The organism is Bacteroidota bacterium, assembly GCA_016720935.1.
Classification (GTDB): domain Bacteria; phylum Bacteroidota; class Bacteroidia; order AKYH767-A; family 2013-40CM-41-45; genus JADKJP01.
In genome coordinates, this window is the sequence record JADKJP010000006.1 from 1,384,116 (window position 1) to 1,441,786 (window position 57,671).

Annotated in this window: 43 protein-coding genes (1 of these 43 only partly in view); 24 read left to right on the forward strand and 19 right to left on the reverse strand. The window is 42.0% G+C overall.

Annotated elements, in window-relative coordinates; genetic code table 11:
• Positions 1-36: 36 nt before the first annotated feature.
• From IPP86_13890 to IPP86_13910, 5 genes are all read left to right on the forward strand, one after another.
• Entirely contained in the window at positions 37-1,149 is a 1,113-nt protein-coding gene (locus IPP86_13890; GenBank protein MBL0139601.1) for an endonuclease/exonuclease/phosphatase family protein, read from the forward strand.
• Between the two features lie 340 nt (positions 1,150-1,489).
• Complete coding sequence (mtaB, locus tag IPP86_13895; protein ID MBL0139602.1) at positions 1,490-2,818, forward strand: tRNA (N(6)-L-threonylcarbamoyladenosine(37)-C(2))-methylthiotransferase MtaB; 1,329 nt, start codon at positions 1,490-1,492, stop codon at positions 2,816-2,818.
• Between the two features lie 216 nt (positions 2,819-3,034).
• Positions 3,035-8,140 carry an IPT/TIG domain-containing protein gene (locus tag IPP86_13900; GenBank protein MBL0139603.1) on the forward strand — a complete coding sequence of 1,702 codons (5,106 nt, stop codon included), beginning with the start codon at positions 3,035-3,037 and terminating at the stop codon, positions 8,138-8,140.
• 140 nt (positions 8,141-8,280) lie between these two features.
• Positions 8,281-9,444: a prolipoprotein diacylglyceryl transferase gene (locus IPP86_13905; protein MBL0139604.1), complete on the forward strand. Its 1,164-nt coding sequence runs from the start codon at positions 8,281-8,283 to the stop codon at positions 9,442-9,444.
• Positions 9,445-9,492: 48 nt separating this feature from the next.
• Complete coding sequence (locus IPP86_13910) at positions 9,493-10,290, forward strand: inositol monophosphatase (GenBank protein ID MBL0139605.1); 798 nt, start codon at positions 9,493-9,495, stop codon at positions 10,288-10,290.
• A 506-nt stretch (positions 10,291-10,796) separates the two neighbouring features.
• Here the strand turns inward: IPP86_13910 and IPP86_13915 are convergent.
• Complete coding sequence (locus tag IPP86_13915) at positions 10,797-11,774, reverse strand: LysM peptidoglycan-binding domain-containing protein (protein MBL0139606.1); 978 nt, start codon at positions 11,772-11,774, stop codon at positions 10,797-10,799.
• Between the two features lie 84 nt (positions 11,775-11,858).
• Entirely contained in the window at positions 11,859-13,319 is a 1,461-nt protein-coding gene (locus IPP86_13920; GenBank protein ID MBL0139607.1) for a sodium:solute symporter, read from the reverse strand.
• A gap of 87 nt (positions 13,320-13,406) precedes the next feature.
• Here IPP86_13920 and recR point away from each other — a divergent pair, with 87 nt between their 5' ends.
• From recR to IPP86_13950, 6 genes are all read left to right on the forward strand, one after another.
• On the forward strand, positions 13,407-14,036 hold the full coding sequence (gene recR, locus IPP86_13925) for a recombination protein RecR (protein MBL0139608.1): 630 nt from the start codon (positions 13,407-13,409) through the stop codon (positions 14,034-14,036).
• 75 nt (positions 14,037-14,111) lie between these two features.
• Entirely contained in the window at positions 14,112-16,118 is a 2,007-nt protein-coding gene (locus IPP86_13930; protein MBL0139609.1) for a glycosyltransferase, read from the forward strand.
• Between the two features lie 71 nt (positions 16,119-16,189).
• A complete protein-coding gene (locus IPP86_13935; protein ID MBL0139610.1) occupies positions 16,190-17,527 on the forward strand; it encodes a 2-oxo acid dehydrogenase subunit E2 in 1,338 nt (445 codons plus the stop codon).
• A 51-nt stretch (positions 17,528-17,578) separates the two neighbouring features.
• Positions 17,579-19,189, forward strand: a complete 1,611-nt coding sequence (locus IPP86_13940) for a PD40 domain-containing protein (GenBank protein MBL0139611.1) — start codon at positions 17,579-17,581, stop codon at positions 19,187-19,189.
• A 6-nt stretch (positions 19,190-19,195) separates the two neighbouring features.
• Positions 19,196-19,963: a 3'-5' exonuclease gene (locus tag IPP86_13945; protein MBL0139612.1), complete on the forward strand. Its 768-nt coding sequence runs from the start codon at positions 19,196-19,198 to the stop codon at positions 19,961-19,963.
• Between the two features lie 18 nt (positions 19,964-19,981).
• Complete coding sequence (locus tag IPP86_13950; GenBank protein MBL0139613.1) at positions 19,982-20,593, forward strand: fumarylacetoacetate hydrolase family protein; 612 nt, start codon at positions 19,982-19,984, stop codon at positions 20,591-20,593.
• A 120-nt stretch (positions 20,594-20,713) separates the two neighbouring features.
• On the opposite strand, the gene IPP86_13955 is transcribed toward IPP86_13950, so the two are convergent.
• The 4 genes from IPP86_13955 to rocF all read right to left on the reverse strand — a co-directional run bounded on the left by IPP86_13955 (position 20,714) and on the right by rocF (position 24,832).
• Entirely contained in the window at positions 20,714-21,172 is a 459-nt protein-coding gene (locus IPP86_13955; GenBank protein MBL0139614.1) for a DUF4878 domain-containing protein, read from the reverse strand.
• Between the two features lie 12 nt (positions 21,173-21,184).
• Positions 21,185-21,853 carry a hypothetical protein gene (locus IPP86_13960; GenBank protein MBL0139615.1) on the reverse strand — a complete coding sequence of 223 codons (669 nt, stop codon included), beginning with the start codon at positions 21,851-21,853 and terminating at the stop codon, positions 21,185-21,187.
• A 2-nt stretch (positions 21,854-21,855) separates the two neighbouring features.
• Positions 21,856-23,667: an arginine--tRNA ligase gene (locus IPP86_13965; GenBank protein MBL0139616.1), complete on the reverse strand. Its 1,812-nt coding sequence runs from the start codon at positions 23,665-23,667 to the stop codon at positions 21,856-21,858.
• A gap of 220 nt (positions 23,668-23,887) precedes the next feature.
• Positions 23,888-24,832, reverse strand: a complete 945-nt coding sequence (gene rocF / locus IPP86_13970; GenBank protein MBL0139617.1) for an arginase — start codon at positions 24,830-24,832, stop codon at positions 23,888-23,890.
• A 149-nt stretch (positions 24,833-24,981) separates the two neighbouring features.
• Here rocF and IPP86_13975 point away from each other — a divergent pair, with 149 nt between their 5' ends.
• Together IPP86_13975 and IPP86_13980 are read left to right on the forward strand one after the other, a co-directional pair.
• The gene (locus tag IPP86_13975) at positions 24,982-26,385 is read left to right on the forward strand and encodes an arginine decarboxylase (GenBank protein ID MBL0139618.1); all 1,404 of its coding nucleotides are present in this window, start codon (positions 24,982-24,984) and stop codon (positions 26,383-26,385) included.
• 13 nt (positions 26,386-26,398) lie between these two features.
• Positions 26,399-27,190, forward strand: coding sequence for a VOC family protein (locus IPP86_13980; protein MBL0139619.1), 792 nt, complete (start codon positions 26,399-26,401; stop codon positions 27,188-27,190).
• 24 nt (positions 27,191-27,214) lie between these two features.
• On the opposite strand, the gene IPP86_13985 is transcribed toward IPP86_13980, so the two are convergent.
• Positions 27,215-28,279: a DUF2027 domain-containing protein gene (locus tag IPP86_13985; GenBank protein ID MBL0139620.1), complete on the reverse strand. Its 1,065-nt coding sequence runs from the start codon at positions 28,277-28,279 to the stop codon at positions 27,215-27,217.
• A gap of 360 nt (positions 28,280-28,639) precedes the next feature.
• Here IPP86_13985 and IPP86_13990 point away from each other — a divergent pair, with 360 nt between their 5' ends.
• The 4 genes from IPP86_13990 to IPP86_14005 all read left to right on the forward strand — a co-directional run bounded on the left by IPP86_13990 (position 28,640) and on the right by IPP86_14005 (position 32,650).
• A complete protein-coding gene (locus tag IPP86_13990; protein ID MBL0139621.1) occupies positions 28,640-29,290 on the forward strand; it encodes a DedA family protein in 651 nt (216 codons plus the stop codon).
• Between the two features lie 26 nt (positions 29,291-29,316).
• Positions 29,317-30,075 (forward strand): shikimate dehydrogenase, encoded by a 759-nt coding sequence (locus IPP86_13995; protein ID MBL0139622.1) that lies wholly within the window; start codon positions 29,317-29,319, stop codon positions 30,073-30,075.
• Positions 30,076-30,208: 133 nt separating this feature from the next.
• On the forward strand, positions 30,209-32,227 hold the full coding sequence (uvrB, locus tag IPP86_14000; GenBank protein ID MBL0139623.1) for an excinuclease ABC subunit UvrB: 2,019 nt from the start codon (positions 30,209-30,211) through the stop codon (positions 32,225-32,227).
• Positions 32,228-32,257: 30 nt separating this feature from the next.
• Positions 32,258-32,650, forward strand: coding sequence for a VOC family protein (locus IPP86_14005; GenBank protein MBL0139624.1), 393 nt, complete (start codon positions 32,258-32,260; stop codon positions 32,648-32,650).
• Between the two features lie 40 nt (positions 32,651-32,690).
• On the opposite strand, the gene IPP86_14010 is transcribed toward IPP86_14005, so the two are convergent.
• The gene (locus IPP86_14010; protein ID MBL0139625.1) at positions 32,691-33,152 is read right to left on the reverse strand and encodes a GNAT family N-acetyltransferase; all 462 of its coding nucleotides are present in this window, start codon (positions 33,150-33,152) and stop codon (positions 32,691-32,693) included.
• Between the two features lie 51 nt (positions 33,153-33,203).
• Complete coding sequence (locus tag IPP86_14015; GenBank protein ID MBL0139626.1) at positions 33,204-35,075, reverse strand: T9SS type A sorting domain-containing protein; 1,872 nt, start codon at positions 35,073-35,075, stop codon at positions 33,204-33,206.
• A 189-nt stretch (positions 35,076-35,264) separates the two neighbouring features.
• On the opposite strand from IPP86_14015, the gene IPP86_14020 reads away from it, so the two are divergent.
• Complete coding sequence (locus tag IPP86_14020; GenBank protein ID MBL0139627.1) at positions 35,265-35,582, forward strand: rhodanese-like domain-containing protein; 318 nt, start codon at positions 35,265-35,267, stop codon at positions 35,580-35,582.
• A gap of 8 nt (positions 35,583-35,590) precedes the next feature.
• On the opposite strand, the gene IPP86_14025 is transcribed toward IPP86_14020, so the two are convergent.
• From IPP86_14025 to IPP86_14055, 7 genes are all read right to left on the reverse strand, one after another.
• A complete protein-coding gene (locus tag IPP86_14025; GenBank protein MBL0139628.1) occupies positions 35,591-36,580 on the reverse strand; it encodes a DUF2279 domain-containing protein in 990 nt (329 codons plus the stop codon).
• Between the two features lie 23 nt (positions 36,581-36,603).
• Positions 36,604-38,274 carry a gliding motility-associated C-terminal domain-containing protein gene (locus tag IPP86_14030; GenBank protein MBL0139629.1) on the reverse strand — a complete coding sequence of 557 codons (1,671 nt, stop codon included), beginning with the start codon at positions 38,272-38,274 and terminating at the stop codon, positions 36,604-36,606.
• A 161-nt stretch (positions 38,275-38,435) separates the two neighbouring features.
• Complete coding sequence (locus IPP86_14035; GenBank protein MBL0139630.1) at positions 38,436-40,043, reverse strand: DUF4139 domain-containing protein; 1,608 nt, start codon at positions 40,041-40,043, stop codon at positions 38,436-38,438.
• Between the two features lie 18 nt (positions 40,044-40,061).
• On the reverse strand, positions 40,062-42,002 hold the full coding sequence (locus tag IPP86_14040; GenBank protein ID MBL0139631.1) for an OmpA family protein: 1,941 nt from the start codon (positions 42,000-42,002) through the stop codon (positions 40,062-40,064).
• Between the two features lie 10 nt (positions 42,003-42,012).
• A complete protein-coding gene (locus IPP86_14045) occupies positions 42,013-44,685 on the reverse strand; it encodes a membrane assembly protein AsmA (GenBank protein ID MBL0139632.1) in 2,673 nt (890 codons plus the stop codon).
• A 41-nt stretch (positions 44,686-44,726) separates the two neighbouring features.
• Positions 44,727-45,836, reverse strand: coding sequence for a chorismate synthase (gene aroC / locus IPP86_14050; protein ID MBL0139633.1), 1,110 nt, complete (start codon positions 45,834-45,836; stop codon positions 44,727-44,729).
• A gap of 117 nt (positions 45,837-45,953) precedes the next feature.
• Positions 45,954-47,123 (reverse strand): geranylgeranyl reductase family protein, encoded by a 1,170-nt coding sequence (locus tag IPP86_14055; protein MBL0139634.1) that lies wholly within the window; start codon positions 47,121-47,123, stop codon positions 45,954-45,956.
• Positions 47,124-47,150: 27 nt separating this feature from the next.
• On the opposite strand from IPP86_14055, the gene IPP86_14060 reads away from it, so the two are divergent.
• The 4 genes from IPP86_14060 (at position 47,151) to IPP86_14075 (ending at position 53,140) form a co-directional block, all read left to right on the forward strand.
• Positions 47,151-48,416: an imidazolonepropionase gene (locus tag IPP86_14060; protein ID MBL0139635.1), complete on the forward strand. Its 1,266-nt coding sequence runs from the start codon at positions 47,151-47,153 to the stop codon at positions 48,414-48,416.
• An 87-nt stretch (positions 48,417-48,503) separates the two neighbouring features.
• Positions 48,504-49,013 (forward strand): hypothetical protein, encoded by a 510-nt coding sequence (locus IPP86_14065; protein ID MBL0139636.1) that lies wholly within the window; start codon positions 48,504-48,506, stop codon positions 49,011-49,013.
• Positions 49,014-49,046: 33 nt separating this feature from the next.
• Positions 49,047-50,699: a glutamate formimidoyltransferase gene (ftcD, locus tag IPP86_14070; protein MBL0139637.1), complete on the forward strand. Its 1,653-nt coding sequence runs from the start codon at positions 49,047-49,049 to the stop codon at positions 50,697-50,699.
• A gap of 101 nt (positions 50,700-50,800) precedes the next feature.
• Positions 50,801-53,140 (forward strand): patatin-like phospholipase family protein, encoded by a 2,340-nt coding sequence (locus IPP86_14075; GenBank protein ID MBL0139638.1) that lies wholly within the window; start codon positions 50,801-50,803, stop codon positions 53,138-53,140.
• A gap of 3 nt (positions 53,141-53,143) precedes the next feature.
• On the opposite strand, the gene IPP86_14080 is transcribed toward IPP86_14075, so the two are convergent.
• The 3 genes from IPP86_14080 to IPP86_14090 all read right to left on the reverse strand — a co-directional run bounded on the left by IPP86_14080 (position 53,144) and on the right by IPP86_14090 (position 56,212).
• Positions 53,144-55,123 carry a dehydrogenase E1 component subunit alpha/beta gene (locus tag IPP86_14080; GenBank protein MBL0139639.1) on the reverse strand — a complete coding sequence of 660 codons (1,980 nt, stop codon included), beginning with the start codon at positions 55,121-55,123 and terminating at the stop codon, positions 53,144-53,146.
• A gap of 280 nt (positions 55,124-55,403) precedes the next feature.
• Positions 55,404-55,631: a hypothetical protein gene (locus tag IPP86_14085; protein ID MBL0139640.1), complete on the reverse strand. Its 228-nt coding sequence runs from the start codon at positions 55,629-55,631 to the stop codon at positions 55,404-55,406.
• 167 nt (positions 55,632-55,798) lie between these two features.
• On the reverse strand, positions 55,799-56,212 hold the full coding sequence (locus IPP86_14090; GenBank protein MBL0139641.1) for a hypothetical protein: 414 nt from the start codon (positions 56,210-56,212) through the stop codon (positions 55,799-55,801).
• A gap of 56 nt (positions 56,213-56,268) precedes the next feature.
• On the opposite strand from IPP86_14090, the gene IPP86_14095 reads away from it, so the two are divergent.
• Together IPP86_14095 and IPP86_14100 are read left to right on the forward strand one after the other, a co-directional pair.
• On the forward strand, positions 56,269-56,967 hold the full coding sequence (locus tag IPP86_14095; protein MBL0139642.1) for a DUF5011 domain-containing protein: 699 nt from the start codon (positions 56,269-56,271) through the stop codon (positions 56,965-56,967).
• A gap of 79 nt (positions 56,968-57,046) precedes the next feature.
• On the forward strand, positions 57,047-57,671 hold the 5' portion of the coding sequence (locus tag IPP86_14100) for an LTA synthase family protein (GenBank protein ID MBL0139643.1). Its footprint extends 1,289 nt past the window's final position; only the first 625 of its 1,914 coding nucleotides appear in the window; it begins with the start codon at positions 57,047-57,049; its stop codon lies beyond the right edge, outside the window.

Sequence of the window (57,671 nt, forward strand, 5' to 3'; positions counted from 1 at the left end):
ATTCTTTAACAGGGAGTGTAGACCTTACGGCAATTCATGAAGCAGAATTTTTTGAATAAACTTTTTTGGATTTTAAATATTCTCGCGCTGATTGGTCTGGGCTTATCTTATCTGGCCTCTTATGTCAGTCCCGTGAAAGTCTGGTGGCTTGCTTTATTCGGATTGGCTTATGGAACTTTACTTGTCATTAATCTGCTGTTTGTTGTATTTTGGTTAATAAGGAAAAGCAAACGTTACAGATATTCCCTAATCCTTTCTGTTTTAGGGATTGGAAAAATTTTCGGAATGTTCCAGATTTCCTTCACACATCAGCTGGATGATACCGCTCAAAGAGAAAAAGGAAGATTGAAAGTAATGAGTTTTAACGTCCGGCTTTTTGATCTGTACAATTGGTTTCACAGTACGGATACGCGTGAACGCATTTTCGAGTTCCTCGACAGAGAAAAACCGGATGTACTTTGCTTTCAGGAATTTTTCTCTTCAGAACGTGGCGCTCCATTCTACAGGAATGATGACACACTCCGGAAGTTGCTCTCAATGTACAGTCATATTGAATACACACTCACTTTACACGAAGGAGATCATTGGGGCATTGCAACTTTCAGCAAATATCCTATCCTGAACAAACAAGCTGTCCATTTTCAAAAGAGAGGCGGGAATATTTTTATCTATACAGATATTAAAGCCGGAGAAGATACCATCCGGGTGTTCAATACTCATCTGGAAAGCGTCCGTTTCAGATGGGAGGATTACAAGTTTATTCAAAACCTGGGAAACGATGAAGTCCAGCAGGATGAAGTCAAAGGTGGTCTAAACATCCTGCGACGTTTAAAAAGAGCCTTTGTAAAGAGATCCATGCAGGTACAGGTATTGCACGATACGATGGATGCCAGTCCTTACCCAATCATTTTGTGTGGCGATTTTAATGATTCTCCTCCTTCCTATACGTATCACATATTGGCTGATGATCTGAAAGATGCTTTTCGTGAAAGCGGCAGTGGATTTGGAAAGACCTATTCCGGGCCATTCCCTTCTTTCCGTATTGATTATATCTTTCACGACAAACGGATCAACTCTTATGGTTACAAGACAATGCGTGAGGAGTTGTCTGATCACTACCCTGTCAGTTGTTGGGTAGAACTACCATAGTTAATTGGACTTTTCGAATACGTCCAATTCCTTCAATTTTATAACGCATTTGTGAATTTTCGATTGAGCGAATGGATGTATTCAATTTTCATCCTGAAGTAAATACTTTAACTGATAGCATATAATGCTTATAAATAAGCATTTAGATTATTATACTTAAAATTCAATTCGCTTAGGTTTTTGACCTTCAATGGCAATGAATTAATCCAGGGGAAATTCAAATGATCAGAGCGGCAAAGTAAATCGATTTCAAATTTTCGTAAAATTCTAAGATTTCATTTTCAAAGTTGGATGGCAATATTGCAGGATGATAGTGCATTTTACTACCTTTGGCCCCCCAATGAACCGTCCCTCCACTGTATCCTTTTATACACTTGGCTGCAAATTGAATTTTGCAGAAACTTCCACTATTGGTCGTCAACTCAAGGAAGCCGGTTACTCTAAAGTCGATTTTGAAAACGGAGCTGATGTGGTTGTAATCAATACTTGTTCTGTGACGGAGAATGCGGATAAGGAATGCAGAAGCATTGTCAGAAAGGCTTTGCAATTGAATCCGGGGTCATTTATTACCGTGATTGGATGTTATGCGCAGCTGAAGCCAGAGGATATCTCCGTTATACCTGGAGTTGATCTTGTCTTGGGTGCAACAGAAAAATTCAAAATACAGGATTACCTTCATAATTTCAGCAAAAAAGATCAGGCAGAAGTTCATTCCTGTGAAATTACTGACGCCAGTTTTTTTGTGAGTTCTTACAGTATAGGTGATCGTACAAGAGCATTTTTAAAGGTTCAGGACGGTTGTGATTATACCTGTTCTTACTGCACCATCCCTCTTGCCAGAGGAGCGAGTCGTAGCGATTCGGTTCAAAATATCGTAGACAATGCTATAAAAATTGCTGCCCGTGGAGTCAAAGAAATTGTTTTGACCGGTGTTAACATCGGGGATTTCGGTACAGATCATACTGGACTTGTTAATAGCAAGGAAAATTTTCTTGATCTGATTAAAGCATTGGATCAGATAGACGGAATAGAGCGATTCAGGATTTCATCTATTGAACCAAATTTGCTCAAGGATGATATTATTCAGTTTGTTTCTTCTTCACAAAAATTTGTACCTCATTTTCATATCCCTCTTCAATCAGGGTCAAATAAAATTCTTGCGTCCATGCGCAGAAGATACAAGAGAGAACTATACGTGGAAAGAGTTTCACGAATCCGTGAACTGATGCCGGATGCCTGTATAGGAGTGGATGTTATCGTTGGTTTTCCGGGAGAATCAGAGGAGGATTTTCTGGACACTTACAATTTTTTGAATGAACTTGACATCTCCTACCTGCATGTGTTCACTTATTCTGAACGGGATAATACAGACGCTCTACTGATTCATCCTGTTGTGCCGATACAAGTACGTAAACAAAGGAATAAAATGCTGAGGATACTTTCTGAAAAGAAACAAAGAGCATTTTATGAGAAATACAGAGGATGTGAGTTGCCGGTACTTTTTGAAGGTCTATCTGACGATGGATATCTTCATGGTTTTACTGACAATTACATCAAGGTTCGTGTAAAAATGGATTCCTCCATCAGCAACCAGATCATTCCATGCATTTTAGAAACTCTGGACGATGAGCAAAGGATTTTTTCGGCAATGGTTCACTCTTTAAACTGATCGGTATTTGTTATTTCTTTTACGGTTTTTAGTGTAAAAATGTGAAAAGAGTCTGCGCAACCAATAAATAAAGGCTTTTCCGGGCAGTCAGTTGTTCGAATCAGGTATTTTTCTTATTTTGCTTAGCCTACAAAGTTTTACTCATTATTCGTTTTTATTATCCATCACCATCACTTTATGAAGCATTCAAAACTCAATTACTTTCCTGAAATCATTATGTTCAAAAATTGGTCAAATTTGCTTAGTCTGAAAATTTTCTGTTTCATTCAGATCTTCAGCCTGGTTATTTCTTTTTCATCCATTGCAGCAGATCAATGTATGCTACTCCCGATCACTGTTCAAAAAAGAACTCAGGAAGCGTCCCTGATAGTTGAAGCGGAAGTGTTGAGTTCTCAATCCTTTTGGACAAAGAACCACGATATGATTTATACGATTCATCATTTGAAAATCTATAAATTATTCAAAGGAAATCCCTCATTAACGGAATTTGATATCCTTACTGAAGGAGGAACTGTTGGCCTTGATAAAGTTGAAATCACCTCGAGCCTGTCTTTATTTCCTGGTCAACAGGGAGTATTTTTCTGTAATGTTTCAAAGCTGGATAAAAAATTAAAACCAACCGGAGGAAACACGCTTTACGATGCTTATGGAAGTGAACAAGGCTTTATCGAGTACAATGTTGTGGAAAACCTTGCCTCCACTCCTTTTTATCACTACACTTCCATCACAGGACAATTGTATAGTGAATTGACAGGATATACCGGTGCTCAGTTTGTTCAAATTGCACCGAATACACTGCTTAATCAAAGCATCCAAAAATTGCAGGCACCGAAAAGTGGAGGCAATTCCACACTTGCGATTCCTACGATTACTTCTTTCACTCCAACTTCAATTACTGCAGGAACAAGATCCTTGTTAACCATTAACGGCACAAATTTCGGTGCAACACGAGGAACAGGATTTGTTGAATTTAAAAACGCGAATGATGGTGGTACAACCTATGTCAAAGCAAAAGATATTGATTACAGAACCTGGACAAGTACACAAATTACCGTTTGGGTTCCGAGTAGTTCACTCACTAATGGGCCTTCTGCCGGAACAGGCACAATTAGGGTGACAAACAGTGATCCAAACAGTGTGACCAGTGCCGCTACACTTACTGTAACCTATTCGCATATCAATGTTGAATACAACAACACAGGATTTTATACGGAACATATCAATGACAATACTACCGGTGGTTATACTTTTCAATTTGAGTCGGCAAGATTTGCCTCGAATGCTCCGGCAGTAGCAGCATTCACCAGAGCGATGAATACATGGACCTGCAACACAAACATGAATTGGATCATTGGCGCTAATACCGCAGTGGATACCGTTTTAGCGGATGGAATCAATATTGTTCGATTTGATATTGGTCCTTCCCTACCAGCCGGTGTTCTTGGTCGCGCAACAAGTCGTTTGAGTGGTTGTGTTGGCGGAGTTGATACAGTGTGGACTGTTACGGAAATAGATGTTATTTATGATGATGGAGCTGCGGGACTGGCATGGCAATTTGGCCCATCTAATGCGACGATCAGTCAGGTAGATTTTGAATCCGTGACAGTACATGAATTGGGACATGCTCATCAGTTGCAACACATTATTCTTTCAGGTGCAGTGATGCATTATTCCATTGCGAATGGACAAACTACTCGTACACTCAGTGCTGCCAATGATATTGCCGGAGGAAACTATGTCCTCACAAAAAGTGTCGCTGCTCACGGAGCATGTAAACTGATTGCAAATGCACTGACCACTTTAAGCCTTGCTTCAAGTATAAGTATTGGTGCCACAGGTACTAATGTCTGCTCTAATGCCAGTGTCACATTTACCGCTACATCCGTTGTTCCTGCCGGAACTCCGACATATCAATGGAAAAAAAATGGTGTAAATGTGGGCACCAACAGTACAACTTATACCAATGCATCCTGGGTCAATGGTGACGTCGTCACCTGTGTTATGACCGTGAGTGGTGGTTGTAACGAGGTTAAGACCTCCAATGCCATCACAATGACCGTGAGTAGTCCTGTGGCTGCCAGTGTAACTATTAGTGCAAGTCCTTCCGTGACAATTTGCTCCGGAACTTCGGTAACATTCACTGCTGTTCCAACAAATGGTGGCACCCCTACATATCAATGGAAAAAGAATGGTGTGAATGTAGGTACTAACAGTACCACGTATACGGATGCTGCTCTTGCAAATGGAAATACTATTACATGTGTAATGACCAGCAGCCTGGGTTGTGTCACGGGAAGCCCTGCGACTTCAAATACCCTTACAATGACTGTCAATGCAAGCGTTGCCGCTGGTGTCTCGATAAGTGCAAGCCCTTCCGGTACCATCTGTGCAGGAACGAGCGTAACGTTTACAGCAGTACCGACCAATGGTGGTGCAAGTCCCTCCTATCAATGGAAAAAGAATGGAGTGAATGTGGGTACCAACAGTACGACATACACAGATGCAGGATTAGTAAGTGGAAATACAATTTCCTGTGTGATGACAAGCAATGCGACTTGTGTGACCGGAAGTCCTGCTACCTCCAATACAATAACCATGACGGTCAATGCAAATGTCACAGCCAGCGTCGTGATTTCCGCGAGCCCGTCTACTTCCATTTGCTCAGGAACGAATGTGACTTTCACCGCAGTTCCAACCAATGGCGGTACAACTCCCTCCTATCAATGGAAAAAAAATGGAGTAAATGTGGGGACAAATAGTACAACTTATTCGGATGCAGGTCTTGCCAATGGGAATACAATCACTTGTGTAATGACCAGCAATGCTACTTGCGTAACAGGTAGTCCTGCTACATCCAATACCATCACAATGACTGTGACTCCAAGTGTCACTGCCAGTGTTTCCATTTCCGCGAGTCCATCTTCCACCATTTGCGCAGGTACAAGTGTGACATTTACTGCTGTTCCGACGAACGGCGGTACAACTCCATCTTATCAGTGGAAAAAGAACGGTGTGAATGTCGGCACCAACAGTACAACATATACAGACGCAGGATTAGTGAATGGAAATACCATAACCTGTATCTTGACCAGCAATGCTACCTGCGTTAACGGTAGTCCGGCTACTTCCAATACTGTTACCATGACGGTAAATGCGAACGTTGCTGCCAGTGTCGCGATTTCTGCAAGTCCTTCGGGTACCATTTGCGCAGGTACAAGTGTAACTTTCACAGCTGTTCCAACAAATGGAGGGACAACTCCTTCTTATCAATGGAAAAAGAATGGAGTGAATGTGGGAACCAACAGTACGACTTACACCGATGCTGCATTGGCAACCGGCAATACAATTTCTTGTGTCATGACCAGCAATGCGACTTGCGCAACAGGAAATCCAGCTACTTCAAATACAATCACGATGACAGTGAATGCCAGTGTTGCTGCCAGTGTATCCATATCCGCGAGCCCTTCAACAACGATTTGTTCAGGGACCAGTGTGACCTTTACTGCAACGCCTGCGAATGGAGGTCCAACACCATCTTATCAATGGAAAAAGAATGGGGTTAATGTTGGTACCAACAGTACTACTTATACTGATGCTGCCTTGGCGAATGGAAATACCATTACCTGTGACATGACCAGCAATGCAAATTGCGTTACTGGAAGTCCGGCTACATCAAACACGATCACGATGACAGTTAATGCAAATGTTACTGCCAGTGTTACAATATCCGCGAGCCCTTCTATAACAATTTGTGCAGGAACAAGTGTGACCTTCACAGCTACACCGACGAATGGAGGTCTTTCACCTTCTTATCAGTGGAAAAAGAATGGGGCGAATGTTGGTACTAACAGCCCAACTTACACCGATGGAGCTTTGACAAATGGAAATACGATCAATTGTCTTATGACCAGCAATGCAACTTGTGTTACCGGAAGTCCGGCTACTTCGAATACTATTACCATGACGGTAAATGGAAACGTTGCTGCCAGTGTCGCGATTTCTGCAAGTCCTTCGAGTACCATTTGCGCAGGTACAAGTGTAACTTTCACAGCTGTTCCAACAAATGGAGGGACAACTCCTTCTTATCAATGGAAAAAGAATGGAACGAATGTTGGCACCAACAGTTCAACCTATAGCGATGCAGCCTTGGCAAACGGGAATGTAATTACTTGTGTCATGACCAGCAATGCAACCTGCGCAACTGGAAATCCCGCAACTTCAAATGCAATCACCATGACGGTGAATCCGAATCTGCCGGCGAGTGTTTCTATTTCCGCAAGTCCATCACTAACCATCTGTTCGGGTACAAACGTCACATTTACTGCTGCACCAACAAACGGAGGAACAACTCCGGTTTATCAATGGAAAAAGAATGGTTCTAATGTCGGTACCAACAGTGCATCGTATGCTGACGCAACTTTGACGAATGGCAATACGATAACCTGCGTCATGACCAGTAATGCAACATGTGCAACCGGTAATCCCGCTACTTCGAACACGTTGACTATGGTAGTTAATCCTGCTCCAACAGTAACAAGTTTCAGTCCTTCAAATGGAAGTGCAGGGACATCAGTAGTCATAACCGGTACAAATTTCAGCGCTGCCACAACAGTACTTTTTAATGCAACGAGTGCTTCTTTTGTGATCAATTCTGCAACACAAATAACGGCAACGGTTCCTGCAGGTGCGGCTTCCGGTACCATCAAAGTATCCAACACTTGCGGAACCGGAACAAGTGCTTCCTCCTTCCTGGTCAATGTTACCTTTACACTTACTGTATTTATTGAAGGTTATTATAATGCGGGTAGTATGCCGGCTGTTGTGAATCCGATTGGAGCTCCAACTGTTTGCGATACCGTGACAGTTGTGTTGGCGAATTTTGCGAATCCAACCATCATTGATGCGACAGTAAAAGGAGTTATAGGGACAAATGGAACAGGAACATTTATTTTTCCGTCTACTATGGCAAATGTACCTCATTGGGTTGGTGTTCGTCAACGGAATACACTTGAAACATGGAGTTCAAATATTGTAAACTTCCCTGGTACTTCTGTAAGTTACAATTTTACAACTGCTATTTCACAGGCATTGGGAAGTAACCAGGTTTCAAATGGTGATGGAACTTTCTCTATCCGAAGCGGCGATACAAATCAAAATGGAAGTATTGAATCAACAGATTTTACGAATATTCAAAGTGATTCCCAGATTTTTTTAACAGGATATGTCGCAACAGATCTTACCGGTGACAGATTGGTTGAATCAGCTGATTATAGTCTGATCGAAAACAATTCATTTTTGTTATTATTTGCCATCACTCCATAAACAAGTAATATTCACAGGATTGCATTTACAAACGGCTTCACATTATGTGAAGCCGTTTCGTTTATATCTCTATCAGGAACTTTCAGGTTTGCAAATCTATTCGCACTTTTACAGCTGCAAATTAATCCTTGTCATCCACCATGTACGCAGGCCTTTCTGATTTGATTAATGACTTTTTCGGGACACATTTTACTGTTTCATTCCCCCCTACGTTTGGAACACTTGTGGCTATTTCCTTTTTGCTTGCAGCATGGACATTAAAACTGGAATTGAAGCGAAAAGAATCTCTGGGTTTGATTTCTCCTTCAAAGCAGCTGATCGAAGTTGGAAAACCTGCCAGTGCTTTGGATCTATTTGGCAATGCTCTTTTTGGATTTATACTTGGATTCAAACTGGTCTTCATCTTTATGGAGAGCCCTCAATTTTTCAACGACCCTCCCGGAACACTTCTCAGTACAAAAGGAAATTGGTTTGGTGGTCTCGCCGGTGCTGCATTATTCGCCTACCTCAAGTACAGAGAAAAAGATAAAAGCAAATTAAAAGAACCAAAACATCAGGAGATTACTGTTTCTCCTTATATGCTAGTGCCGGAACTGACGATGGCCGCGGCATTTGGAGGATTAATCGGTGCGAAAATATTTCACATCTTCGAATACTGGAGTGATTTCGTCGCTGATCCCGCAGGTATGTTTTTTAGTGGCAGCGGGCTGACAATGTATGGTGGTTTGATCGTTGGTGCGATCGCGACGATCTGGTATGGCAGAAGCAAAGGAATTCCTGCTTTGGTATTGTGTGATGCAGCAGCACCCGGACTCATGCTCGCCTATGGAACAGGACGAATCGGTTGTCAGCTTGCCGGTGATGGAGACTGGGGAATCATCAACATGGCACCCAAACCGGGTTGGATGAGTTTTCTTCCGGACTGGTTCTGGAGTTTCAAATATCCGCACAACGTAATCAGTGAAGGAATTCAGATTCCGGGTTGTGAAGGCAAACATTGTTTTGAACTCATGCACGGAGTCTACCCAACTCCACTCTACGAGAGTATTGCTTGTATCTTCCTTTTCTTTGTGATCTGGTCCATGCGCAAGAAACTAAATGTTCCCGGACTAGTTTTTTCAGTTTATCTTTTATTCAACGGAATCGAGAGATTCCTGATCGAAAGTATCCGTGTGAATTCCAAATATCATGTAGCTGGAATTGACTTCACACAGGCACAATTGATCTCTTTACTCCTCGTCGTAACCGGTATAACCGGAATTCTTTTGTTGAGGAAAAAGAATAAATCCAAGCCTGCATTATAAATCTACAATCAACAATCTAAAATCTAAAATCAACAATCTCCAATTCCAATGAGCCAACTCCAGGAACTCTGCGAAAATGTTACACAGCTTACCCAGGAAGTCGGTGATTTTATTCGTGGAGAGAGAAAGAATTTCAAGCAGAGCGCCGTAGAGAAAAAAGGACACAACGACTTGGTTTCTTATGTCGACAAAACCGCTGAACGAATGCTGGTGGATGGTTTGTCAGAACTTTTACCGGGATCAGGATTTATCACGGAAGAGAAAACCAGCAGTGTTAAAGGAGAAGTTTACAACTGGATCATTGATCCGCTTGATGGCACGACAAATTTTATTCATGGTCTCCCCTGTTTTTGTATCAGCATCGGTTTGTTAAAAGGAGAAAAACTTGTACTCGGTGTAGTACATGAATTGAACCTTGACGAATGTTTTTATGCCTGGGAAAATGGCGGCGCCTATATGAATGGGGACAGCATTCATGTGTCAAAAGAAACCAGGTTGAGCGAAGCTCTCATCGCGACCGGATTTCCTTATCACAATTATGACCGTATGGGGCCATACATGGAAGTGTTTGACTATTGCATGCGGAATACTCACGGACTACGCCGACTGGGTTCAGCGGCAGCTGATCTGGCTTATGTCGCGTGTGGCCGCTTCGAATCTTTTTACGAATACGGACTCAATGCCTGGGATGTTGCCGGCGGTATTGTGTTGATTCAGGAAGCAGGTGGTAAGGTTACCGATTTTTCTGGAGGGAATTCCTTCCTTTTTGGCAAAGAAATTCTTTCCTCGAATTCAGCTGTTCACGAGGAGTTTTTGGAGGTGATTAAAGAGAAATTCGCGAAATAAAATTTCTCGGAATCCTGAATTATTCTTTGATAAACCTGAGCGTTTCGGTTTTGTCTCCAAGAATCAGTTTCAAGAGATGGATTCCATTCGGCTATGTTAATTCGTGCACGCACTTGTGCAAACCAGGTTTCTGGTTGTTCAATTCCGATTTGAGTTAGGAGAATTACGAGTTATTCACTCTTACTTTTTTTGCTTGTCCAAAAAAGTAAGAAAAAAAAGGACCCCACGAGCACAGAGCTTGCATCGTGCTCCGATCTTGAGGACAATGGCTTTTTAATGGTCGATGCAAGCTCCGCGCTGCTCGTGGACACCCTCGCACGCCGGCGCACGAGTTTGTTTTCTGAAAATTCTCTTAAAAAAAGTGTATTTAATTTTCTGTTCCCTCCTCACCCGATTTCGCATGGTTCGCACTTCTCGTGAACGAATTCGCACATTTGCATATAACGTGTACGTTATACTTTATACTTTATACCTTATACATTTTGACTAATAACTTTGAAAAAAGATCATTTCTCCGAAACGCCGTAGATCAATTCGGCTGAAAAGCGTTGGTCGAGGACTCCGAGTTTTTCGGCACTGGCTTTGGAGACTTTGATGATGAGTCCTTCGTTGTCGCCGGAATCAGGGAGTTTGCCGACAACTTTTACGAAAATAGAACGACTGTTCATCCGGTTGGTGATTTTTATAATCGTTCCGGTTGGCGCGCTGCGGTGAAGGGCGTAATATTTATTCGGATTGATTTCTTCGTCTTCGATCCAGGATGCTACACCCTGCTCTGTCACTTCTTTTCTGCCGGAAGAAAAGGCATACTTCTTGTCCTCCTTGCGGGGATCCATCTTTGGTTTTTCCGGAGCAACAGTTTTTACAATAACTGTCTCCACTTTTTTTGGCTCGATAACCTGAGGTGCTGTGCCGATTTCTGTTTTATCAGGAGTTTCATGTTTTACAGGCTCGGGTGATTTCTTTTCCGGCTGTTCAGCGGTCTCGACATTTTGATCAGGCTCTTTTATACCAACAGTAAGCGCTTGTCCTAATTTGATGGAATTATCTTTCAGCTGATTCCATGCTTTTAATTGATCAACGGTGACCTTGTATTTTTTGGAAATACTGAAAAGGGTTTCCGATTTTTCAACTTTGTGTATTACCCGGGAATTTTTTGTGTTGGAAGAAATTGTCTGATTTGCTTTATCCTGAAAATTTTTCTGGAATCTTGGATCCGTCGGTTTTGCTTTGGCCGGAATCAGCAGAACCTGTCCTTTGAGCAATTTATCATCGCGATCCTTGTTAGCGATACGGAGTTCCGAATAAGAGATACCATATTTTTTTGCAATCGAATACCAGCCATCTCCCTCACCAACCTGGTAGCGGATAAATTTTGCTCCCTTGATGGTTTCTACTCCAATCGAATCAACAGGACTGAAAGCGTGGCTGAATATCGGGAGGCAAATCCCTGCAATAAATAATAGTATCTTCTTCCGTAACATAGTCGGCTCCATTCAGCAAAAATAGTGCAAACCCAGTCCGGTCGCCCTCTGGCAGGCTTAGTGAATGAACAAGGTTTTCAACATTTAAAGGGCAATTGCGGTCTTGTTCCGGATCAGTACGAGACCTGTATAGGTCGCAAGTCCGTTGAGGATCAGCAGCTCAAAACCGAACTTGTAGCCGTTGAACCAAACCTCGCTATAAGCATTCAGCACATAACAAAATACAGGGGAAATCAGACAAATCAGCGGTACCAGCTTGTCTTTTACCTGGGCTTTTGAAAACAAACCGAAGGCATACAAACCCAGCAACGGTCCGTAGGTATAACCTGCTACCGTGAAGAGCTCCTTGATGACCGCTTCGTTGTTGATCATCCTGAAAATTACGATCACAACAAGCAGTAAAACAGCGAAACTGATGTGAACCATGTACCGTGTTTGTTTCTGTTTCTCTTCAGTCCAACCCCGCTTTTTTATTCCCAGAAAGTCGATGCAAAATGAGGCCGTCAGAGCCGTAAGCGCTCCATCAGCACTAGGATATGCGGCAGAAATGAGTCCGATGATAAAGAAAACTGCTGAAAAGGTTCCCAGACTGTTTAATGCGATCGTAGGGAACAAATCATCACTGCTTCGGGTTGGCAGAGGAATACCTTTCGAGGAAGAATACATGTACAACAATGCGCCCAATGCCAGAAACATCATGTTTACAAAAAGCAAAATCGCGCTGAAAGTGAACATGTTTTTTTGGGAATCTTTCAGGGTTTTCACACTGATATTTTTCTGCATCATTTCCTGATCGAGTCCGGTCATGGCAATAGCGATGAACATTCCTCCAAAAAACTGCTTCAGGAAAAAGCTTCCCGGACGCCAGTCGGTATTGATGACTTTTGTGTATTCACCATTGACCAGTCTGTCCATCAGATCCCCGAAACCCATGTTCATTTGCCTTGCAATCAGGATGACAGATAAAACCATGGAGAGCAACATGAAAGTCGTCTGGAGCATGTCGGTCCACACAATCGTTTTTACTCCTCCTTTAAAGGTGTAAAGCAGAATCAAGGCAATGAAGGTTGCCACAGTGATCCAGAACGGAATTCCCCAATTATCAAATACAAAGGTTTGCAGGACGTTTACAACCACAAAGAGACGGAATGAGGCTCCGATGGTTCTGGACAAGATGAAATAGAATGCACCCGTTTTATAGCTCCAGAAACCGAACCTTGTTTCGAGATAGGAATAGATTGAAGTAAGGTTTAAACGATAGTATAAAGGAAGCAGAATTAATGCGATCACGGTATACCCTACCAGATAACCAAAGACCACCATGAGGTAGGTATATTGTGTGGTACCAACCCAGCCGGGGACCGACATAAAAGTAACCCCGGACAAAGATGCTCCGATCATTCCATAAGCCACTACAAACCATTTTGAGGACTTATTTCCGATGAAAAAGGACTCATTATCAGCATGCCGGCTGGTGCGCCAGACGACATAAAAAAGCAGCGCGGAATAGGCAACTACGCATGTTAAAATCAGGTTGGGTGACATTCCGTTTTTGGTTGTGTATCCAAGCCGAAGTAACTAATTTCGCATGCAGCATGGGAATCCACTCATGCCGACTTATCAACACAGAACTTGAGTACTTTTTCATCACGGATATTGGAGGAAACGGTTGCGGAATTTTCGCGACTGCCCGGAATCGGCAAACGTTCAGCCCTTCGTTTGGTTCTTCACCTGCTTAAAACCAGCGCTGATGAACCGGAAAGGCTTGGCAATGCTTTGATCAGGCTTCGCAAAGAAATCCGCTATTGCGCGATTTGTCACAACATCACCGAAAGCGAGACTTGCGCGATTTGTTCCAATCCAAAGCGCGATGAAAATGTGATCTGCGTTGTGGAAGATATTCGTGATGTGATCGCGATTGAGAACACCAACCAGTTCAGTGGCAAATACCATGTACTCGGCGGAATCATCTCACCGATGGATGGAATTGGTCCGGGCGATCTTGCTATTGATTCTCTGATCAGCCGGTTGCGGGAACATCCTGTCAAAGAACTCATCATGGCCATGAGCGCCACCATGGAAGGTGACACTACCGCGTTTTTTATATTCAAGAAAATAGCTTCCTTGCAGCTTCAGGATATCCGGTTTTCTACCATCGCCCGCGGAGTTTCTATCGGTGATGAATTGGAATATGCCGATGAGGTTACATTGGGACGCTCCATATTGAACCGGGTTCCTTATGAAAATTCTATTTCGCGATGAGCACAGGAGACGGTTATCACTTGATTTGTATTTGTTCATCATTCACTAACTTCCACCCTATTTTCTGATCTGCTTGTGAAGCTATCCGTCGTCATTGTCAATTATAATGTCAAGTATTTCCTTGAACAATGTCTTCACTCGGTGATGAAAGCCGCTGCAGGCATTGAGACGGAAGTTTGGGTAGTCGACAATAATTCTGTTGATGGTTCGGTGGAAATGGTGAAGGAAAAATTTCCTTCCGTGAAGGTGGTCGCGAATACCGATAACAAAGGTTTTTCCAAAGCAAATAACCAGGCGATTCGTCTTTCTACCGCTGAATATGTTTTGCTGCTCAATCCCGATACCGTTGTGGAAGAAGATACTTTCCGCAAGATGCTCGGATTTATGGATACACATCAGGACGCAGGTGGACTTGGTGTAAAAATGATTGATGGTACCGGTCGCTTTTTGCCGGAATCAAAAAGAGGTTTGCCTACTCCGCTTGTCGCTTTTTATAAAATCTTTGGTTTGTCGGCGCTGTTTCCGAAATCAAAAACGTTTGGAAAATATCATCTCGGTTATTTGCAGGAGAATGATATCAACGCTGTTGATGTTTTGGCCGGAGCTTTTATGCTGATCCGGAAAACAGTTCTTGATAAGATCGGTTTGCTCGACGAAGATTTCTTTATGTATGGAGAGGACATCGATCTCAGTTACAGAATTACAAAAGCCGGGTATAAAAATTATTATTTCCCGGATACAAGGATCATTCATTACAAAGGAGAAAGCACCAAAAAAAGCAGTGTGAATTATGTCTTCGTGTTTTACAACGCGATGATCATTTTCGCGAAAAAACATTTTAGCAAATCGAATGCTTCCCTGTTTACGTTCTTTATTCGTCTCGCGATTTACCTGAGAGCAGGCGCTGCCATTCTGATTCGTTTTATCAAAAGACTTTTTCTCCCTATCCTTGATTTCATTCTGTTATTTACAGGAATGTTTTTCCTCAAAGAATATTGGGGACACAACATGCTGGTGAACTATCCTGTTGAGTTCATGAGTATCGCCGTGCCTTCCTATGCTTTCCTGTGGATTGTTTCTGTTTTCTTCAGTGGCGGTTATGATATTCCCATTCGTTTATCAAAAGTGATTCGCGGGATTTTTACAGGCACATTACTCATTCTTGTTATCTATGCGCTCCTGCCGGAGGAATATCGTTTTTCCCGTGCATTGATTCTTCTCGGTTCGGTATGGGCTAGTATCTCAATGACAGCAATACGTTTGTTGCTAAACGCGATTTCTTCGAAAAATGTGGTGATGGAAAACAACACCCGCAAGAGGTTGCTCATTGTTGGTGAAGAAGAAGAAGGTATTCGTGTGCTTTCATTGCTCAAACTTTCGGACACTTCACATAATTTTATCGGGTTTGTAAAACCGGGAGGGAATGGTTCATCCGGACAATCTACCGGTACTAAACAACATACCGAATACCACAACTATTACCTGGGCGAAGATTCCAAACTGGCCGAGATCATAGAAGTTTATTCTATCGAAGAAGTTATCTTCTGTGGAAAAGATGTTGCTTCCAACCAGATTATCAATTGCATGTCAACCGAACAGGTACGTGATGTGGAATACAAAATAGCGCCTCCGGAAAGTATGTTCATTATCGGTTCGAGTTCGGTGGATAATCCCGGTGAACTTTATGTCATCGACATCAACAGCATCAGTAAAACTATCAACAAAAGAAACAAACGATTCATGGATATCGTGCTTTGCTTCTTTTTGCTGATTGGCTCTCCACTTTTCATTTTGTTTCAACGTCATCCGGCCGGATTTTTCCGGAATATTTTTGCTGTATTGACCGGCAAAAAATCATGGGTCGGCTATTTTGCAATGGAAGGAAGTCAGAATACACTGCCCCGAATCCGTCCGGGAGTTCTCAACCCGATCGACGGTTTACAACAACATTCTCTTGACGGTCCGACCATTTCCCGCTTAAACACCTTGTATGCAAAAGATTACAGAGCTTACGCGGATCTCCGGATTGTGTGGAAAGGGTGGAGAAATTTGGGAAGATCTCAGGTTCCGAATGCTCATTAATTTATAAATTTGTACATGCAGAAGGGGTTTCTCTTCTGATCCATTAATAAACACCTCTGAAATAATAATACATGGTCCAGCTGATCATGCCCAAGATGGGCGAAAGTGTCGCAGAAGCAACTATTCTCAAATGGTTAAAAAAGGAAGGTGACCGGATTGAAGCCGATGAACCTGTTCTTGAAATCGCGACGGATAAAGTAGATTCTGAAGTTCCTTCTCCTGCTGCAGGGATCTTGTCGAAACGTTTGTTTGAAGAAGGTCAGGTTGTAAAAGTTGGAGAAATAATCGCGATGATCAGCGCGGAAGGTGAAACTGCCGCGACACAGGCTCCGGCAAGTCCTGCGCCGGTTGCAAGCTCTGCTCCTGCTCCTGCTCCCGTTCCTGTTGCTTCCAATGGAAAACCTGCTGCAACTCCTGCAACACATGCTTCCGAACCTCTGGCTAAATCTTCTTCCTCAGGTCGCTTCTATTCTCCACTCGTTCGCAATATTGCCAAACAGGAAGGTGTTTCCATGGCTGAACTGGAAACAATCTCCGGTTCCGGAATGAACAACCGTGTAACGAAAACAGACATCCTGCATCATCTTGAACAACGCGGACAAGGTGGTTCTGTGGTGGCTGCTCCTTCTAAACCTGCCTCTGCTCCTGCTCCGATTGCAACGCCTGCTGCAAGTACAGCTCCGGCCGTTTCTGTTGGCGGAAGTTTTGAAATCATCGAAATGGATCGCATGCGTAAATTGATCGCGGATCACATGGTGATGTCAAAACAAACATCTCCTCACGTGACTTCTTATGTTGAAGCGGATGTAACCAATATCGTGAAATGGAGAGATCGTGTGAAATCAGAATTTGAAAAACGCGAGAAAGAAAAAATCACCTACACTCCTATTTTTATCGAAGCTGTTTGCAAAGCCATCAAGGATTTTCCCATGGTGAATATTTCACTGGACGGAACAAGAATTATTAAAAAGAACTTTATCAATATCGGTATGGCTGCCGCATTACCGAGCGGGAACCTTATTGTACCGGTGATTAAAAATGCTGACCATCTCAACCTTGTGGGGTTGACCAAAGCCGTAAATGACCTTGCGAACCGTGCGCGCGGGAACAAACTGAAACCTGATGAAATCCAGGATGGAACTTTCACCATCACCAATGTCGGTACTTTCGGCAATGTCATGGGAACGCCAATCATCAACCAGCCTCAGGTAGCTATTCTGGCTGTCGGCGCGATTCGTAAAAAGCCGGCTGTAATCGAAACACCGGAAGGCGATACGATCGGAATTCGTCACATGATGTTCTTGTCACTCTCTTATGACCACAGAGTTGTTGACGGATCACTTGGCGGCAGCTTCCTTCGCCGCATAGCGGATTATCTTGAAAAATTTGACATTAGTCGCGGTTTCTGATTCTATCCTACCGTGGTTTATTTTACACCCATCAATCACAAGATTCAACGAATGACCAGATTTCTCCACGCGAAAATTCTCGCGGTACCGGTCCTTATGGCATTGTTATGCCCTTCACTTTCATATGGACAAAAAGCGAAAGCCGGACATGTACTCACCACCGATGAAGCGAAAATTGTAAAAAAGGATGCTGCTACTTTGTTTGTTTCGACAGACTATAAAGGAGCATTGCCGGCATACAAGGATCTTGTAAAAGCGGATCCCGGCAATCCGGATTACAATTATCGTCTCGGAGTTTGTTATCTGATGACAAATGTTGACAAGAAGGCTGCGCTTGCATGTCTTGAAAAAGGCAAGACTTCAAAAGATGCCAAAAAGGATCTGGCATTTTATATGGGAATGGCCAATATGTACAATCTCAATTGGGACGCGGCAATAGAATCATTTCAAAGTTACAAGCAAAGCAGCGCGAATAAACCCATGAAGGATTTTCTTCCTACTGATCGCCTGATTGAAATGTGTAACAATGGAAAACAACTTTGCGCGACAAAGGTGAATGTGACATTTACGAATATGGGGAAAGGCATCAATACTCCCTATGAAGAATACAATCCCTTTATTTCCGCGGATAACAAGGTGCTTATTTTTACTTCCAGGAGAAAAGGAAATATCGGCGGGTTCATTGAAGACCTTGGAATTTATACTTCCGATTTGTACTGGTGCGTATGGAAAGATACCATCTGGAGCAAACCCAAAGGACTTGGCGGTATTGTGAACAGCGAATGGGATGAGGAATCAGTCGGACTGAGCGCTCTCGGGGATCAGTTGTTTATTTATTTTGACAATGTCGAAGCTTTTGCTGATTTGGGAATCGCTTCTATCAAAGGAAAAACCTGGCAAAAGCCGGTGATGATGCCGGAGCTTATCAATTCCAAACAATACGAAGGCGGAGCCTGCACTTCTCTTGACGGTAGCGTCATCATCTTCTCCAGCAACCGCAAAGACGCGCTTGGCGGAAATGATCTGTGGATGGTTCAGAAAGAAAAAAGCGGCGAATGGGGACCGGTAACCAATCTCGGCTCTGTGATCAATACAAAGTACGATGAGGAATCACCATATCTGACGATGGACGGCAACACCCTTTATTTTAGTTCTAAAGGACACAACAGTATGGGAGGATATGATTTGTTCAAATCCAAAAAAGATCCGGCTACAGGCAAATGGACAGCTCCTGTGAATCTTGGCTACCCAATCAATGATCCGGATGATAACTCTTTCTTTTCAATTACAGGCGACGGAAGATATGCTTACATCTCTGCGCTGATGAAAGATGGTTATGGTGATCGGGATATTTACAGGATGGAATACAACGATACTACCGATCATCCTTTCCGCTCTGTCATTACAGGTACAGTCAGTTCTTCCACAGGAGGCAGAATTGAACTGACAAAAGTTACTCTGACAAATAAAGCGGATCAGTCTGCTCTTGTTTACAAACCAAATACTGCTACCAACGCTTTTATATTGAATGCCGCGCCGGGAGAATATACCCTGAGTGTGGAAGGTTATAATTTTGCTCCTTACAATGAAGACATTACAGTCGGAACTGAATTTCCACCCGTGGAGATCAACAAGAAGATTGCTGTGACTTCCACAAAATAGAAACGAATGCAATTACAGCTGAAAAAACCGATTGTTTTTCTTGATCTCGAAACAACCGGTGTGAATGTCGGGGCCGACAGAATTGTCGAAATCGCTTTGTTGAAAATCTTTCCGAACGGAAACAAGGATTCGAAAACAATGCGCATCAATCCGACAATTCCAATTCCGGAGGAAGCTTCGAAAGTGCACGGTATTTATGACAAAGACATCCAGGATTGTCCAACATTCAATGATGTGGCCAGAGATATCAATGCTTTCCTTGGTGGTTCTGATCTGGGTGGATACAATTCAAACAAATTCGATATTCCGCTCCTGATTGAAGAATTTACGAGGGCCGGTATACATTTCGATCTGAATGAAAGAAAACTGGTTGATGTGCAGAATATTTTCCACAAAATGGAACAACGTACACTTGCAGCCGCCTATAAATTCTATTGCAATAAAGATTTAATGAACGCGCATAGCGCGGAAGCGGATACCACCGCGACGTATGAAGTCTTGCTTTCCCAGTTGGACAAGTACGAGACCCTGAAAAACGATGTCGATTTCCTGGCTCAATTCAGTTCTATAACAAGGAATGTAGATCTCGCTGGAAGAATTGTATTTAATGAGAAAGGTGAAGAAGTTTTCAATTTCGGAAAATACAAGGGTCGTCTCGTGAAAGAGGTTTTTAAAACAGAACCTTCCTATTACGACTGGATGATGAAAGGTGATTTCGCTACCAATACCAAAAATGTCATTACACAATTGCGTTTGAAGGAGTTCAATAAATAAAAGAGAACATTAGTATTCATGAAAATCATCTGTATCGGAAGAAATTATGTGGAGCATGCTCTTGAGCTGAAGAATGAAGTTCCTACGGAGCCGGTGTTTTTCATGAAACCGGACACCGCTGTTCTTCCACCCGACCGTGCATTTTATCTTCCTGATTTTTCCAGTGACATCCATCACGAAATCGAACTGGTTTTAAAAATTTGCAAAGAAGGAAAAAACATCACTCCGGAATTTGCATCACGGTATTACGATCAGATTACCGTAGGTATTGATTTTACGGCAAGGGATATCCAGCAAAAGCAAAAAGAAAAGGGCTTACCCTGGGAACCTGCGAAAGCTTTTGATCATTCTGCTCCGGTGGGGACATTTATTCCGTTCTCATCATTGAAGAATCCAAAAAGTATTTCCTTCCATCTGGATATTAATGGCAAAACGGTTCAAAGCGCCACAAGTGATCTGATGATCCATTCTTTTGACCAGATGATCAGTTATGTCTCGCGTTTTGTAACACTCAGAAAAGGCGATCTCATTTTTTCCGGCACTCCTAAAGGTGTTGGTGCCGTTAAGCCTGGAGATAAACTGTCGTGTTTCCTGGAGGAGCAATTGTTGCTGACGGTGGATATTAAATAAAAATTATCCGAGTTTTTTTTCGCGCAAAGGGCGCAAAGTTAAAACGCAAAGTTCGCAGAGGGATTTATTGCAAAAAAAAGAGCCTGCGGGTGGCAGGCTCTTTTTGGATGGGAGAAGGTTTTATTTCTTTTCTGGATCAGCTCCGGTAGAGGATGTGCTGTCGGTATTGGTTGCACCAACATCCATCGTATTTCCACCCTCAGCGCCGTTTAAGGATTCCTTGGTCATGTTTACTTTCCATTTGCCTTCAACACGCATCATATTCAGCGGAATCTCCCCTTCTTTTCCTTCTTCTTTATACATCACCACGGCATTATCGCCTTCAATTTTTTCAGAGACAATTTCAAATTTAAGTTCCTGAGTCTTCGCAGAATCCTGAACCATTTTTGAAAAACCGGCCATCATGTCCATCAGTTTACCGGTATCTTCCGTTCCATATTTCTTTGCAGCCTGAAAGTCATAACTGTAAAACGCTTTCAGGAAAGAATCCGCGACAGCTTTGGGAGAATCCCCTTTCCCGCAGGAAATGATGAACAACATCAGACTGGCAGCAAAGAGATACTTGATTTTAGATTTCATTGGTCGGTTTATTTATTGGTTTGAATAGTTGTAAGCATAAATTTCGCGGCAGTGCGGACTCAGGTAAATATTATCACAGGAAACATACGTCCTTCCGGAGAACCTGGTCAAAGGTAAAAAATTATTATCCCGGCTGGCGCTGGTCAGCAGCTTATAGACCAGTTCCGTACAGTACATTTTGCCATCCGATTTTAAATCGAAATCGGTGTCAAATTCGAGACCTTCACGGTAATGACGAAGCAAATCATTTTCAAGCTGAACCACTTGTTCCTTCTGCAGATCCGTTCTGTATATAGCAAAAGAATGGTTCTGATCCGGTCTGCAAAAGTTGGCCAGACTCTCCTTCTTCATTTTGTTGGTTTTGTTTTCTTCTCCACCAATACAGTGATAAACAAACACATTTCCATTTTCAACGACAATAATTCCCGCATGCGAGTAACGCTGGTCTTTTCGTGATAACTGCTGAAAAGCATTGCTGATAAAACCACGGCCATGACGAAAAATCAGGTCGCCGGTTTTCAGGAGATGCTGATCTGGGGAAGCTTTGAGCCAGGAATTTTTTATCTGGAAAGGTTGCATCCTTGCTGTTACCGGCTCAATCATGCCCGAGCCTGAAATAAAAATCAGCAGCATGGTACCGCAAACAAGAATCAACAACAAAGCATCGGAAAATTTCTTCATCCTTACATGCGTTCAGGCACTGTGATACCAAGCAAATTCATGGATTGACGAATCACTGCCGATGTAAGTTCGCTCAAGGCCAGACGGAAAGCGGAAACATCAGTATTTGCCTCGTCAACAATTACGTGATCGTGGTAAAAATGGTTATAGGCTTTCGCTAAATCATAAGCATAATTCGCCATCAGGGCCGGACTGAAATTTTGTCCGGCTTCACGTACCATTTGAGGATAAGCATAAATCAGACTGATCAGATGTTTCTCCTCTTTCGAGAATTTTCTTTGTCCGCCTGCTTTCTCCGCGATCTGCATTTTATCGCCTTTCTTCAATACCGAACGAATCCGTGCATACGTATACTGGATGAATGGACCTGTATTTCCATTGAGATCAATACTCTCGGCCGGATTGAACAACATCCGCTTTTTCGGATCCACTTTCAGAATGAAATATTTAATGGCTCCCATTCCCAGTGAATGGTACAATTCCTTTGCTTCAGCGGAATCGAAATCGTCGAGTTTGCCCATGGCTTTTGTCGCCATTTCCGCTTCTTCCACAACATCTTTGATGAGATCATCCGCGTCCACAACGGTACCTTCCCTGGATTTCATTTTACCGGAAGGAAGATCCACCATTCCATACGACAAATGGTACAAACCATCCGCCCAGGGACGCTGTAGCTTCCTGAAAATTCCACGCAGGACTTTAAAGTGATAATCCTGTTCGTTGCCGACAACATAAATCAATTGCTCCAGTCCGGGATATTCGTCAAAACGTAACTGCGCAGTGCCGATGTCCTGTGTAATGTATACCGAGGTTCCATCCGCACGCAACAAAACTTTTTGGTCCAGACCTTCATCGGTCAGATCAACCCAAACGGATTGATCATCTTTTCTGAAAAATGAATTGGCAGCCAAACCGGCTTCCACCATTTTTTTACCCAAAAGATAGGTTTGTGATTCGTAATAGATTTTATCAAAATCTACTCCCAGCTTTTTATACGTCTGCGCGAAGCCTTCGTAAACCCAGCCATTCATCTTTTCCCACAATGCTCTTGTTTCAGCATCGCCGGCTTCCCATTTGCGAAGCATTTCCTGAATCTCGGTAGCCAGCGGAGCTTTTTTCTCGGCTTCTTCCGCGGAAATACCACGCTCGGTGAGTTCTTCTATCTGGGCTTTGTATTTTTTATCGTAAATGACATAGTATTTACCGACAAGATGATCTCCTTTCATCCCTGTGGATGCAGGAGTTTCTCCTTGTCCCCATTTCTGCCAGGCAAGCATGGATTTACAAATGTGAATCCCGCGGTCATTGACCAGGTTAACTTTCACAACCTGATGACCATTGGCTTTCAAAATTTCCGCGACAGAATAACCCAGAAGGTTGTTACGGATATGTCCGAGATGCAGAGGTTTGTTGGTATTTGGTGAAGAATATTCCACCATGAGCAAACGCGGTTTCAAAGGCGAACCGCTGTTTCTTTTCGGATCAAATAATAACTGATGATCTGCTTTTACCGTATTGAAAAATTCGTTCCAGAAATTTTCGGAAACAACCAGATTCAAAAAGCCTTTTACAACATTGAAAGATGCCAGTAATGAGGAATTGGAAAGCAGATGATTCCCGATTTGTGTCGCGGTTTCCTCCGGAGATTTGCCCGATTTTTTTGTGAATGGAAAAACGACAAGCGTCTTATCGCCTTCAAATTCTTTTTTGGTATCCTGTAAGAGGATATTTTCCTCCGTCTCTGAAATCCCGTAGAGGTCTTTCAAAGCGAGGACAATACTTTGCTTCAATTCTTTCTCGAACCACAAACCCATAAAATCCGATGCCTTAAATAATAAACCCTGAAAATATTTTCAGGAGCTGTTAAGATAAAACCTTTTTCTGATCAGATCCATCCGGTCTGATCGTTTTGCAAAAGTAATAGTCTTCGTGAGATATCAGCGGTTCAGTTCAATGAAAGAATTCAGCTTCCGGAAGAAGCAATATTCCCGGAACATTTTCACCGTTTCGGTTCAGAGATCCTGTAGGAGAAGCTTAATTCGTGAGCTGGCTGACGACCCTCTGGAGAATTTCGAATGTGTTTTCCGCCATCAGGTTCTCTTTGTCGAGTGTCGGGTTTACTTCCGAAATCTCAAAGCAAATGACTTTTTCATTCTGGATGAGACGGACAAGCAAACTACCCGCTTCTTTCTCTGTAATTCCATTGCGGACCGGTGTTCCGGTTCCTTTAGAAATGGAGGAATCCATACTGTCCACATCGAAGGAAATGTAAATCATGTGACAGCGTGACAAATGAGCCAGGGCATCACGGGCGATCTTTTCAACACCGTTCCGCTTCACATCGTTTGTGCTGAATATTTTGACTTTATTCTTTTTAAGCAAATAGGATTCTTCCGGTTCGACGTCACGCAAAGCGATAAAAACCAGGTCGTTCCAGTCAATTTTGGGAGTGATCCCTCCTATCCTTTTGATCTTGCCCCAGTTTTCAAGAGTGTCCTTATCGGGTTTGTTCATCTTGTTACTGGCATTGTCTTCAGCAAGAACAGCAGCCAATGGCATCCCGTGCATGTTGCCGGAAGGTGTGGTCCAGGGTGAATGCATGTCGGCGTGCGCATCGATCCAGATGACTCCGAGACGTTGTTTCGGGTAAGCCATTTTAATACCGGAGATCGTGCCGGCGGAAGTACTGTGGTCTCCTGCCAGCACTATCGGGAACTCATTATTCTTGAGAGAATTTTTTACCACGTTGGCTGTGCGCTCCAGAACGGTGAGCAAACTTTTTATTCTCTTCGCGTACGGACTTCCGGGCGATTCGAACAAACTGAGATTCTCCGTCTGTACTTCTACTGAATCAATCTTTTTAAAGAGCGTACTACCGTAATCGAAGGCGGCAATTTTGATCGCATCCGGACCCATGCTTGCTCCGCGGGTACCGGCTCCTACCTCTGACTTCACTTCAACAAACCTGATCTTTTTCATTGTTTACCTTTCGTTTATTCTATTCAAAAAATTTATTCCCTACGTATGTTATAAATGTAAGTTACTTACTTTAGCAGAAATTTGTCAATCCGGGTGACTTACTTCTGGTCCCGGAATCTCAAGAACCACTCATTCCCTCCCTGATTAAAATGAAGAACACCTACCGCGACCTCATCGAGCAAACCTTTTACTTTCCGCAGGAAGGATTTGAAGTGATCGATAACCAACTCCACTTTTACGGTATTGACTTGATGGAAATTATCAAACAATACGGTACTCCTCTGAAAATCACTTATTTGCCTAAAATAGGATCACAAATTAAGAAAGCCAAGCGAATTTTCAATGTAGCGATCGCAAAAGCCGACTATAAAGGGTCCTATACTTACTGTTATTGTACGAAGAGTTCGCATTTTTCGTTCGTTTTGCATGAAGTTTTAAAGAACGATGTCCACCTCGAAACTTCCTCTGCTTTTGACATTCCGATTATCCGATCCCTTTACCAGGAGAAGAAAATCGATAAGAACATCTTTATCATCTGCAACGGTTACAAGCGTCCACAATACATTCAATACATCAGCGAACTGATCAACGATGGTTTTGAAAATGTCATTCCTGTTCTGGATAACATGAATGAGTTGCCTTTGTATGAGAAGAAAATCAAAGGACGTAAGAAGGTAAAAGTCGGAATCCGCATTGCAGCCGGTGAAGAACCCAATTTTGAATTTTACACCTCCAGGCTCGGGATTCGCTATGATGAGATCAAAGATTATTACCTGAAAAACCTGAAGAAGAATTCAAAGTTTCAGCTCAAGATGCTGCACTTCTTCATCAATACAGGAATCAAAGACAATGCTTATTACTGGAGTGAGCTGAATAAATGTGTGAATGTTTATTGCGAACTGAAAAAGATCTGTCCTACTCTGGACTCTCTCGATATTGGCGGCGGCTGGCCGATTCGTAAATCCCTCGGATTTGAATACGATTACGAATACATGGCTGAACAGATCATCAAGCAAATCAAACAGACCTGTAAAGCACAGGGAGTCGACGAGCCGAACATTTTTACGGAGTTCGGTAGTTTCACTGTTGCTGAAAGTGGCGCGACGCTGTTCTCCATTATCGACAAAAAACAGCAAAATGACAATGAGCTCTGGTACATGATCGACAGCTCATTCATCACTACGCTTCCTGATACCTGGGGAATCAAACAGAAATTCATTCTTCTTGCGATCAACGATTGGGAAAAGGATTACAACCGTGTGAACATTGGCGGTTTGACCTGCGACAGTGATGATTATTACAATACCGAATCTCACGTCAACCAGGTTTATCTTCCCAAGGAAGATGAGCCCAAGGGAGAGACCTTGTACATTGGATTTTTTCATACCGGCGCTTACCAGGAAAGTATTGGAGGCTACGGTGGAATTCAGCACTGTCTGGTTCCGGCACCTAAACACGTGATCATTGACCGTGATGAAGAAGGTGAAATTACAACCCGTCTTTTTGCAAAAGAGCAAAGTGCAAAGAGTATGTTGAAAATTTTGGGATACTAAAACCTGCACCACAATGGCAAAAGTAACAGGACTTGGAGGAGTTTTTATACAAGCCGGCGATCCGAAATTTCTTGCGCGCTGGTATGAAGATCATTTGGGAATTCCATTCGGCACGCATGTGTATGCCAGTTTGAAATGGCGTAATCAGGAAAAACCGGAAGAAGTTTGTACAACCGCGTTCAGCATGTTCCCTACTCCTGCCAATTATTTTTTACCGAGTGAAAAGAGTCTGATGATCAATTTCAGGGTAGAAAATTTAGCAGAACTTTTGAAAGCTTTGCAGGAAGAAGGAATCCCGGCATTAAAGCCCATGGAAGAATATGACTATGGTAAATTCTGCTGGGTGATGGATCCCGAGGGAAACAAAATTGAACTCTGGGAACCTGTTGAAAGTGGTTTTGGAGAATCCGCGCAAACGGTGCCGGTGTCAGGAGCTGTTGAAGGACTTGGAGGAGTTTTTATCAAGAGTAAAGATCCTGTTGCTCTCTCCAAATGGTATGAAAAGAATTTTGAAATCCCTTTCCATGGAGGAAACCATATTTTCAAATGGTTGCACCAACACCAACCTGCCAAAGAAGGAAATACCGTTTTCGCTTTCTTTAAAGAATCGACCACCTATTTTCAGCCTTCTGAAAAGTCATACATGCTGAATTTTATTGTCAGTGATCTGAATACTTTACTGTCAGATCTCAAATCATCACATGTAGAAGTCGATCCCAAAAAAGAAGATCACGACTACGGTTCTTTCGGCTGGATCATGGATCCGGATGGCAATAAAATCGAGCTTTGGCAGGCAAAGGGATAAGAATATTTTTCCGAAAAAATCTCTTTACAAAAATTCCACTTCGGTTGCACCGAATCCGTATTGTTCCGGCGGAGCTTCTCCATATTTAATGAATGGAATCTTTTTCAGCTCTTCCCTGATCGCGCTTTTCAATACTCCTTGACCAACCCCATGGATAAAGGTAATTTTATGAAACTTGTTGATCATTGCCTGATCCAGTTCGTAGAGAAAATAATTGAGCTGATAAGCGATGATCTGCGCGTTGTTCATTCCTGAGTAATCCTTCAGCAGTTCTTCGATGTGAAGATCAACAACTTTTGTCCGCGACAGAACAGTAAATTTCTCCGCTTTTCCTTTTCCCCCTTTGGGTTGATTTCTCAGACTTTCTTCCGTTTCTTTTTGCTGGTATTTATCGAGGAGTTTTGAAATGTCCAGTTCATTCATCGGGTTCAGGCTGCAGAGAGGCATTAACAAGACAGGCAATTCCTCTCTTCGCAGCGAGCTTTTATTGGAAGGATCGAGGAAATCGGAACCTGAGAAAGTCAGTTGTTTAATAATTGGTGACCGTGGTCGGAATTCCTTTTTGCCAAAAAAGAGGAACTGAAATTCAAAGCCGTCGAAGCGGTGCAATTGATCCGGTGAAAAAACACCCAGTGTAATTTCTGATCTTGCTGACAAAGCCCCGGAATCGATCCCTGAACGAAACTCCGCAAGTTTCCTGGCAACTGTAAATACTATTTCGTAAGTAGTATTATTGACTAAAATCAGTTCGATTTCGGACGTTAAAGGAGTCTTTTCCTGCACCATTTTCAGGGCAGCATAAATGGTATCGTCCGGTTCCAGGGACTGAATGACATCCGCTTTTCGCTGGATAGGTTTCGATGGCAATGGCAGGGTCTGGACCTCTTTGTCTTCCATTTTCTTTTGAGGTTCCAAAGGAAGTTCCGCATCCAGTTGAAATTCAATGCGAACCAGCTGCCTTTCCGCTGCTATGTGTTTAAATCCATCGCTGTCGGACACCTCAATTTTGTCGTTAGAAAGAATACGAACGACTTCGCCTTCCAGATTGTCGTTCAGGAAACGGACTTTGTCACCGGGTTGTAATTTCACTTTACAGGGATTTATACAATGAGCGATCTATTCCAATAACCGGAATTCGCGAAAATGAAATTAAGCCTTAATACCGGAGTTTATTGCAAGTCATTTCAGGCTTTTTCAGCAGTGCATGGTGTATAACAATTTTATGAATTGAAAGATCGTACTGCGATATAAAATAGCCTAAACACCAATGATGTATGTCATGCTATCGGATGAAAAAACAAAATGTTAAATTTCCATATTTTGCAATAAATAATGTCCTTTTTTCTCCACCAGATAATATTATCCTTATCTTTGCAAAGGAGTTAGTGAAAAGCTGCGACACTTCTTATTGATTCCTCCAATCATTACTTAGAATCTTTTATCCCTGAAATGGAGTTTATTCAACAGTTAATTGATTTTATTTTACATATCGATCGACATCTCATCGAGATGGTGAATCAGTATGATAAGCTCACTTACCTGTTGCTTGCCTTGATCATATTCTGTGAAACAGGATTTGTGATTACTCCCTTTCTGCCGGGTGATTCTTTATTGTTTGCCGCCGGAGCATTGGCTGCAACGGGTTCATTGAGCATTGGCTTATTGATTCTGATTCTCTTTCTGGCAGCATTTGCCGGGGACAATACAAATTATGCTATTGGAAACTTCATCGGGCATAAAATCATTGATTCGAAAAGAAAATTGATCAAAAAAGAATACATCGATCGAACACATGCCTTTTATGAAAAGCATGGCGGAAAAACAGTTGTGATTGCCAGATTCATGCCTATTCTCAGAACCTTTGCTCCGTTTGTGGCAGGACTGGGAAGTATGACCTACAAGCGATTCATCACTTTCAGTCTGCTCGGAAATGTACTTTGGATAACGGGTTTTTTACTCGCAGGCTTTGCCTTCGGGAACATTCCCGCCGTCAAACAAAACTTCACTCTTGTAGTATTCGGTATTATCATTCTCTCTCTTTTACCAATGATTATTGCTTATATAAAGGCGAAATTCTTCCCTTCAAAAACTGCGAACTAATAATTTAACCTCAAATTCCTTCTATCATGAAACGTTTTGGTTTATTTGGTCACCCACTCGAACATTCCTACTCAAAGAAATTTTTTCTCGAAAAATTTCAACGTGAAGGACGTAGTGATTGTGCATATGAAAACTATGACACAGAGAATATTTATGATTTAAAGCAAATCGTAAAAGACACTCCTGACCTGGTAGGACTGAATGTTACAATTCCTTTCAAGCAGGACATTATTCCTATGCTTGATAACCTGGATGACATTTCACAAAAAATTGGTGCAGTCAATACAATTCGTATTCATCGCCAGGACAATGGGAAATTTGAGCTCCACGGATTCAATACAGATGCATGGGGATTTGAACTGGCCATCCGCCCTATTCTTCGCCCTCATCACCGTCGTGCCCTGATTCTGGGTACCGGAGGTTCAGCCAAAGCAGTTTCATTTGTATTCCGTAAACTGAATATCGAACACTTCTTCGTAACCCGCGAGGAATCCAGATTCCATTATTCTTATGCTGATCTGAACGCGAATACCATGAAAGCATTTCAGGTAATCGTGAACACCACTCCTCTTGGAATGTATCCAAATGTGAATGAGTGTCCGAATATCCCTTACGAATTCCTGACACATAAAAACCTGTGTTTTGATTTGATCTACAACCCTGCACAAACAAAGTTTCTTGAGAAATCGAAAGAAGCCGGTGCATTTATCCATAACGGTTTCCGAATGCTTCGCCTTCAGGCGGAAAAATCCTGGGAAATCTGGAATGAACCTATTTACGTTTAAAGAAAAGGCCGGTTTATCCGGCCTTTTTTATGCAAGGAAAAATTCAGAATTATAATATTTCCTGATAATCTGATTTACATTTTCTATTTTTAGAAGCCGTCTCATTTATCCCTGAACCTTCAATTCTCCCGCAATGCCCTTTCAAATTGAATCCGATTACAAACCTACCGGTGATCAGCCTCAGGCGATACAACAACTTGTGGAAGGTGTGAACCGCGGTGATACCGCACAAACCCTGCTAGGTGTAACAGGTTCCGGTAAAACATTTACCATCGCCAATGTCGTTGCACAAACACAAAGGCCAACGTTGGTACTGAGTCATAACAAAACCTTGGCAGCCCAATTGTACGGAGAGTTTAAACAGTTTTTTCCGCACAATGCTGTTCAATATTTTGTCTCCTATTATGATTACTACCAGCCGGAGGCGTATATTCCTACAACAAATACATACATCGAGAAGGATCTCGCGATCAATGATGAAATCGAAAAGCTCCGTCTGAGCACCACTACCGCTTTGCTTTCCGGTCGTGAAGATGTACTGGTGGTGAGTTCTGTTTCTTGTATTTATGGTATCGGTAATCCGGCAGACTTTAAATCAAACATTATCAAAATAAGTGAAGGAGAAAAAATCAGTAGAAATTCTTTTCTGCATCGTTTGGTTACTTCGCTATACAGTCGGACAGACATCGAATTTACGAGAGGAAAATTCAGAGTTCGGGGAGAAACAGTGGATGTGTTCCTCGCTTATGGTGATATCGCCTATCGCATTAATTTTTTCGGTGATGAAATCGAAGAGATTGTGACAATCGATCCGATTAGCGGGAGGACAATCGAAAAGAATCCTTCTGTCATCATTTATCCGGCAACCATCTTCGTCACAACTCCTGACCGGCAGCTCGAAGCGATCTGGCACATTCAGGAAGACATGGTGAAGCAGGTTGAATACATGAAAGGCCTTGGACAGCATCTCGAAGCAAAACGTCTGGAAGATCGTGTCACTTATGATTTGGAAATGATCCGTGAATTGGGTTATTGTTCAGGAATTGAAAATTACTCACGCTACTTTGACGGACGCGATCCGGGTTCAAGACCTTTCTGTTTGCTCGATTATTTCCCCGACAATTACCTCATGGTGATCGACGAAAGTCACGCGACCATTCCTCAAATCCGGGCGATGTACGGTGGTGATCGTTCAAGAAAACAAAACCTGGTTGAATATGGTTTTCGTTTGCCCTCAGCCCTGGATAACCGTCCGCTCAAGTTTGAAGAATTTGAAACGATGGCTCATCAAACAATTTATGTCAGCGCGACTCCTGCAGATTATGAATTGCAAAAAAGCGAAGGTGTACTCGTTGAACAAGTCATCCGTCCTACAGGTTTGTTGGATCCGGTGATTGAAGTAAGACCAAGCCTGAACCAGGTGGATGATCTTCTCGAAGAAATTGACAAAACGGTTAAAGCCGGCGAAAGGGTCTTGGTTACTACGCTTACAAAACGAATGGCGGAAGAACTGACCAAATACATGACCAAATTAAATATCAATTGCCGCTACATTCACTCGGAAGTAGATACGCTCGATCGAGTTGAACTGCTGAGAGATTTACGACTGGGAAATTTCGATGTTCTTGTTGGAATCAACTTGCTCCGGGAAGGATTGGATTTACCGGAAGTTTCGCTGGTCGCCATTCTGGATGCCGATAAGGAAGGATTTTTGCGTAGCAACCGTTCGCTCACCCAAACAGCAGGACGGGCAGCACGGAATATCAATGGCCGCGTAATTTTCTATGCCGACAAGATTACCGACAGCATGCAAAAGACCATGGATGAAACATTACGGCGAAGAGAGAAACAAATTAAATACAATGAAGACAATGGTTTGTCTCCACAACAAATTGTGAAATCCATCGAAAGTATCATGGGACAGACAAAAGTCGCGGATTCAAAATTGGCGGAACAGCATGCTTATGTTGAAAGCAACAAAGTGAGTATCGCTGCAGACCCTGTGGTTCAATACATGAATAAAGAAGAACTGAAAAAACTCATCGCCCAAACACGTAAATCAATGGAGCGTGCCGCGAAGGATCTTGACTTTATTGAAGCGGCCAGGTTGAGAGATGAAATGTATGAATTGGAAAAAATGATGAAAGCTTAATTCTTCAATGAGGTTTCGACAAATCAATTTATGAAACAAAATCTCGCTCTTATTGCGCTTATTGTGGATGATTACGATGAAGCTCTTCACTATTATACTTCGGTCTTGAAATTCAATCTGATCGAAGATACAGTAATGAGCGAAACAAAGCGTTGGGTCGTCATTGCTCCCGAAGGTTCAAACGGGACTTCCCTCCTGCTGGCAAAAGCAAGTACAGAGGAACAAAAAAGCAGAATTGGAAATCAAACCGGCGGACGTGTCTTTCTTTTTCTTCATACGGATGATCTCCGGAGAGATTATGATTTTTTGAAATCCAAAAATGTCAAGTTTGTAAGAGAAATGATTGAAGAATCCTGGGGAACAGTGGCTGTCTTTGCAGATAAATACGGAAACCTTTGGGATCTCATTCAGCCAAAAGTCTGAATGCACTTTTTATAATTTTATGGAAACAGCGAAACTTTGATTAAAGTTTCATTTCCATTTTGAAAGTCATCCTTCCGAATTTCGGATGTTTCTCTTCCGGACTTGTCTGCACAAATCCAATCTTTTTATAAAGTGAAACTGCAACCTCTAATGTTGATGCTGTTTCCAGTGTCATTGTCCGAAATCCTTTTTCTCTTGCCTGTTCAATGACTTTTTCAAGGAGTAATTTACCAATTCCTTTTCCCTGATAATTTTCACGTACTCCCATCTTGATCAATTCACAGGAATGTACTTCGTGAGGAACAATCGCGCAGGTTCCGACAACCACATCATCCAAAACAGCAAAAAAAACATATCCGCCTTCCTGAATAATCCTCTCAGGGTTTTCTAGAATTTCCAGATCAGCGGCCGTGATTGAATAATATTTATTCAGCCATTCTACGTTGAGGCTTTTAAAATAACCATTGAACTTTTCGGAATACTGAACAATCTCTGTTGCCATACTGTTTAAAACAGAAACCCGCAGGAGCTGCGGGTTTCTGATGTCTTATATTTAACGGATAACCTGAAGTATCCGTGTTGCCTGTTTTGTAGTAGATGAAATTTTACAGAAATACAATCCACTTTTTAGATTGCTTAAATCTACCTGGATGATATTTTGAGATCCCGATTGGACTGCAGGATGATTTTCAATGATCAATCTACCGTCAGCAGAATACAGTTGCAAAGCGATGCTCTTATCATTGGTTCCATTCATATCCAGACTGAGCTGTGAAACAGAACCGGAAGGATTTGGATAAAATTCTCCGATTCCTTCATCCAATAATACATTTGAAATTCCAACAGGAATGTTCACTGTATCAATGGTCGCGTTGATCATGAGATCTTCGACCTGACGGTTTCTGTAAATCGCCCAGGAATTGCTCAGTACTTCAAAGCTTCTGTTGCTGACCGGACCGGAAACATTCGTTCCAAGTGTGACACCAGCCCCATCCATGTTCCAGGAAACGTAGAAACTTCCGCTGTTGATGATAATAGGTGTCGTGAGTGGGACATCCACCCACATCGGTGCAGAAAAAGAACTGTTCGGAACATAGATTGAATCCAATCTTGTTCCTACTCCGCCCAATGGTCCATTGTCATCAAAAATTGACATATAAAAACCGACAAGGTTAACATTGGCCTGAACATAAGCATGAACAGTTGTGAGTTTGCATGGATAAAATGGTGGGACGAATTGCATCCCTGCTCCACCCTGAGTTCCCAGCCAGTTCAATCCAACACCATTGTTTAAACCATCATCAAAAGTTAACCTTATTGGTCTGTTGATGGTATCTACAACAACCAGTTCCAATGTAGCGCTGTCATTACTCGGCGCGATGTCACCGGGATATAGTGTTCGTGTAACCTGTATGTAAGTACCTTCCACCTGAGGGCTGAAGGTTTCGTTCATGGAAATTGAGGCGGTTGCCTGAGCAGGCATGGCCGCAGTAGTGACTGTATCGTCCACTTCAACCGTTCCGGTCAGACCATTGACAGCAGTTGCTACATAAGAATAGACATTGAATGGACCCAGATTCACATTGCCGGCATTTTTTATTTCGCTGTTCATCACCCAGGGTGTTGGAGTGTGGTTGCTGATGAAGCGTCCGCCATTCGATGTGTTGTCATTGTACAAAGTAGAAGCATCCAATGCCTGGAAGGAGCTCGAAGCAGGATAAGTAAATTTCACAGCATAAGGGGTAACAAAATATCCCGATCCGCCTCCGGTTGGATTCAACATGCTTTGCAAGCCAACTCCACCATTGATATTTTCAATTCCTGCGGACAGATATGGAGAATTTCCTCCTCCATAAGTTCCTGATTGTTGTTGGTATTGAAATGTGATGGAGCTGTCAACAGTGGAAAGAATCAACTGAAAGGTATTGCTTCCCTGATAGGACGGAGCATTTTGATCCCAGAAGGGAACATTCAGCCAGGAAACTACAAGGGAATCCTGGTTCGGACTGATCCAGTAATAACATTGTCCCGGATTTCCACTACCGTCAAAATTCAAATCCGCTGCCATGGCGGCGATATAATCCTGAGGAAGACTTGTGTTGGGGATAATTGGAAGCGGCACACTCAACTGGCAACTTTGAAAAGCGATATAGCCGTTAGATCCAATCCAAAATTGATTCACATCATACCAATAATAATGAAAATTGAAATTCAACTGGAAAGGTCCCTGGGTGTTATCATCTGACAAACGTTCCACAAGCAATCTTCCGGGTTTGGTGAGGATGTCCACCCAATTGTATGTTGGACCCTGAGGATCCAGATTATCACGCCAGATGTAACCATAAGCATCAGGTCCTCCGGAACCTGCAATACTCCGGAGAGTAAGGGTGAAAAATACGAGTGTTAAGTAGAGTATTTTCTTCATGGTGTGGGAGATTGGTATGATGAATTTAATCTTATTTTGCTTTTGACCGACCGGAACAATTTGAATTTATTGTAATTTTCGTTCTTTGGAATTGAAATTTCAAGGAATTTAACATCTGTCCGGCTGGGTGATTGCAATATCAAACCAAATTAATTTATTTTTACATGAATTCAAAATCTATTCTTCAGTATGAAAGAGATTACAGTAGAGGAACTCAAAGAAAAAATCGACAGAAATGAGAATTTTCAGCTCATTGATGTAAGGGAGTCCTATGAATATGAAATCTGCAATTTGAATGGTGAACTGATCCCCATGTCAACCGTTTTGGATAATATGGACAAGATTGCAAAAGACAAACCGGTAATCATTCATTGCAAATCCGGTGGAAGAAGCGGTGTGATTGTGATGGAACTGGAACGCCGGTTTGGCATGACAAATCTGTATAATCTGAAAGGCGGCATCCTCGCCTATTCCCGCAATATTGATCCGAGTATACCTATCTATTGAAACTATTATTAAAAATAAAATGCGTGATACCGTGATTTTTTTCCCTTGCTGAATTCTATTGCAGGTGAAGGTAAATGAACAATGTTGATGAATTTAAAAATTGATCCAAGCAAAACCGATTTTGTTTTCACTCTTGCAAGATCAATATCCAGACTGATATAATATTGCCTGTATCGTTCAAATTCCGGTATAATTTTTCCATCCACTTCTGTCGGGTTTTCCTTTCCTCCGGTCATTCCTTCCGCTCCGAAACCTGCTCCGATACTTAACCAGTTTGGCAACCACTTTGTGTTTTTGAAAAACGAGCGTGGATTGATACTGATCCAATAACTCAATCCATTGTAGTCTTTCAGAATATTCTCCGGCAAATTACTTCCCAGCAGATTGGGTCTGTATTTTGAATATTTACTTTGATGAAATGAATACTTCAGTACAATTCGTTGCTCTCCCCATGTGAGTTGCTGAGCAGTGAAAAGTCCGATTCCTGCAGTATTGCAAAGTACATCTCCGGTAGAAAATCCCCATTCTTCTGAAAAACCATCAAAGACTTCTACGGTAGTCTGGTACAAAAATGAAATTCCGCCAGCCAGCAAAGTAGATTTCTTATTGTTGTAACCAGTCCAGCGATAACATTTCATGAGAGGTTTAGCGATAGAATATGCATCCCATGCATGCCCGAATTTATCCATTTGCTCCCATTCCGCATTGTCATTAAAAAAGTGAAAAGAAGATTGAGGATAATTTTGATACCACTGTGTATACAACCAATACATACTCACAGGATACAAACCGACAACGGTATAATTTAAAATTCTGGTTCTTTTACGATCAGGTGATTTTGCATTTTCTAACGACCAAACTGATGGAGAAGTGGAATCTGTGGGATGAATTATTTCCGATTCTGAATTATCTTCAAAAGAACCAGAACAAACTTCCGCGCAGCTAATTTTAGATTGATAAAAAAGAAGTGTGAGTAAAGTAAAAAACCGGAGGTTCATAGATTAACAGTAGCCTGAAACGATTACCTGATCAAAACAACTTTACCGGTTCTACCCTTCTCTTCACCATTACGAACGCTGTAGCTTACACGATAAAGGTAAATCCCCTCTTCCTGTCTCTTTCCCTGGTATGTTCCATCCCAACCACGCGATTGATCTACACTTTCAAAAATTAACTGTCCCCAGCGGTTGTAAATTTTCAGGTTGTAATTTTTAATCGCGCTGCCAAAGGGCAGAAATGTTTCGTTCAGGTTGTCTCCGTTGGGAGTGAAGGCATTCGGAAAAATAATATCGTTCAAACAATCTTCTGAAACAGATACTGTATCCGTACCGGAACATCCAGCAGTATTTGTAATTTTTACGGTATAAACTCCTGCCTGCTCAACTATATAATTCTGATCAGTGGAAAGATCCTGCCATTCATAGGTATTAAAGTTTCCGGGGTGAAGCAAAAATGCTGAGCCTGGACACAATGTTGTATCCGGACCTAAATCAGGAATTGGAAAAGCGTCAGGTCCGATGGGAACAATTACATCCGCACTGAGGTCACAGGAATTAGATGCCGTAATATTCACTGCATATTGTCCGGCACTCAGTCCGGTTGCAGTTGAACCGTTCTGAACAGGATCTGTATTCCACGCATACGAATTGATCGCCGTACTTCCACTCACCTGGACACTTGCTGTTCCATCCTTTGAATTTACACAGGTCTCGGGAGTTGAAGAGGTTTCAGCACTGAGAATGTAAAGATCTGCTGATACAGTATAATCCGGTATGCAATCGTTTCCTGAAGTGAGCGTGATCGTATATTTTCCAGGCGAGGAGAAAGTATGCTGAGGTACCTGAAGATCACTTGTATTTGTCGCTGAGGAAGGATCACCAAAATCCCAGCTCCAGTTGGAATGACAGGATGATGTATCTTTAAATTCAACAGTGTTGGAGGAAACACAATTCCATGAGAACGTGAAAGGAAAATTTGAAGCTTCTTCTATTTTGAAAAGATCAAATGCGAATCCATCGTAATCATTGCAGGTGGTTCCGGATCCAAAAGTAAAGCGAAACATCACCTGTGTTTGTCCTGCAAGAAATGAAAGACAATGTTTAGCAACAAGCCATCCACCACTGCCATGACCACCTCTGCAAGAACCCGAAGTTGCTTGAACCGTTCCTGCCCAACCTTGTGTTCCATTCGTGATGCTCGAAAGATTGGTAACATTATTTACGTTGTACCAGTTTTGATCAACACAATTATCAGGTTCGGAATAAGAACCAAGTGTTCTCCATGTTGTCCCGTCCGTTGAATATTGAAGATTGGCACCGTCGTACAAATATTCAGTATCCCAAAAGATAGAAACGGAAACCATAGGTTTTGACAATCCGCTGAAATCAAAGCAAGGACTCATCACCCAGGAACGTTCTCCATAATTGTAGAATGAAGTATTTAAACCACCGGAAATCCAACAGTTGGTTCCTGAAGCAGCGGCATTAATCGTAGTCTTTGAAGGAGTCCCAAGCGCCCAGTCGGAATTACTTCCTCCGGAGGTCCATCCTGCCGGCCCACTTTCAAAATCCTCACTAAATGGAAAAGTTGTGATGGGACTCACACATTGACCAATGGAATAACCGGGCAAGAGGAACAGACCAATTGCACCAAATAAGCTAAAAAAGCTGATTATTTTCCTGATTTTGATCAAAATAGCTCCTGTGATGGATATACAAAAAAACAAAAAAAAGGGACGCGAAGCTATGGATATCTTGTTGGGAGATGTTAAACAGGGATTGGCTAATATTACCTTGTTTATTGTACTTAATACCTGGTACCAGGTACAAGGTACGAGGTATTTATTGAAGAAGATTATAGGCCGGGGACAACTTTATCCTTCGGATATTTCACTGAAAATTTCAGAAATCGTTTTTCGATTGCGGAAGGTTGAACATTCATCTTCCAGGAAATTTTTCCGCTTTCTTTGTCAACATTTCCTGAAGATGATTCAATCAGGTTGATTTTGATATCATCGTTTTTAGAAACAGGAACCTGATCTTCCAATGTTATATCAATAGCTTCTTTCTTTCCATTTCTGACAGTAATTTCATAGTTCAATTCCTTAACAACTTTATCGCCCACAAACTTTGAAGTACTTAAATCCTTTTGCTTTTCACGCATGATCACAATTTTCTTATCTCTTCCCAGGGATAGATCAAGTGTGTCTTTCGTGCTTCGTGGATTAATGGATGATTCCCCCACAAAACTTCCTTCAAAATATACATTTGATTTTCCGGGAAGAAGATTCAGGTTTTCCCAACCGGTAATTTTTGCAATCAGAAATGCATCCTTGTCAATTTTCGGAGCCGCGAAATAACTAAAGCTTGCAGGTAATTCATAAGTCCGGATGTCTACTGAATACTGTTTGCTATCTGAGGGAATATTGTAAGGTATTTGAATTTCAAAATCTGTGCTTAATTGATTCTGGTCTATAATTACACGATCAAATGAATCATCAGAAGGTATTCCCACATTTTTTCGTACTTCAATTCCATCCACATAAACAGGAGCCTGTTGTAGCTGGTTGCTGAGATTTATTTCCCTTAACTGGTTATAGTTCTGGTAAAAATCAAGATACCATGGTGACAGAACCGGTTTATTTCCTCCAAGCGAAGGATTACCTGTTGAAAGTGTCAGTTTTACATCTTTCCAGTTTTCGCCGGTATTTTGAGTGATATCCGCCTTATATGCCAGCTGTACCGGATTTTTAATATCGGTTGCACGTATATCATACTTTGGTGTCCAGGAGGCACCGTTAACATAATAACTTAGGGTGAAGTTAATTGTCATCCTGCTTTTCGCAGAAACAGTGATCAGAATATTGCTGGTCGGCACATTCTCTTTCGATTTTAATTCTTCAAGTTGTTTAGTCAGCTTTGTTACTTTCTCTGCTAAACGTTTGGCTTCGGTGTGTATGTCAATCAATTTGATGGTGAGTTCAATCATTCGTTCCCGAAAAAGATCGGCCACTTCTTTCAGATTATCCGGATCAACGCCTGTATTTGCGCCGCCAACAGATTTATTGGCATTGAGTAATGCGGATTCCTGGGTATATACATTTTCGAGTCCGCTGTTTTTTTCTATCTCGAGATCCAATTGTTTCAAAGAATCTTCCAGTCGAAGAATCTCCGGCGATTTTTTTTCGGCATCCAGATAATTCAACAGATGCACAACGGAAAGCAAGCTGAAGTTCCCGATTTCCGAAACTGTGATGGAGTTCTTATTGATCTGCGAGGACAATTCCGGAACCATCAATTGTGTGATTCCCGCTTCCACATTTGCCTGAATTGTTCTGCTGATCTGAGCTCCGCTTTGATATACACGAACGGTTTTAATTTCAGAGCTATTCACCACTTTTGGGTTCTGTGCACTTGCAAAAATTGTCAGAAGACAAAAAAACAAAACGAACGCTTTTTTCATGTGATTAAAATTTATTGTCTATTTAGAAGTCACTACAAATACCGTTCTTCTGTTCCTGGCTTTCCCGGCTTCTGTCGCATTGGAAGTAATCGGCTTGGTTTCACCAAAACCTTTAAAAGACATCCGCCCCTTTTCAATTCCTCTCGAAACAAGATAATCAAACACCGCTTTAGCCCTGTTCTCCGATAAAGCCATATTATCCTGTGGGTTCCCGATGTTATCGGTATGTCCGTGCAAAGCAACACGCAGCTTCGGATTTAATTTCATGTATTCCGAAAATTCATCCAGTACGGTTTTAATGGTATCATTCAATTCATATGAATTGGTGCTGAACAGAATGTCATTAATCGTGTACTGCCCTCCTACTTCCAGTTTCTTTAATTCGATATCTCTTTTTACAGGTTGAAGGTTCTCCGTATCTCTCGTTGATATGTATTGAGATTCGAAAGCATATCCTTCCTTCTTGATCGATAACAATAAATCATGATCAAAGTTAACCACGAAAGCATATTCTCCTGTCACAGAATCGACATCAATTTTCTGAATTTTCTTTGTAGAGGCATCTTTGATTTCGATGGTCGCTTTTACAATTTCTTCATTTTTGCTTCCGTTCATATCACCCTTCTGAAAATACACTTTGTTTGGACGCATATCCGGATATAAATCAAAAGAATAAATGTCATAGCCAGCTCCACCACCATTTAATTTATTGGATGCAAAATATCCTGACTTACCATCCGTGCTCACAAAAAAACCAACTTCATCGGATTCAGTGTTGATTGGATATCCAAGGTTGATTGGCGTTCCCCAGTGTCCTTTGTCATCCATTTTACTCATATAAATATCATAACCACCTAATCCTGGAAGACTGTCAGAACTGAAATACAAACTTCTGCTATCGCTGTGCAAGAAAGGCGATTTCTCATTCCCGTTGGTATTGATGGCAGGACCAAGTTTCACAGCTCTTGTCCAGGTTCCATCCTCGCGACGTGTTGTGTAATAAATATCAATTCCGGAGAGTGAATCTCTGGCTGACGCGAAATACAAAGTCTTTCCATCCGAAGAAATACTCGGTTGAGAATCCCATTGCATCGGATCATTTACCGAAGGTCCAAGATTCTTTATTTCAGACCAGTGTCCGTCAACAAAGTCAGATGTACAGATATCGAAATTCCCTTTTGTATTAACCGTAAAAAAAAGATGCTTGTTATCAATAGTAATTGACGCGCCACCTTCGTTGTTGCTGCTGCTTTTGTTGAAGGGCTCATCCATCGGTACACCGGCATCATAAACACCGGGTGATTTCACATGCGCGATCATGAACTTCTCCACACTTTGTGGCGTCAACATGTTTCTCTCCTTCTGTTCAAAACGCCTGGTGAAAAACGCAAGTTCATTATCGGGAGAAATATACGGGAGGTATTCCGGATCACGCGTTGATAAATCGTGAACAGGTTTCGGATCAAACGGAACCGGATGTGCATACAATTTTGCCTTTATCAGCATTTTCTCCGCCTTGGTGCCATGATCTTCATTGATTCGATCAAAGGACAAAAATTTCTTGAGATAAGTTTCTGTCTCTTTCCATTTTTTGACATCGAAATACAACCAACCCAATTGAAAATACATTTCAGGATCCAGGTCAGGACAAAGTTCTATTACTTTTTTAAAACTCTGCTCCATGGTTTTATCATCCTTCTTTTTCAGGCTGATATTTCCTTGCAAAAGATAAGCATCCGCGAACTCGGGATCAGCATCAATAGCTTTGCTGATCATATCGGCTGCTTCACCATATTTTCTGGATTTGAACAAACCGGCTGCATCCTCATAGTATTTCACAGCTTTCTTATTCTGCGATTTCGGACATGCTCCTTCCTGGGCATTTGCAATCCCGGGAAATAAAAAACAACTCAGTACCATCAACCAAATGACACGATTCCAACGCACATTTTTTCTCATCACACGAAATCTACTTTTTAAAAGGATTCAAATTTTTCAATTCATCTTTTGCTTTCTGTTCGGCTGCTTTTTTAATACTATCAGCTTTGGCTTTTGCTTTAGCTTCTGCTTCTTTCTTGATGCGATCAGCTTCCGCGGTGGCTTTGGCTTTTTCAGCATCGAGTTTGGCTTGTGCCTGCGCTTTCACTTTATCTGCTTCCTCCCTGACTTTCGCTTCAGCTTCAGCTTTCTTTTTATCAAATTCAGCTTTGGCAGCTGCCTTTAAGTCATCCATTGCTTTTGCACCTTGTTTATTCAGGTCAGTAGAAATTTTCGGATCAGTCACCGTTCCACCAATCTTAATATTGACCGGAATCATGTCACCTACACTTAGATTTACTCCTTTACTATTTGCTGCTGACAACAAATTATCGAGAGCAGCATTTGCAGCACCTCCAAATGAAGCACGGGGTATGTCAGAATAAACGGTGTAATCGATGGTCTGATCGAAACCATTGGAACCTCCAATCTTACTCTTAAATCCATTGAGGCTAACATCAAATGGATCCACATAAACTCTGCCATTCATAAATTTGAATGATGGGTTCATTCCCGGAATATCCAGTTTCTTCCAGGATGGCATTTTCAATACATCAGCTATCTTGTTAAAAGCCGGGAAATTCTGCACAACGATTTTAGAAGTATTCAATTTCCCACCGCCATTGAGAGAGTTGACAACCGGACTCATTTGCTGATCAAGCAAACCGGCAACAGTCATGTCAACAGAAAACTTTCCACTCGTATTTTTGGCAATTGGTGCCATTTTTTCTACAGTATTGAAAGTTGTTACTGTTTTTTGGATGTCCCAATCTTTCACAGCCAGTCCAAAGTCGATAGCCGGTTTTTTAAGATCAGCTGATGAATAACCGCCATTCAGTTTGAGGCTACCATCCATCATTTGCATCATGACATCGTTCATACGAATGGCTTTGTCACGGATAACAATTCCACCGCTGATATTCTTCATAGTGAAATTCTGATAAGCCAGAGTACCAATATTTGCATTCAGAGAAAAATCAATATTGCCGGGAATTTCTACAACGGACATTTTTGATGTATCTGCTGTAGTTGAAGCAGTGCTGCTTTCGCTACCCATCATTTCATTCAGGTCGATAGTGGTGGATGTCAGCTTCAGATTTCCCTTGATGGTCTCACCTTTCAAAGCATAAGGCAGGAAATTCTCAAGTGAACCGGTTGCCGCGAAATCGCTTTTTCCAAGTTTTGCATTCAGTGCCGACATAGAAACGATCTGAGGATTGAAAGCCAGTTGAAGCGTATTGATAATTAAGGCCTGCTTCATGGAAGCGGATGAATATTTCATTCCACTGATACCGAGATTTCCGGAAGCATAGAATTGATCAAATTTCTTTTGTTCTACAGCAGAGAGTTTTCCTTTCGCGCTCAGATCCGCGGTGATAATTCCGGTTAAAGCTGTTCCCTGTTCAAGAGGAACCAATTTCCCGATATTATCGAGAATAATTTTGCCTTTAAAGAATGCATCCAGATCCGGATCACTTACCGGAGTTTTCAGAATCAGCTTCGCGTCAAATGGATCACCGGCCATTTCCACATGCAATTTGGAAAGATTGATAAAAGTATGATCCGGCACTCCGTCAGGATTTGTCACATTCAAATCCACAAAAACGTTTTTAACCGCTGCAGGTAAGGATGGATACTGAAACATCCCGTTGTCAATATTCAGAGTCAACCCAAAGCCGGGCATCGACAAAGCATTGTATCTTCCTTTAATGAATCCGGAAAGAGACATCTTACCGGATGATTTCAAATCTTTAAACTGCGGAGAATACACCGCTGGTATCATGGAGATAAAATTTCTGAATTCGGATTGAGCTGCTGCAAATTTCAGATCCATATCAATATTGGTATCAGGCATGGCTACCCAACCATTAACTCCCAGATCCAATTCGTTGAGATGAATTTTATTGTCTTTGAAGGTGAATTTAAAATTCTTCATGTCCATATCCAGATCCGCGGCAATAGTCGCTTTGGCTTTAGAGATGTAATTCAATCCACCATACGCCATGTCAACATTGGATGCTTCTGTATTTGTACTCAACACAAATAAATCCTGTGTGAAATCCCCTTTTCCACTATGGTTCACTCCATCCAGCTTCAGATAGAATCCCAAACTTTTATCGTCATAGATGATTCTGCTATTTGAAATCGCATAATGTTTCAGATTCGCTTTAAAGCTTGAAGGTTCAGAAGCTGTTTCAGGACCGGTAGATGGCTTGGCGATGTCCCAATTGGCTTTTCCGTCCTTGTCCACAAGGAAATTCATGATTGCAGAGTTCAGATCAACCGACTTGATCTTTATTTCTCCTCCTTTAATCACACTCATGAGATCAACAGTAAGGTCCAGTTGTTTTGTATAAATGAGCGTATCGCCGGCGAAAGGTTCAACATTGATTACCTTCAGCTCATTCAGGCGTAAAGAGAAATCAGGGAAACTGCGGAATAGAGAAAGATCAAAATCTCCGAAATCAACCTTCGCGTTCAGGTTCTTATTGGTTTCCTCTTTTATTTTGGAAACAATTTTGTCTTTAAAAAGGAAAGGCGCTGCCACAAGGAAGACGATGACGACGAGCAGGAAAATGCCTATCCATTTGAGTGCTTTTTTCATTGATATGTAGTATTATGATTGATTAATAAAAATAATTCCCATCATGCCTGTATTGAGGCAATCAGATCACTGAGCTTTGAATTTTTATTTCTTAAAAAATGATCCATTAACACTAATGCGGCCATTGATTCAACAATAGGAACCGCTCTTGGCACAACACAAGGATCATGACGACCTTTCATTTCAAGAACGGTTTCTTCACCTTTTTCGTTCAATGTTTTTTGCGACTTTAATAAGGTTGAAACAGGTTTGAAAGCCACACGGAAATAAACATCCATCCCGTTGGTAATGCCGCCCTGTATTCCACCGGAATGATTGCCGGCTGTGACAATTGAACCATCCGCATCTTTGACAAATGAATCGTTGTGTTCAGATCCCTTCATTTCCACTCCACCAAAACCACTGCCATAATCAAAACCGTGTGCGGCGTTAATACTCATGCATGCTTTTGCAAGATCCGCCTGAAACTTATCGAAGACAGGTTCACCCAATCCGGCAGGTACATTTTTAATCATACAACTGACAATTCCTCCGGTTGTATCACCTTCAGATTTTAATTTTTCGATGTATTCAATCATTTGCACCGAGGCAGTTTCATCCGGACAACGAACGATTGAAGATTCTATTTTGGAGAAATCAATGTCAGAATAAGAAATGGACGTTTTGAGAGGTCCAACTTGTGAGACAAATGCGAAAATTTGTGTTCCAATTTTGTTTAAAATTTGTTTCGCGATGGCACCGGCGAAAACTCTGGCAGCTGTTTCCCTCGCTGAAGAGCGACCTCCTCCCCGATAATCCCTGTGACCGTATTTTACATGATAAGTAAAATCAGCATGAGATGGTCTGAAAGAATTCTTCACATTTTCATAATCTGATGGTTTGTAATCCTGATTACGGATCATAAATGCGATTGGAGTCCCAAGTGTTTGACCTTCAAAGACGCCGGAAAGAATTTCGAATTCGTCAGTTTCCTGACGGGGACTCGTGATTGCTGATTGTCCGGGTTTTCTTCTTGCCATTTCTTTTCGAATGGATTCAAGGTCAAGCGTCAAACCGGCCGGACAGCCATCCAGAATTCCTCCTATCGCTGTACCATGGGACTCTCCGAAAGTGGTGAGTTTAAAAAGTGTTCCAATAGAATTTCCTGCCATGTTGTGAAGGTAGGTAAAAGCGCAGCTGAACAGGCACTCTGAGCATATAGAAATTAACGAGGAGATGTTGATTGTAAACCAGTATCTGTGATAAAGCAGCTTACACGAAGTCCACAATCATAGCTTTTTACCTATCCAGTTTTTCAACGCCGGATTGGAAATGCTCAGGTTGACCAAACCATTGATAAGCCAGGGGCGGTTGAAAATCTTTTGCATCCACCATTTTTTATTCAATTCTCCATGCAGTTTTTTGTAAACCGCTTTGTCATATTGTGATAAATTCTCGGCTGAAAAGTCTTTTTGCTGAAATGCTTTTTGAATATACTCCGCGGCTAAAACTCCACTTAACATAGCATTACCAATTCCTTCACCATTCAATGGGTCTATGAGAGAAGCAGCATCTCCACACAATAAAAACCTGGCACCGGACAGCGGACGTTTTTTTCCACCGAGAGGTAAACCGAATCCTTCGATATCACCAACCTGTTTTGCACTTTCAAATCTTGCCTTTAGCTCCGGTGATGTGTTAATGATGTTTTTAAACGCTTCTTTTAGATCGATTTTTCGTTTGCTGATGTCTTCCGATAGCATCCCAAAACCCACATTAGCTGAGTTTTCAGTAAGGGGAAAAATCCAGAAATATCCGGGTAAATAATTTTCAAGCAGGAAAATCTCAATCAAGTTGGGATCCTCGATCCCGGAAATATTTTGATAATAGGACCTCACTGCTCCTGAATAATGTTTCAGGTCTACCTTAAAACCGGCAAGCTGCTTCGCAACAACCGAATGAGCACCGTCACATCCAACGACCACATCCGCTAACAGTACCTTTCCGCTCTCTGTGAAAACTTCAACACGGTCGCCCTGATTGACAACGCGAACAACCTTATCTCCCTGAATGGTTTCAACATCAATTTTTGTCCTCACTTGTTGAAACAAAAAATTGTCAAAATCCATACGTGTAGCAACATAGCCATGATTGCTAAAGAAAACGGAGGCTTGTTTACCGTTGGGTGCTACAAGTTTCCATCCTTTAGAAATATTTTTTGACGGAAAAGCTTCCCAATCTGAAAGTAACTGAGGATCTATTTGTTTGAGTACTCGTTTGACACGTCCGCCAATTGCGTCACCACATACTTTATCTCTGGGAAAAACCGATTTATCGATCAGTGCGATTTTTAATCCACTGTTTTTCAAGGCCAGAGCGCAGGATGTTCCCGCCGGTCCTGAACCGATAATGATAAGATCAAAGAAGCTGGTGGAAGAGTTGATAGGATTATTATTAATTTCGTTGGCTAAACTATAGAATTCTTCGTGAGTCTATTCATTTTTAACATTTCCAGCGTTGTTCAGACTGAACAAAATCCTGTGCTCTTCCGTCGGGGAGCTGATATGTCGCAGTTAAATTGTATTCAGAACGGATACATTTGGATCAGACAAGGACTTATACATGAATTCGGTGTTTACACTCCTGAAATTCATGCAAAAGTCCGGGAGTTTTCTCCTGATATTGATGAATTGGATGCTGCAGGTGGATGTGTATTTCCTTCCTGGATTGATGCGCATACACACATGGTCTACGCAGGTAGTCGTGAGGGAGAATTTGTCGACAGAATTAAAGGACTTAGCTATGAAGAAATAGCATTGCGAGGCGGTGGTATTTTGAATTCCGCTAATCGATTACGACAAGCTTCAGAAGAAGAGCTTCTGGAAAATGCCAGTCTCCGTCTGAATGAAATTGTAAAAATGGGAACAGGTGCCGTTGAAATAAAAAGCGGCTATGGTTTGAGTCTGGACAGCGAATTGAAAATGCTGAGAGTCATCCGTGAATTAAAAGCACTTTCTCCAATTGAAATCAAAGCGACATTTCTTGGTGCACACGCATTGCCATTGGAATACAAAAACAATAAAGAAGGGTACATCGACTTACTGATCAATACCATCATGCCTCAAATCAGGGATGAAGGTCTGGCGGATTATTGCGATGTATTTTGTGAAAGAAACTATTTTACAAAAGCAGAAACATTTAAAATTCTCAAAGCTGCATCCAAAAATGGAATGCAGGCAAAAATACATGCAGAGCAACTGAGCCACAGTGGCGGTATTGAAGCAGGTGTCGAATGTGACGCGATCAGTGTCGATCATCTTGAGTTCGCGAGTGAGAATGATATTCGCCTGCTGCAGAATTCAAAAGTCATCCCCGTTTTACTTCCGGGAGCACAACTCTTTCTTGGGCTTCAAAATCCTCCTGCCCGGAAAATGATCGAGAGTAATTTGCCCGTTGCCTTGTCAAGCGATTTCAACCCCGGAAGCTGTCCAAGCGGGAATATGAATCAAATGGTTTCCCTGGCTTGTATTCTTTACCGAATGACACCGGAAGAAGCAATCAATGCTGCGACTATTAACTCCGCCGCGGCAATTGGATTGAGTAATTCACACGGCTCAATTGCTGTTGGAAAGAAAGCAAATCTATTCATCACACCTCCTATTCCTTCGTATGCTTTCCTTCCTTATTATTTCGGACAAAATCTGATTCGAACAATTGTCCTCAACGGCATGATTCATAGTTTCGATGAGTAAAATATCAGAATTGATTCGGGTCGAATCAATTTGCATTTGAGTATAATTTAAAGTTGAATTTCTATGTCATTCATGAATAATCCCAATATGAAAATTAATCTTGCCATAGTTGTCATTTTTCTATTGATCCTGAATGCCTGTAAACCGGACCAAGCTCAGAAGAACAATGTTATCCATCCTAAAATTCAATCCATTTCATGGCTTAAAGGGAATTGGGAAAACAGAGTAAAAACAGATGCACTCCAGGAAAACTGGATCATCGGTGATGACTCACTATTGTATGGAGAAGGTTTTGAAATTATCAAAGGCGATACTATTTTCCGGGAGAAACTGAGTATCCAGCTCGATAATGACTCGGTGAGTTATATCGCAACCGTTCCCAATCAAAATGACGGACAACCGGTTTGGTTCAGAATTGTTTCCATGTCCGACTCCGGATTTGTTTGTAAAAATATGATGCATGATTTTCCACAGATCATTCGCTATACTCTGGAAGGTGATGAAGTTTTGGTTGTCAACCTGGAGGGAATTGTAGACAGTTTGCCAAAATCACAGGAACTGATCATGCGTCGTGCGAAAGTTCGTTTAATGCCTTAAAATACTATTTATTTTAAAAGATAAGATCATACAATGAAGCAACTAATCGAATGTGTTCCGAATTTTAGCGAAGGAAGAGATCTGAATATTATCCGTCAGATCACTGATCAGGTTGAAAGTGTTGAAGGCGTCCGTTTACTGAATGTTGATCCGGGAAAAGCGACAAACCGTACTGTTGTAACATTTGTTGGCGAACCCGGACCGGTCATTGAAGCCGCGTTCCGTGCAATACGAAAAGCTGCCGAATTGATTGACATGCGCAAACACAAAGGCGAACATCCCCGAATGGGTGCTACGGATGTTTGTCCTCTTATTCCGATCAGTGGAATTTCAATGGAAGAAACAGTTGTTTATGCAAAGCAACTTGCGGAAAAAGTTGGGAAGGAACTAAGCATTCCGGTGTACCTGTATGAATCCGCTCAATCCAATCCGGCCCGTAAAAACCTTTCCGTCATTCGTGCAGGAGAATATGAAGGCTTCGCAAAAAAAATCAAGGAGCCGGAATGGAAACCTGATTTCGGACCTGCTGAATTTCCGGTTGGTAGCGGAGCCACAGTGATTGGTGCCCGTGATTTTCTGGTTGCTTACAATGTAAATCTGAACACTACTTCTGTCAGACGCGCCAATTCTGTTGCTTTTGATGTACGTGAGAACGGACGTAAAATAAAAAATGATAAGGGCGAAGAAATTGTACAGCCCGGGACCTGCAAGTCAGTCAAGGCGATCGGATGGTTTATCGATGAATACGGTATCGCACAGGTGAGCATGAACCTTACCAACATTTCCATAACTCCGGTTCACATCGCCTTTGATGAATGTGTGAAAAGTGCCTATCATCGTGGTATGCGTGTTACAGGTTCGGAGCTCGTCGGCCTGATTCCTCTTAAAGCGATGCTGGATGCCGGCGCTTATTTTCTGAAGAAACAACAACGTTCAACCGGAGTCTCTGAACAGGAACTGATCAAAATCGCGGTGAAATCAATGGGACTGGATGAACTGGGCCCTTTCAAGCCGGAAGAAAGAATCATTGAATACCTATTGAAAGATCCTGCCGAAGAAAAGCTTGTAAAAATGTCGCTGATTGATTTCGCGAACGAAACAGCTTCTGAATCTCCCGCTCCCGGAGGTGGCTCTATCTCCGCTTATGTTGGAGCATTGGGTGTATCGCTTGGAACAATGGTTGCCAACCTCAGCTCACACAAAAAAGGCTGGGATGATCAATGGGAAGAGTTCTCTGAATGGGCTGAAAAAGGACAAGCATTGAAATCCGCCCTGATGAAACTGGTGGATGAGGATACTCGTTCTTTCAACAAAATTATGGCCGCTTTCGGGCTCCCAAAAAGTAATGACGAGGAGAAAAAGATCAGGTCGGAAGCCATAGAGTCCGCTACACGTTATGCGACAGAAATACCTTACAAAGTCATGGAACTTTGTTATGCTTCCATGGAAGTGATTAAAGCTATGGCGGAAAAAGGGAATCCAAATTCCGTCACAGATGCCGGCGTAGGCGGTTTGTGTGCCCGTTCAGCTGTTTTCGGGGCTTTTCTCAACGTTCGAATCAATTCTTCCGGCCTGAAAGACAAGGCTTTTGTGGAAAAAATCCTCAAAGACGGACAGCTGATAGTTGACAAGACCATAGTTGCAGAAAAAGAGATCATGCAGATTGTTGATACAAAAATCAAATGAGACGGAAAGTCAAACATTTATTGACTTTTTTCGTAGTATCAATTATATTAAAGGATCACTGGTCCTGCGCTTAATACCAGTGAAGGTGATTCTTATGGAGCATGTGGTCGAGAAAAGCATTTAACCGTTTATTTTTTTCCTTCCCGATACAACTTGTGGTCGTTCTGCTAAAGAAAAACCACATCTTGTTATTGTATTGGGTGATTCTATTCGGTTGGATCACCAACAGCACTTCAAAAACCTTCGGTATCCCCTTTCTGTTCCTTGACCCTGAATACATGGGGACAGTTGGCTTTACTTCCTTTTTCATCATGGGATTTGCCACCGGAAGTTTTGTAATGGTTTACAATATTTCCAGTTACATCGTCAATGGATTCCGTTTCCCATTCATCGCGACATTAGGAAGACCATTTTTAAAATACACCATCAACAATTTTATTGTCCCTTCTCTTTTTGTACTCACCTATCTGGGAAACATTTTCTATTTCCAGCTGAATAATGAGTACCAGAGTATCTGGACAGTATTGGTACACCTTCTTGGCTTTATCACCGGGATGACCCTTATTATCATGGTCACCCTCACCTATTTCTTTCATTCGAACAAAGACATTGTTCACATGTTCGGAGTCGAAACTTCCGATGCTGATCCAAATGCACCGGTCGCGGAACATCTCCTGGAAATGAAAGAATTCAAACCCAAAAGAAAACTCTTCAGTGCAAGGAAGAAAACATACGATAAAGTCTGGCGGGTTGATACATATCTAAGCACATTCTCAAAAGTGAAGTTGGTGCGTCAAACCGGCCATTATACACGTGAAATGGTGGAATCTGTTTTTCGTCAGAACCACCTCAACGCTGCAATTGTCGAGATCATCGTCTTTGGCTTGTTTATCATCATGGGCTTGTTTAAGGACTATTCCTTCTTCCAGATTCCGGCGGGAGCAAGTGTATTGCTGATCTTTTCCATGTTCATCATGCTCAGCAGCGCTTTTCGTTTCTGGTTAAAAGCCTGGGCAGGTTCGGTTTTCATTTTACTAATCATTGTTATCAATGCTTTGTCTCGTCTGGGTATCTTCTACCCTGATAACAAAGCATACGGGATGGAATACACAAAGAATCACGCAACCTACAGCATCAGCCGTTTCAATTCTCTGGACGATGCGATTACGGTGCAGGCTGATTACGACAGTACCCTAAAAATTCTTGAACGCTGGAAGGAGAAATTCATTACAGACCGGGAGAAGCCTAAAATGATCTTTGTGAATTGCTCCGGTGGTGGTTTGCGAGCATCCATTTGGGCCTTTCGGATTATGCAGGTATCCGATAGTCTTACCAATAACGAATTCTCCAAGTCCACACAATTGATCACAGGAGCCTCCGGAGGAATGATCGGAGCAGCTTATTACAGGGAATTACTATTGCAACAGCGACTCGGACTACTGAAAAAATTCAATTCCAAAAAAAGCATCAGCAACATTGGTAAAGATCTCCTGAACCCTGTTGCCTACAGCGTCACGGTGAGTGATCTTTTCTTTAATATTCAGAAGTTCCAGGATGGCAATACAAGGTTCTCAAAGGATCGTGCTTATGCATTCGAAAAACAATTGAATGAAAATACAGGTTCAGTACTGAATAAAAGGCTTACCTCCTACAGACAACCGGAAGCTACCGGTCTGATTCCAATGATGGTTTTTTCTCCTACCATTGTCAACGACGGTCGACGGCTGATGATTTCTCCACAACCCATCAGTTACCTCGCAAGTCACGTAAAAGATTCTTCATTCCAGTTTGAACCCACCATCGATGAAATTGAGTTCCGTCAATTGTTCAGAGAACAAGCTGCCGACAACATCAAATTTACTTCAGTATTGAGAATGAATGCGACCTTCCCTTATATTCTTCCGGCTGTAACGCTTCCAAGTCATCCTCAAATCCAGGTTATGGATGCGGGAATACGTGACAATACAGGTCTGAAGACTTCGTTAAAATTCCTTTATGTATTTCGTAAATGGATTGAGGAAAATACCAGCGGAGTTATTTTCGTGGATGTCCGCGACTCCCATAAAGCTCGACCGATTGAGGAAAAACCCCGCATGACTTTTCTTGAAAATATTATTACGCCTCTTGGAAATATTTATGGGAATCTCTTGACCATTCAGGATTACAACCAGGATGAAGCGTATGAATACGCGAAATCCTGGTTTCATGCTCCTTTTGATTTTGTCATTTTTGAATTACCGACAAAAGAACAGGACATTTCACTTTCCTGGCATTTGACCACAAGAGAGAAACGACTCGTTGAGAACTCCGTAAATCTGAAGGACAACCTCAGCGCAATGGACAAATTACTGGGTCTGCTTTCCAGAGAAAACAAAATGAATGCTACTCCACTCCTTGTGGAACATGCTGATTCCACAATGGAGTCAAGCGAGAACCAGTAAATATCAGTATTTCAAAAGAGCCTGTAATTGTTCACCGAATCTTTTCTTGGGTAAAAAATTAAGTTCAAGTTCAAGATTCATGGGAACCGGTGTATCCAGACTCGCACTGCGGATCAATGGTGCATCGAGAAATTCGAACGCGTGTTCAGCGATTTCAGCGGCTATTTCTCCTCCCAGCCCACCGGTGATGGTATCTTCATGGAGTATGATGGCTCTTCCGGTTTTCTTTACAGAAGCGAGCACCGCGTTTTTATCCCAGGGCAACAGACTTCGAAGATCGATCAGGTCGGCAGAAATCTCTGGGTGTTCCTTCAGATAGTCAAGTGCCCAATGTACTCCAAGTCCATAGGAAATTATACTCACTTGAGTCCCTTCTCTGACAAGACTTGCTTTCCCGATTTCAGTTGTATAGTAATCGTCAGGCACATCTCCGGTAATACTCCTGTAAAGCGCTTTGTGTTCAAAAAACATGACCGGATTCGGGTCTTCGATAGCGGAAATGATCAAGCCTTTTGCATCTGCAGGAAAGGCCGGATAAACCACTTTTAAACCGGGAGTATGCGTGAACCAGGCTTCATTCGATTGGGAATGAAAAGGACCTGCATTCACTCCTGCGCCTGTGGGCATCCGCACGACGACATCCACATTCTGACCCCAGCGGTAATGAGTCTTTGCGAGATTGTTGATGATCTGGTTGAATCCGCAGGTTACGAAATCGGCGAACTGCATTTCTACAATTGCTTTCATACCATTGATGGCAAGCCCTTGTGCAGCACCGACGATAGCGGATTCACAAAGCGGAGTATTTCTGACCCTTGCTTTTCCAAATTCTTCTACAAATCCCTGAGTGGCCTTGAAGACACCTCCATATTCGGCAATGTCCTGACCCATGATCACCAGGTTATCAAATTTCCGGAAAGCCTGACGCATCCCGTCTGTGATTGCGTCCAGGTATCTTTTTTCGGATTTGGCTTGGGATTGAGGATGGATCACGGGCACTTCCCGGCGATCGTATATATCATTCAGTTCAACAGTGGTGTCCGGAACTGGATTATTCTCTGCAAAAGCGATTTCAAGATTTTTCTCTATCTCTGACTTTATTTCTTTACGAATCAATGAAATAAAGGACTCATCAATAAGCTTTTCTTTAAGTAAATAATTCTCATAATTATTCACCGGATCCTTCTTTCCCCACAGATCGAATAATTCCTGAGGAACATACTTAGTTCCTGAAGCTTCCTCATGGCCACGCATTCTGAATGTAAGACACTCAAGCAAGACCGGACGAGGATTTGATCGAATCGACTCCGCGAGTCGTTTAATGGTCTGAAATGTCTCCAGGATATTGTTTCCGTCAATTTGAACGGCTTCCATTCCATAACCGATGCCTTTATCGATAAACTGCTTCATCCGGAATTGCTCATTGGAAGGAGTTGAAAGTCCGTAGCCGTTATTTTCAATAATGAAGATCACAGGTAAATTCCAGACTGCTGCCACATTGAGACTTTCATGAAAATCCCCTTCACTCGAACCGCCGTCTCCCGAGAACACAGCAGTTACCTTCTTCTCATTCCTGATAAGGTTTGCCAGTGCAATACCATCCGCGACTCCAAGTTGAGGCCCCAGATGAGAAATCATTCCGATGATTTTGTATTCCTGTGTTCCGAAATGAAAGGAACGGTCTCTTCCTTTGGTAAAACCGCCGGGTTTACCCTGCCATTGTGAAAAGAGTCGGTTTAATGGAATTTTACGGGTTGTGAAAACGCCAAGATTCCGGTGCATGGGAAGTATATATTCTTCCGGAGAGAGCGCCAGACCGCAACCAACAGCAATGGCTTCCTGACCTATTCCGGAAAACCATTTGGCAATTTTTCCCTGGCGGAGCAAAACGAGCATTTTCTCCTCAATCAGCCGGGGTTTGAGGATTTCTTTATAAATATTGATCAACTCCTCATTGCTGAGGTGACCACGATCATAGTTCATCATGAAGATTGGAATGGACGACAAAATTATTCAAATTCGATGAGTATCTTTGTCAAAATTCTCTTGATATGGACATTCAATTGTTAGTTGTCCTGTTGGTCTTTTCCACAGCCCTTTTTTTCCTGGGACGGAGATTATATCTTCAATTTTCAAAGAAACACAGTGCCGGCTGCGAGAAATGTGGCATTGCGGATTCTGTTTCAAATGTTAAGGATTCAGGAAAATAAAAAAGGAGCTCCTTTTGGGAACTCCTTTAAAGATTGTTTCTGAGAAAGAAGGATTACTTCTTTTCACCCTCAGGTGTAGCAACAGCAGCAGCAGTATCTACGACAGCGCTCATAGAATCTTGCATTGCAGCTTGCTCAGCAGCAGCTTTAGCAGCTTGCTCAGCAGTTGCAATTGAATCTTGAACAGCTTTTTCTTGAGCAGCTTTTTCTTCAGCGCTTGGACCGCAAGCAACAACTGCGAACATACCAGCAACTAACAGGGTAGAGAGAACTTTTTTCATTTTGTTTTTAGGGTTTGTTGAATTTAGTGGGCGCAAAAGTAGGCCTTTTTTATTAATTACCAAGCCATCTGTTAAAAATAATTAACAGAAAAAAGTTAAAAACCCAAAGAATGAAAATGCCGAAAAAAGCAAAAAGGGAGCAAAATGCCCCCTTTTCGACTGAATTATTATTTAGCGCCTGGTTTTTTCATGCCTACTTTTGGAGCACCTTCCGGAGCTTTTACTTCTGCTTTCGGTTTAGCCTTCGGTTTTGGCTTGTTTGCAGCCTTTTTAGCGGCAGCGTCGATTGAATCCTGCTGTGCTTTTTGCATAGCAGCATTGATTGAATCCTGGCGAGCCTGTTCAGCAGCAGCCTGTACAGCAGCGATTGAATCAGCAGCAATTTTTTCCATAGCGGCACTAATAGAGTCCTGGCGCGCTTTTTCAGCAGCAGCCTTTTCTTCAGCACTTGGACCACAGGAGATCAAAGCGACCATTCCTGCAGCAAGAAGAAGAGAGAATACTTTTTTCATTTTCTTAATTGGTTTTTGTGGATAAGACTTTGCAAAACTATTACTTTTTTTGACATGTAAATGTTGCATTTTTCTGTACTTTTGCAAAACTAAATCGAATAAATATAACTAAAACCAGTTAACAAATGAAAAAACAACTCTTCCGCATTTCTATTGGACTTTTTACACTTGGCGTGATTTTCCTCACAGGCTGTTCTAAAAATGAAGACACAACCGCACCAAGCATTACGCTGAGTGGTGATCAGACCATGACAGTTTCTCTTCCGGCTACTGCAAATGGCAATTCCGCTTATTCTGAACCAGGATTTTCGGCTACTGACGATGAGGATGGTACTATCACTTCTTCAGTTACCGTGAGTGGTACAGTTGATATGAACCGTAAAGGATCTTATACACTTACTTATACCGTTGCTGATAAAGCCGGTAATTCAACTTCTGTTAACCGTGTTGTAAATGTGGTAAATGATGCTGAAGTTTTCGGTGGAAATTACAATAATTCTGTTGACACAGGTCTTGTTTCTCCGGTTAGTCAGTTCAATGCTATCGTTACAGTATCTGATACTGTTAACAACCTTGTGAAAATTAACAACTTCGGAGCTTTCGGTAATACAGTGAATGTTTGGGCTACTATTAATGGAACTGCAACCGGTGCTGCCGTTTCTGTGGCTTCAAGTCAGTCCCTTGGAGTAACTGCCTACATCTCAAATGTATTTTCAAGTGAATGCTTCGTGATTTCAGGTGTTAGCCCTACTTCTTTCCGAATTAAATTCGGCTGGAATGATGGCGCAAACAGTGATGTTTCTACGAGCTATTACATTCGCTAATCAAGATTAAAATTGATAAAAAAAGCTGTCTGAACAAGGCAGCTTTTTTTATTTCCCATGACCTCGTACATTCGCAATCATGACCAACAAGAGCAATTTTCTGCTCCTCCTGCAAAGGATTTTTATTTTGATGCTCCTGTTCACCATTAGCAGGTTCTTGTTTCTCATCATTAACTTCTCTTACTTCCACGAAGCTCCTTCAATAGATCTTGTACTATCCTTCTTCTTCGGACTCCGTTTCGACATCACCGCTATAGTTCTTTGCAATCTGCTATTCATCTTTCTTCACTTTTTTCACTTCTCCTTCTTTTATTCCAAATGGTACCAGCGTATCACAGCATTCGTTTTTTACCTTGTAAATATCCCTCTGCTCCTGCTCAATTGCATTGATTTGGTTCTCTTTCGCTTTGCTGGTAAACGAGCCACAGCAGATGTTTTTAAGATCATGAGTTTTGGCGAGGATTTCACCAATGCCGTACCAAAGATGATTCTGGATTTCTGGTACCTGGCCTTGTTGTTTGTACTCCTCGTTGCTTTCCTGGTGTTCTGTTATAAAAAAGTGAAGTTGCAAACAGCTTCCGGCAACAGTATCAACAACTTCTTTTTTCGCCCCTGGATAAAGCCTCTCTCCTATCTTGTTTTTGCTTTTCTGGTCTTTACTGGATTCCGTGGTGGACTTCAGTACAGACCGATCAATATACTCA

Coding starts and splice junctions, on each gene's coding strand:
- IPP86_13900 (MBL0139603.1), top strand. CDS start 3,035: ATGTTCAAAAATTGGTCAAATTTGCTTAGTCTGAAAATTTTCTGTTTC.
- IPP86_14080 (MBL0139639.1), bottom strand. CDS start 55,123: ATGAACTATGATCGTGGTCACCTCAGCAATGAGGAGTTGATCAATATT.
- IPP86_13950 (MBL0139613.1), top strand. CDS start 19,982: ATGAAAATCATCTGTATCGGAAGAAATTATGTGGAGCATGCTCTTGAG.
- IPP86_13965 (MBL0139616.1), bottom strand. CDS start 23,667: ATGGGTTTGTGGTTCGAGAAAGAATTGAAGCAAAGTATTGTCCTCGCT.
- IPP86_13995 (MBL0139622.1), top strand. CDS start 29,317: ATGAAACGTTTTGGTTTATTTGGTCACCCACTCGAACATTCCTACTCA.
- IPP86_14075 (MBL0139638.1), top strand. CDS start 50,801: ATGTGGTCGAGAAAAGCATTTAACCGTTTATTTTTTTCCTTCCCGATA.
- IPP86_14020 (MBL0139627.1), top strand. CDS start 35,265: ATGAAAGAGATTACAGTAGAGGAACTCAAAGAAAAAATCGACAGAAAT.
- ftcD (MBL0139637.1), top strand. CDS start 49,047: ATGAAGCAACTAATCGAATGTGTTCCGAATTTTAGCGAAGGAAGAGAT.
- IPP86_13990 (MBL0139621.1), top strand. CDS start 28,640: ATGGAGTTTATTCAACAGTTAATTGATTTTATTTTACATATCGATCGA.
- IPP86_13940 (MBL0139611.1), top strand. CDS start 17,579: ATGACCAGATTTCTCCACGCGAAAATTCTCGCGGTACCGGTCCTTATG.
- IPP86_13890 (MBL0139601.1), top strand. CDS start 37: ATGAAGCAGAATTTTTTGAATAAACTTTTTTGGATTTTAAATATTCTC.
- IPP86_13945 (MBL0139612.1), top strand. CDS start 19,196: ATGCAATTACAGCTGAAAAAACCGATTGTTTTTCTTGATCTCGAAACA.
- IPP86_13905 (MBL0139604.1), top strand. CDS start 8,281: ATGTACGCAGGCCTTTCTGATTTGATTAATGACTTTTTCGGGACACAT.
- IPP86_14085 (MBL0139640.1), bottom strand. CDS start 55,631: ATGAAAAAAGTTCTCTCTACCCTGTTAGTTGCTGGTATGTTCGCAGTT.
- mtaB (MBL0139602.1), top strand. CDS start 1,490: ATGAACCGTCCCTCCACTGTATCCTTTTATACACTTGGCTGCAAATTG.
- IPP86_13935 (MBL0139610.1), top strand. CDS start 16,190: ATGGTCCAGCTGATCATGCCCAAGATGGGCGAAAGTGTCGCAGAAGCA.
- uvrB (MBL0139623.1), top strand. CDS start 30,209: ATGCCCTTTCAAATTGAATCCGATTACAAACCTACCGGTGATCAGCCT.
- aroC (MBL0139633.1), bottom strand. CDS start 45,836: ATGGCAGGAAATTCTATTGGAACACTTTTTAAACTCACCACTTTCGGA.
- IPP86_13980 (MBL0139619.1), top strand. CDS start 26,399: ATGGCAAAAGTAACAGGACTTGGAGGAGTTTTTATACAAGCCGGCGAT.
- IPP86_13955 (MBL0139614.1), bottom strand. CDS start 21,172: ATGAAATCTAAAATCAAGTATCTCTTTGCTGCCAGTCTGATGTTGTTC.
- IPP86_14035 (MBL0139630.1), bottom strand. CDS start 40,043: ATGAAAAAAGCGTTCGTTTTGTTTTTTTGTCTTCTGACAATTTTTGCA.
- IPP86_14095 (MBL0139642.1), top strand. CDS start 56,269: ATGAAAAAACAACTCTTCCGCATTTCTATTGGACTTTTTACACTTGGC.
- IPP86_13910 (MBL0139605.1), top strand. CDS start 9,493: ATGAGCCAACTCCAGGAACTCTGCGAAAATGTTACACAGCTTACCCAG.
- IPP86_13975 (MBL0139618.1), top strand. CDS start 24,982: ATGAAGAACACCTACCGCGACCTCATCGAGCAAACCTTTTACTTTCCG.
- IPP86_14090 (MBL0139641.1), bottom strand. CDS start 56,212: ATGCAACATTTACATGTCAAAAAAAGTAATAGTTTTGCAAAGTCTTAT.
- IPP86_14005 (MBL0139624.1), top strand. CDS start 32,258: ATGAAACAAAATCTCGCTCTTATTGCGCTTATTGTGGATGATTACGAT.
- IPP86_13920 (MBL0139607.1), bottom strand. CDS start 13,319: ATGTCACCCAACCTGATTTTAACATGCGTAGTTGCCTATTCCGCGCTG.
- IPP86_14040 (MBL0139631.1), bottom strand. CDS start 42,002: ATGAGAAAAAATGTGCGTTGGAATCGTGTCATTTGGTTGATGGTACTG.
- IPP86_14010 (MBL0139625.1), bottom strand. CDS start 33,152: ATGGCAACAGAGATTGTTCAGTATTCCGAAAAGTTCAATGGTTATTTT.
- IPP86_13915 (MBL0139606.1), bottom strand. CDS start 11,774: ATGTTACGGAAGAAGATACTATTATTTATTGCAGGGATTTGCCTCCCG.
- IPP86_14045 (MBL0139632.1), bottom strand. CDS start 44,685: ATGAAAAAAGCACTCAAATGGATAGGCATTTTCCTGCTCGTCGTCATC.
- IPP86_14015 (MBL0139626.1), bottom strand. CDS start 35,075: ATGAAGAAAATACTCTACTTAACACTCGTATTTTTCACCCTTACTCTC.
- IPP86_14065 (MBL0139636.1), top strand. CDS start 48,504: ATGAAAATTAATCTTGCCATAGTTGTCATTTTTCTATTGATCCTGAAT.
- rocF (MBL0139617.1), bottom strand. CDS start 24,832: ATGAAAAAGATCAGGTTTGTTGAAGTGAAGTCAGAGGTAGGAGCCGGT.
- IPP86_14025 (MBL0139628.1), bottom strand. CDS start 36,580: ATGAACCTCCGGTTTTTTACTTTACTCACACTTCTTTTTTATCAATCT.
- IPP86_13960 (MBL0139615.1), bottom strand. CDS start 21,853: ATGAAGAAATTTTCCGATGCTTTGTTGTTGATTCTTGTTTGCGGTACC.